The organism is Actinoplanes sp. NPDC049598, from assembly GCF_040675435.1.
Classification (GTDB): domain Bacteria; phylum Actinomycetota; class Actinomycetes; order Mycobacteriales; family Micromonosporaceae; genus Actinoplanes.
In genome coordinates this window covers 115,344-172,556 of the sequence record NZ_JBFAOX010000015.1, presented here as the reverse complement: position 1 = coordinate 172,556, position 57,213 = coordinate 115,344, and the positions used below count along the sequence as shown (strand labels likewise).

Below are 57,213 nucleotides of genomic sequence, written 5' to 3'. Positions count from 1 at the left end.
TCGGCGTTGGTCTCGACGGCGCTCGCCGAGAGCCGGACGAGCTTGGGGTTGCCGGTCGACCCGCTCGTGGTCAGCAGCACCGCCAGGTCGGGGTGGACCTCGGTCGTGCTGAACCGCTCGACCAGGTCGCTGTGGTCGGCCTCGGGGTCGAGCAGCACGACCGGGCGGCCCAGCCGCAGGGCCGCGAGGTAGCGGGCGATCGAGGCCACGGTCGTCTCGATCGGCAGGAACACCACCCCGCCGGGCTCCTGGGCCAGAACGGCGGCCGCCGCCTCGATCTTCTGCTCGGTCAGCGTCTCGCCGGTGACCGCGTCGACGACGCGGGCACCGGGGTGGAACAGGTTCACAGCGTGAGTCCTCCGTCGACCCCGATCACCTGGCCGGTGACGAAGCGGGCCTGGTCGGAAAGAAGGAAGGCGATCACGTCGGCCACCTCGTCGGCCTCGCCGAGGCGGCGCAGGGCGGTGTCGCCGATGCGCTCCTCGCGACCCTTCTCGTCGAGGGTGTCGAGCATGTCGGTCTGGATGAAGCCCGGCTCGACCGCGTTGACCCGGATGCCCTGCGGGCCGAGCTCCTTCGCCGCGGAGCGGGCCAGGGCCGCCACCGCGCCCTTGGAGGCCGAGTAGACGGCCTGCCCGGCGATCCCGCGGCTGGCGGTGATCGACGAGAGCAGCACGACGGCCGGGTTCTTGCCGCGGGCGAGCAGCCGCGCGGCCCCGCGCAGGGTGAAGACGGCGCCGGCCGCGTTCACCGCGAAGAGGCGCTCGATGGTGGCGTCGTCGGTCATGCCGAGCATGCCGGCCGCGTGCGTGCCGGCGTTGACGACCAGCGCGTCGAGGCGCTTGAAACTCTGGAAGGCGAGCTGGACCAGGGCCTTGCTGGTGGCCGGGTCGGCGATGTCGCCGTGCGCGTGCAGGACGGTGACGCCGAACTTGTCACCGAGCTCGGCCGAGACCGCGGCCACCGCGTCGGCGCCGTGACCGTGCAGGACGAGGTCGTAGCCGCGCTCCGCCAGCTTGGTGGCGGTCGCCTTGCCGATGCCGCGGGAGGCGCCTGTGATCAGGGCCGCCCGGTCACTCATTGAAGCTGACCCCGTACTTACCGAGGATGCTGATCGCTTCCTGGAAGCTCGACATGTTGATGACGTCGTCTGTGTCAATCATCACCGAGAACTCGTCCTCGATGGTGGCCACCAGGGACATGTGCGCGAGCGAATCCCACTTCTCGTTGTCCTGGTACCGCAGGTCGTCCACGGGGGCGTCCGCCGGAAGGTCCAGTGCGGTGCGGAACGCCTCGCGCAGTCTCTGCAGTTCGCTCACGGTGTAACTCCAAGGGGGCTGTGGACAGAGGATTCTAAAACTGACGATGTGTCATGAAGGCGGGGCCAATGCTAGCTGAACACCGGGTGAACTACGGTGATCGTTTGAGCTAGGCCCGCGAATCGGCAGGTCGGCTGGTTATGCTTCCGGCTCGTACCGCGTCCTGTCCCACCCCCCGGGAGAAAATTAAGTGTCTGTTCTGAGCGGATCGTCGATCCTGGTCACCGGCGCGACCGGTTCCTTCGGAAAGGCGTTCCTCAACTACGCCCTGACCAACCTGAACCCGCAGCGCATCGTGGTGTTCTCCCGGGACGAGCTGAAGCAGTACGAGCTGCGGCAGATGTTCAACGACGACCCGCGCCTGCGCTTCTTCCTGGGCGACATCCGGGACAAGTCGCGCCTGGAGCGCGCCATGCACGGCGTCGACTACGTCGTCCACGCGGCCGCGCTCAAGCAGGTCGACACGGCCGAGTACAACCCCTCGGAGTTCGTCGAGACCAACATCAACGGCTCGCAGAACGTGATCGACGCCGCCATCGACAAGGGCGTCAAGAAGGTCGTCGCGCTCTCCACCGACAAGGCGTCGAGCCCGATCAACCTGTACGGCGCGACCAAGCTCGTGGCCGACAAGCTCTTCATCGCCGGCAACCACTACGCCGCGACCCACCCGACGCGCCTGGCCGTCGTTCGTTACGGAAACGTTATGGGCAGCCGCGGCTCGGTCGTCCCGCTGTTCCGCAAGCTCGCCGCCGAGGGCAAGAGCCTGCCGATCACCGACAAGCGGATGACCCGCTTCTGGATCACGCTCCCCCAGGCCGTGAAGTTCGTCGTCGACTCGTTCGACGTCATGCAGGGCGGCGAGCTGTTCGTCCCCCGCATCCCCAGCATGCGCATCCTCGACCTGGTCGAGGCCGTCGCCCCGAACTCGCCGACCCACGAGATGGGTGTCCGGCCGGGCGAGAAGCTCCACGAGGAGATGATCGCCTCCGACGACAGCCGCCGTACCCTGCGCTTCCCCGACCGCTACGTGGTCCAGCCGGTCGTGGCCAGCTGGGGTTACGAGGCGCCCGAGGGCGGCGAAGAGGTCGCGGACGGCTTCAACTACCGCTCCGACAACAACGACCTCTGGCTCTCCGTCGAGGACATGCGCAAGCTGCTCGAGGAGAACTGATGCTGCCGTACGGCCGGCAGTCGATCGACGAGTCGGACGCCGAGGCGGTCGTCGCCGCCCTGGGCAGCGACTGGCTGACCACCGGCCCCCGCGTCGCCCAGTTCGAGGCGGACATCGAGGCCGTGGCCGGCGCGCCGGCCGTCACGGTCACCAACGGCACCACCGCGCTGCACACGGCGTACGCGGCGGCCGGGGTGGGCGCGGGCGACGAGGTGGTCACCACCCCGATGACGTTCGTGGCCACGGCCTCGACCGCCATGATGCTCGGGGCCAAGGTCGTCTTCGCCGACATCGAGGACGACACGGCCAACATCGACCCGGCCGCGGTCGAGTCGCTGGTGACCGCGCGGACCAAGGCCATCGCCGCGGTCGACTACGCGGGTCACCCGGCCGACTACGACGCGCTCCGCAAGATCTCGGAGGGCGCGGGCGCGGTGCTGCTCGGCGACGCCGCCCACTCGATCGGGTCGTCGCTGAACGGCCGGCCGGTGGGCACGCTGGCCGACCTCACCACGTTCTCGTTCTTTCCGACGAAGAACCTGACCACGGCCGAGGGCGGCGCGGTCGCCTCGATCCGGCCCGACCTGCTCGAGCGGGCCCGCACGTTCCACAACGTCGGCATGCTCAAGGATCCCGCCAAGCTGCGCCGCCCCGACGAGGGCGGCTGGTTCTACGAGGTGCACGAGTTCGGGCTGAACTACCGTCTGCCCGACCTGCTGTGCGCGCTCGGCAGCTCGCAGCTCAAGCGGCTGGGCGCTTTCAAGGCCCGCCGGCAGGAGCTGACCGCGCGCTACGACGAGCTGCTGGCCGGCGTTCCCGGTCTGCGGCTGCCGATCCAGCGTGAGGGTGTCGACCCGCTGCGTCACCTGTACCCCGTTCGGGTGCTCGACGGCCGCCGCCGCGAGGTCTACGACCGGCTGCGCGAGGCGGGCATCGGCGTGCAGGTCAACTACATCCCGGTGTACTGGCACCCGGCCTTCGAGGAGCTGGGCTACCGCCGCGGGATGTGCCCCGTCGCCGAGGCCTTCTACGCTGAGGAGCTATCGTTGCCGCTCTTCGTCGACCTCAGCGATGCCGACCAGGACCGTGTCGTCGAGGCGTTGCGGACCATCCTCGGGAGCTAGCGGGTGCACCACGCCAACCACTTCTACGGCCATGCGCACATCCTCGCGGAGTACTGCGGACTCGATCCGGAGAACCCGCCCCGCATCGACGGGTATGTGCAGCACGGCTGGAACGTGGTGGACGGGCTCGGCTACGGCACGCCCTACGTGCCGGGCCGGCCCATCCTCGTCTATTCGGAGCGCACCCGGCGGCGGGCGTGGTCGATGGGGCGCCGGCAGGCCACGGTCATCGGCGCGCCCTTCCTCTACCTGCTGACCATGCGGCCCGAGGCCGCGGACGCGCCGCCCCGCGAGGGCACCATCTTCTATCCGTTCCACGGCTGGGAGAACCAGCAGGTCCTCGGCGACCACCAGCGGCAGGTCGAGGAGATCCTGGAGACCGAGCAGGGTCCCGTGACCTTCTGCCTGTACTGGAACGAGTACCGCAACGACCAGGTCCGGGCCTCGTACGAGCAGTACGGCCGGGTGGTCTGCCACGGTTACCGCGGCAGGCAGTACGTCGGCACCGACCGCCACTTCCTCGACAAGCAGCTGACCGAGCTGCGCCGGCACAAGCGCGTGGCCTCGAACAGGCTGAGCAGCGCCATCTTCCACGGCGTGGCCGCCGGGTGTGAGCCGGCCGTCTACGGCGACCCGATGCACCTCGACAAAGAGGATCTGCCGATGGCCGAGCGGATCCGCCGGGAGTGGCCCGAGCTGCACGGCAAACGCCTCGATCTGAGCGCCGCCCGGCCGTCGGCCCTGAGCGAGCTGGGCGACGGCTACCTCGCCTCGCCGGCCGAGCTCCGCGCGATCCTCGGGTGGAGCGCGAAGGTTAGGGTGCCCGCGTGATGGAGATGATCGGGGGCGAGATGCCCTCCTTCACCGAGGATCAGCCGCCCGCCGGGGGCGCCCTCTTCGGTTATCTGGCCGACCAGCTGCCGGCCGGGGCCGAGGTGCTGATCGCCGGGCCGCACGACGACGCGCTGGTCGGCGCCCTGGCCGCCCGGACCACCGTGACCTGTCTGCTGCGCTCCCAGCCGGAGGCGATCGAGCGGGCGGCCGGCGACGTCCGGGTCCTCTGCGGCACCCTGCCCAAGCTGACCGAGCAGGAGCGCTACGACGTCGTCGTCGCCCTGGACGGCCTCGGCCGGCTCTGCTCGGTCGAGGGGCCCCAGCTCGACTGGACCGCGAGCCTGCGGGCGCTCAAGCGTCTCCTGCGCCCCGGCGGCACCCTGCTGCTCGCCGTCGAGAACGAGCTGGGCGTGCACAAGCTGGTCGACCCGGCCTCGGCCACCGCGTCCCAGGACGACAGCGCGTGGCGGCCGCTCGGCGAGTACGACACCAAGCCCGGCAATCCGGAGCGTCTCGCCGCCCGGCTCGCGGCCGAGGGGATGGCCGTCGACTGGCTCGGCGCGGCCTGGCCGGTGCCGCACGCGCCGACCCTGATCGCCACGCCGAGCGCGCTGCGCGACGGGCCGGCCGACGCGCTCGCCGCCGTGGCCGCCGGCGCCACCGCGAAGGCGTACGCCCGCCGGTCTGTCCTGAGCGATCCGCGCCGGCTGGCCGCGGCCGCCGTGCGCGGGGGCCTCGGTCCCGAGCTGGCCTCCTCCTGGCTGATCGCCGCCCACCGCGCGCCGCGCCCGGCCGCCGCCCTGAGCCTGCCGCCGCTGCTGTCCGGCGACGGCCCCGTCGTCGAGATCGGCCCCGGCCGTGACGGCGTGTGGATCCGACGCGTACTCCGCGAAGTCCCTGGTCGGGACCTCTCCGCGCTGAACGGGCCGCTGCCGGAAGGTCGCCTGTTGGAGGAGTTGCTCTTGGCCGCCTGCCTGCGGCACGATCTTCCGATCGTGCGGCGGCTGCTGACCGGCTGGGCCTCCGCGCACCCCGGGGCCGCCGCCGACAACGTGGTGGTCCACGAGGACAACTACACAGTGCTGGACCCGAGCGTCCCGCCGCAGACCGACGTGATCCGCCGGTTCGCGCAGACGCTGCTCGGCGGCGGCTACGCGCACCCCTGGCCCGCCGCCACCGACCTGGACACGCTCACCTCGATCCTGCACGCCGCCGCGGGCCGGCCCGGCGACGTGCCGGCCGGGGAGGCGCCCCCGCTGCCGGACGCGCGCCGGGAGCACGAGGAACAAATCCGGGCGCTGCGCCGGCAGCTGGCCGACGCCGCGTCCCGCGCCCAGTGGTTCGAGCGTGAGCTCGACCGCCGGGACTCCGAACTTCGCAAGGCCCGCATGCAGATCGCGGCTTTCAGCGGCTCCATGGGTTTCCGGGTTGCAAAGCTCGGTTACGGGGTAGCCCGCAAGGCTCGCAATCGCCTTCGAAAAGGACTTTCATGACAACCCTCGGCATCATCCAGGCCCGGATGGGCTCTTCCCGGCTGCCGGGCAAGGTGCTGCGCAAGCTGGGCAGCCGTACCGTGCTCGAGCGGGTCGTGCTGGCCGCCCGGCAGAGCGGTGTGCTCGACGACCTGGTCGTGGCCACCACCACCGAGCCGGACGACGACGCGGTGGCCGCCGAGTGCGCGGCGATCGGTGTCGCCTGCTATCGGGGCTCGGTCGACGACGTCCTCGAGCGCTTCCTCGGCGTGCTGGACGAGCACGAGAGCGACATCGTGCTCCGCTTCACCGCGGACTCGCCGCTGCTCGACCCGGAGCTGATCGCCCGCGCCTACCGGGTGTTCACCGCGGCCGAGGCCGACTACATGACCACGTCGATCGTGAAGACGCTGCCGCGCGGCCTGGACGTCGAGGTGGTGCGCACCCCGATCCTGCGGGAGATCGACGCGCTGGCCACCGAGCACCACCGCACCCACGTGACGTCGTACATCTACACGCACTCCGAGGACTACGACGTGATCGGGCTGACCATGCAGCCCGACCTGTCGCACCTGCGGCTCACGCTGGACACCGAGGACGACTGGAAGCTGATCGAGGCGATCGTGGCCCAGTTCGGCGACGAGCCGATCTCGGTCCGCAAGCTCACCGACTGGCTGGCCGGGCGGCCCGACCTCACCGAGCTGAACGCGCACGTCCTGCAGAAGGCCCTGGTACAGGCGTAACCGTGACGATCGTCGGAATTCGCTGCGACGCCGGTGCCCGCACCGGCGTCGGGCATCTGGTCCGTTGTGTGGCGCTGGCCGAGGAGCTGGTGTCGCGGGGAGTGTCCGTACGGTTCCTCAGCGACCTGGGCGGGGTGGAGTGGGCCGAGGCCCAGCTGACCCAGCGCGGCCTGCCCTGGCACCCGGCCCCCTTCGACGAGGTGGGTCTGGTCGCCGCGGTCGAGCGACTGCAACTCGACGCGCTGGTGGTCGACTCGTACACGCTGCCGCCGCAGCACACCGTGGCGGTCCGCAAGACCGGGCGGCCGGTGCTGGCCATCGTCGACGGCGACTTCCGCGGGCAGTCGGCCGACATCTACGTCGACCAGAACCTGGACGCGGTGATCGACGTCGAGGACGCGATCGGGCTCGCCGGTTTGGACTACGCCCTGCTGCGCGGGTCGGTCCGGCAGCTGCGGCCACTCGCTCCCCCGGTGCACACCTCCGGGCGTACGCCCAAGGTCGTGGCCTTCTTCGGCGGCACCGACGCCTACCGCGCCGCGCCGGCGATCGCCCGCCTGCTCGCGGCCACCGAGGCGCCGCTGGACGCGACGATCATCGGCGCGAACGACGAGCTGCGCCGCGAGCTCGGCGAGATCCCCGCCGGTCCGGGACAGCGCTTCGAGATCATCGCGCCCACCGACGACCTGCCCAAGCTGCTGGCCGGAGCCGACCTCGCGGTCAGCGCCAGCGGCACCTCGACCTGGGAGCTGCTCTGCCTCGGGCTGCCGGCGGCGCTGGTCTGGGTCGTCGACAACCAGATCCTCGGTTACGACCGGACGCTCGCGCGCGGCTTCGCGGCCGGCATCGGGCAGCTCGGCCACTTCGGGCCGGAAGCCGTCACGACGCTGCGCACGCTGCTGACCGACCCGGCCCTCCGCACCGATCTGGCGCGGAAGGCCTGGGCCGCGGTCGACGGTCAGGGCGTCGCCCGGGTGGCCGACGCCCTGCTGGCTAGGGCTGCGTCACCTCGATGACCACCTTGCCCACCGCGTGGCCCTCGACGGCCTCGTGGGCGGCGCCGGCCTGCTCGAACGGGTAGCGCAGGATCGGCAGGCCGGCCTCGTCGCCGACCCGGAAGGCGCCGGCGTTGACCGCCTCGGCCACCGCGGCCACCGCGTTGTCCTTCTCCTCGTCCGTGGTCGTGTAGGTGAGCACGAAGTCGAGGCTGACGTTCTTGAGCATCGCCTTGAAGCTCGGGATCGTGACCTTGCCACCCACGTAGAGGGCGATGTTGCCGCCGGGCGCGACCACGTCCAGATCCTGGGCCAGGTTGTCGGTGTTCACCTCGACGATGACGTTGGCGCCGCCCTCGGCCAGCTCGGCCACCCGCGCGACGACCGCCTCCTCCCGGTAATTGATCACCGCGTCGGCCCCGGCGGCCGCGGCCAGATCGCCCTTCTCCTTGGACGAGACGGTGGTCAGCACCCTCGCGCCGGCCCACTTGGCGAGCTGGATGGCCGCGTTCCCGACCGCGCCGGCCCCGCCCGCGACCAGCACGGTGCGCCCCGCCAGGGCGCCCGGGGCCAGCCGTTGCGGCCCGTCGCTGGCCAGGGTGAGGCAGCGGTGCGCGGTCAGGGCCGGAATGCCGAGCGCGGCGCCGACCTCGAACGGGACGTCGTCGTTCATCCGCACGACCTGCCGGCGGGGCAGCACGACGTATTCCTGGGCGGTGCCGTTCTCCCGGCCGTAGCCGCTGTCCCACACCCAGACCCGGTCGCCCGGCTCCAGCCCGGTCACCCCGTCCCCGACGGCGTCGACCAGCCCCGAGCCGTCCTGGTTGGGCACCCGCGGCGGCGACACCCCGTCCGGCACACCCTTGCCGGCCCGCGTCCCGGTGTCGGTCGGATTGACCGCCGACAAGACGATCCGGACCCGCACCTCCCCCGGCCCCGCGGGCGGCAGCTCCCGCTCCTCGATCTTCAGAACGGACGCCGGACCGGGCTCGTGGAACACAGCAGCACGCATTTCCCCACCCTAGAACTACCCGGCGGCCAGCGCCCCGCGACAACGTGTGACGTGATCCGCGACCACCGCCGCCAGCCGCTCCGGCAGCGGCGACCCGAGCGCGGTGACCGCGTCGGCGCTCGCCGCCTCCCGTAGCGCGGCCGGCAGCCGTACCGCCAGGCTGCTGGCCACGTCGTAGAGCGGCGCCAGCCGCACCTGCCCGGGCATCAGAAGAAGCGAGTAGTTCTTCGCGTGCGCGTCCGTCCCACCGAGCAGCCAGTTGAGCGCCACTGCGTCCACGAATCGGTCGACTTCCGCCTCCGCCACCACAACCGGCCGCACTGCACCGCGGATCAGGGTGATGATCTGCTCCGGCGTCGGTCCGCCTTCACTCTGGTACTTGGCCGAAGGAGGCAGACCCAAGGCCTGGCACATGTCCTCCTGGTGCAGCCGCGTGATGGTGCCGTCACCCCGGGGGAAGCGGTCGTAACGGTCCACCACCACCGCGCGCTCCCCTTCGAAGGAGATCGCCCGGGAGACGGCGACCCGCAGCCCGAGAATGCCCGCCGCTCGCAGGCACAGATGTTCGTTGAGATCGTGGTCGTCGTACCCGGTGATCGCCGGCTTGACCCTGGCCGAATGCCCGCACGCCCGGCCCGGTGTGATCGCCCTGAGTGAGCCGCATCGACAGGGAAAGTGGCAACGCGGACCCCAGATCCCGGTATGAGGGAGCGTAGGTCAAGGACAAAGAGCCGCTGTCATCCTGCAGAAGCTGTGCGCCAAGGCGGCCTCCTAGGAGCACCGCCAGCGACTTGGTCATCGCGAGCCCCCCAGGGCGTCGAGGTAGGCGTCCAGATCGATGTCATCGCTGGACTCCGGTCGCACGTCGAGATAAAGGCCCAGTGCGGCGATCACCTTGAAGATCAGGCCCAGCTCGGCTGTCGCCTTGCCGGACTCCAGCTCCAGCAGCCATCGCCGGCTGACCCCGGCCCGGCGTGCCAACTCCACCTGCGTCAAAGCGGCGGCCGTTCGGCGTTCACGGACGAATCGACCGAGGTCGTCGGCATCGTTCAATCTCATGGCTCTCCCGGTGTGCACGTACGCGCACTACGGTAGTGGGTGTGCACGTACGTGCACATTAGCCGAACGGCTCAGCGAAATGGCGGGGCGTCCGAACAGCTTGGTATTAGCTGTTGCTCTCTGCTCCGGGAGGTTCGCGTGCCCACCGTGCTGATTGCTGACGATGACGCCGACCATCTCGAGCTGATGAGCCTCGCTCTGGAACGGGCCGGCCACACGGTGCTCCGGGCCCGGGACGCGGAAACGGCCCGGGCGGCACTGAGGCGCGGTGGAGTGGACGCCGCCCTGCTCGACGTGCGGATGCCGGGCGAGGACGGGCTCGAGCTGTGCCGGCGGCTGCGGGCCGAGCCGGCCACGGCCTTCCTGCCGATCATGGTGATCAGCGCCGACGTGAACGACGAGCGGATCCTGCACGCGGTTCACGCGGGGGCCGACGATTACCTGGCCAAGCCGTTCCAGCGGGAGGAGCTCTGCGCGCGCCTCGACCGGCTGCTCCGGCCCCGGCCCGGCGTGAGCCGGCCGCCGGCCTCGGTGGTCGCGGCGGCGTTGCGGCCGGAGCGCCGGCCGACACAGCGACAGACAGTCAACTGACTGATCCCGGCCTGGCCGGGCCGGGGATAGTGTCGGCCCATGAATGCCACGATGGTGCGCTACAGCACGCCGGCCGGTCGTTGGGTGCTGCTGGCCACGGTGCTCGGTTCCAGCCTGGCCTTCATCGACTCGACCGTGGTCAACATCGCGTTGCCGGAGATCGGGCGTGATCTCAATGCGGACGCCGCCGGTCTGCAGTGGACGATCAACGGGTACGCGCTCAGCCTGGCCGCGCTGGTGCTCCTGGGCGGCACCCTGGGCGACCGTTTCGGGCGTAAGCGGATCTTCATGCTGGGGGTGGCCTGGTTCGCCGTGGCCTCGCTGCTGTGCGGCCTCTCGCCGAACATCGGCTGGCTGATCACGGCCCGGATCCTGCAGGGCATCGGGGGCGCCCTGCTGACCCCGGGCTCGCTGGCCATCCTGGAGGCGTCGTTCGACCGGGACGACCGGTCCAAGGCGATCGGCGCCTGGTCGGGTCTGGCCGGCATCGGGGGCGCGCTCGGCCCGTTCGTCGGCGGCTGGCTCGTCGGCATCGGCGACTGGCGCTACATCTTCCTGATCAACGTGCCGCTGGCCGCGATCGTGCTGCTGGTCGCCGCGCGGCACGTGCCCGAGTCGCGCAATGCGCAGGCCAGCGGCCACATCGACTACGTCGGCGTGCTGACCGGCGCGATCGGGCTGGCCGGGCTGACGTACGGCTTCACCGCCTGGCCGATGCGCGGCCCGGGTGACCCGGTGGTGCTGGGCACGCTCGCGCTGGGCGTGCTCGGCCTGGTCGCCTTCGTGCTGGCCGAGCGGCGCGCGCGGCAGCCGATGATGCCCGTGACGATCTTCAAGAGCAAGGCGTTCAGCGGGGCCAACCTGGTCACCTTCCTGGTCTACGGGGCCAACGGCGGCGTCTTCTTCCTGTTCGTCATCAACCTGCAGGTCGTCGCCGATTTCTCGCCGCTGCTGGCCGGTACGGCGTTGCTGCCCTCGACGGTGCTGATGCTGCTCTTCTCGGCCCGCTCGGGCGCGCTGGGCCAGCGGATCGGCCCGCGCATCCCGATGACCGTGGGCCCGCTGGTGTGCGCGGCGGCGCTGGTGATGATGTCGCGGATCGGGGCCGGCGCCGAGTACTGGACCGGCGTGCTGCCCTCCGTGATCGTCTTCGGGCTGGGCCTGACGTTGCTGGTGGCCCCGCTGACCTCGACGGCGCTGGGTGCGCTGGACGACGCGTACGCCGGCATCGCCTCCGGGGTCAACAACGCCGTGGCCCGGGCCGCCGGTCTGCTCGCGGTGGCGGTGCTGCCGCTCGCGGCCGGTCTGGGCAGCGGGAACCTGACCGACGCGGCGCAGCTGTCGCCGGTCTACCGCAACACGATGATGATCTGCGCGGGCCTGATGGTGGCGGGCGGTGTGCTGGCCTGGTTCCTGATCCCGGACCGGCTGCGCGGGCACACGCCGGTCAAGTCGTTCTGCGACCCGGGCGCCCCGCCGGTGCACCCGAGCCGCTCGGAACAGATCAGTAGTGCGCGATGATCCGGCGCCCCGGCCCGTCCACGGTCATCCGGCCGCCGTACGGCAAGATCCATTGCGGTCCGGTATGCCCGAATTCTACGCCGAAGACGGCCATGGCCGAGGAGTTGTAGGTCTCCAGAGCTCGTAGGACGGCCGCCCGCTGATCGTCGCGGTATTTGTCCCGGTCGGCGCGAGCTGGCCGGGAGGCGCGGAAGCTGGCCTTGGCCGCGGCCATCACGACGGCTGGGAACTGAGCGAGCAGGCCCCGCTCCCCCGCGTTGCGCAGCATGCGGAAGACCTCGTCGTCCGGCGGCATCTCCTCGGAAGTCTCGAGCAGCAGGATCGACCCGGCGTAATCGGCGTTGGGCCGGATCCAGCGGTTGGCGGCGAGGTTCCAGTGCAGGATCTCGAGGTTGCCGCCCCAGGTCGGCCCGGTGACCACCCGGTCGGCGTTGTGCCACACCCAGCCCGGGTTCGGCTCGGCCGGCGCCGAAGACGTCAGCGCCCGCGGGTCGGCCCAGTCGATCTCCTCGTCGCGGAAGCCCGCCACCGGCGTGATCGGCAGGTCGACGGTCTCGAAGAGGGCCGCCCGCAACGACGTGAGGTGTTCCTCGTCCACCGCCGGCCCGTGCGACAGGTGCACCATGGTCGAGCCGCCGTGATAGCCGGGCACCCCGTGCATCCACAGCCAGTTGAGCAGATTGGTGTTGTCGGAGTAGCCGAAGTACGGCTTGGGGTCGGCCCGGAACGGCGCCGGGTCGAGGTGCGGCAGCACCGTGATCTGGTCGTCGCCGCCGATGGTCGCGAAGACGGCCCGGATCGACGGGTCGGCGTAGGCGGCCATCAGGTCGGCTGCCCGCTCGGCGGGAGTGCCCGGCACCCGGGTGAACGGGAACTCGACCGGCTCGAGGCCGAGATCCTCCCGGATGCGGCGCATGGCCTGCTCGTGCACGGCCGGGAAGACGCCCGGGCCGGCCCAGGACGGGGAGACGACGGCGATGCGATCGCCGGGCTTGACCTTCATGCCCGTGGAATCTAACTAAATCATCCCGGCTCGCAACGCATATGCGACCGCGTGCGAGCGGTTGCGCAGCTTGAGCCGGTGGGTGACGCCGTAGATGACGTTCTTGACGGTCCGCTCCGAGTAGCACAGCTTGCCGGCGATCTCGTTGGTGTCGAAGCCGTCGGCCATCAGCCGCAGCACGTCGATCTCGCGCGGGCTCAGGCCGGAGGGGTTCAGCCCGTTCGGCGCCAGCACGTCACGCTGCATGCGCTCGACGTGCTTGAGCAGCTCGCCGATCAGGTTCGGGGGCATCACGCCGCCGCCGGCGGCCGCGGCCCGCACGCTGTGCGCGAGCCGGTCGGCGTTGACCGCGCCGCGGGGCAGGATCGCCATCACCCGGCACTCGACCGCGGTGAGCAGGTCGCCCTCGTCGATGTCCTCGACCACGAGCACGACCGGCGCGCTGGTCTCACCGGTGGCCCGGCGCAGGCCGGCCACCACCTCGGTGCTGAGCCGCTCGGCAGCCACCACGAGCACGTCGGCGTCGGCCCGCTGGGCGTTGCGCACCACGGTGAGGTCGCCCCGGAACTGCAGCAGCGCGGCGAGTCCGGCGTGACTGAGCGGGTCTGTCGCCTGCACGGCGACCCGGATCTGGTCCACTGGCTGCTCCTCCCTGTTCAAGGTGCAGCCAGTCTCGGAGAAGCGCCTTCAGGGAACCTTCACGGAACCTTCATCGGGCGGCAAAGGCCGATGAAACAGTTCAGCAGAGGCCGGCGAGGGTGGGAAGCGCTCACCCCCATCAGTGCCCGTCCGTGCCGTTTGTGTTATCCATTGACACCCGGCCCGTCTCCCTTGAAGTTGACAGTCACCGACCTGGGAGGACACGTGGCGAAGGCTTTGCGCGTCGGCGTGCTCGGGCCGGTGCGCGCGTGGATCGGTGACGACGAGATCGATCTGGGCCCGGCGCGCCAGCGTGCGGTCTTCGCGGTGCTGGCCGCCCATTCCGGCCGCACCGTCGGCCGCGATGAGCTGATCACTGCCATCTGGGGCGACTCGCCGCCGGCCACGGCGGTCGGCAGCGTCTATACGTACGTGTCGGGGCTGCGCCGCTCGCTCGCGCCGGAGATGCTCGGCACCGGGGCCGGCGGTTATCTGCTGCGTCTCGACCCGGACGAGCTCGATTCGGCGCGGTTCCAGCGCCTGCGGGCCTCGGCGAGCGCGTCGCTGGCCGCGGGCGACGCGACCACCGCGGTGGCCCGGCTCGACGAGGCTCTGGCGCTGTGGCGCGGTGACGCGTACGCCACCCTGGCCGGCCCTTTCCTGGAGCTGGACCGGCAGCGGCTGGCCGAGCTGCGGCTGGCCGCGGCCGAGCAACGGGCCCGGCTGCGGCTGGAGGCTGGTGGCGACGACGGCCTGGTGGCCGAGCTGACCGCGCTGGTCCGCGACCACCCGCTGCACGAGCCGCTGCACGAGTTGCTGATGCGCGCGCTGCACGTGGCGGGCCGGCACGGCGAGGCCCTGGAGGTGTTCCACGCGGCCCGGCGCACGCTCGTGGCCGAGCTGGGCATCGAGCCGGGTCCGGGGTTGCGGGCGGTGCAGCGGCACGTGCTGTCCGGCTCGGTCGACCGGGAGCCGGCCGTGCAGGTGCCGACGCCGATCGCCAAGGCGCTGCGGGACGGGCTGGCCGGCCGGTCCTGGGTCGGCCGCGTGGCCGAAATTGATCACCTTCGAAGCCTGGTCCGGTCGGTCGCGGCCGGCGTCGGCAGCGCGGTCTGGATCTCCGGGGAGCCCGGCATCGGCAAGACCGAGCTGCTCACTCACGCCTTCGCCGACGCCGCCCGGGCCGGGTGCCGGGTGGCCTGGGGAGCGGCTGACCAGCTGGGCTCACGCGTACCGCTGCAGGTGTTGTTCCGGGCCCTGGGGCAGCCGTGGGATGCCGACGGGCCGGAGCCGGCGGACGACCAGATCGTGGCCGCCGTGCGCTCGGCCTGCGGCACGGCCCCGCTGATCCTGGTCGTGGACGACATGCAGTGGGCCGACAGCGCGACCGTGCGGGTCTGGGAGCGGCTGCTCACCCTGGTCCCCCGCATGCCGTTGCTGCTGGTCGCGGCGGCCCGGCCGGACGCCCACCAGGCCGGGCTGCGCAACCGGGTCCGGGCCCGGCAGCGGATGGCGCTGGACCTCGGCCCGCTGGCCCCGGCCGAGCTCGACCGCCTGATCGGCGCGCTGACCGGCGCCCCGCCCGGCCCGAACCTGCGTGCGCTGGCCGCCCGCTCCGGTGGCAACCCGCTGTTCGCCCGGGAGCTGGTCGAGGCGCTGCGGCAGCGGGACGCGGTCAAGATCTCCGCCGGCCGGGCCGACATCGGGCCGGACGTGACCGTCGACCCGCCGCAGACGCTGCTGGACGCCGTGCACGCGGCCCTGGACGTGCTCTCCGGGGAGACCCGGGAGGTGCTGCGGCTGGCCGCGCTGCTCGGTTCCGAGTTCTCGGTCAGCGAGGTCGTGGCGGTCACCGGCCGCTCGGCCCTCGATCTGGTCGGCGCGCTGGAGGAGGCGCTCTCGGCCAGCGTGCTGGTGGACAGCGGCACCGACCTGGCCTTCCGTCACCCGTTCCTGCGCCAGGCGCTGGTGGCCAGCGTTCCGCCGGCGCTGCGGGCCGGCCTGCACCGGCACGCGGCCGAGGTGCTCGCGGCCGGGGGCAGCCCGCTGATCCGGGTCGCCGAGCAGCTCAACGCGTCCGCCCCGGTGGTCGACACGTGGGTGCTGTCGTGGCTGATCGAGCATCACGCCGAGGTGGTCCGCCGGGCCCCGCAGATCGCGGGCGATCTGATCCGGCGCACGCTCGCCACCGACCTGCCCTCGGCCGGCCAGCGCGGCGTGCTGCTGGTGGCGCTGGTCCGGCTGGAGTTCCGGCGCGAGCGTTTCCCGATGACCGAGGCCGAGGAGGCCCTGAGCCTGGCCACCGACCCGGGCGACCGGGCCGAGATGCGCCAGCTGCTGGCCACCATGCGGCACCGGCGGGGCGAGGAGGCCGAGGCGGTCGCGATGCTGCGCGACGCGCTCGACGACCCGCGGGTGCCGCCCATCTGGCGGACCCGGCACCGGGTGCTGCTGGCCAACTTCCAGCGCGGCGACCTGGACGACCTCGACCGCACCGAGGAGCGGGCGCGCCGGGTGCACGACGAGGCGGTGGCGGCCGGGCAACCGTTCGAGGCCGCCTTCGCCCTGCAGACGATCTGGCTGACCAGCTCGATCCGGCGCGACCACGAGCGGGCGCTGGAGCACGCCGACCGGGCGCTGGCCGTGGTCGGCGGTGACTCGTCGCTCTATTTCGACCTGGTCGACAACCGCCTGTTCTCCCTGCAGAACCTCGATCGCCTGGAGGAGGCGCAGGCGACGCTGAAGACCGCCGAGCCGCCGCTGCCGGCCGGGCTGCGGGTCACGGCGGCGGTGCAGGACTACTGGCTCGGCCGGTGGGACGAGGCGCTGGCCGAGGTGGGCGAGGCGAGCGGCGACATCACGTTCCACGGCCAGCGCGAGCCGGGCGCGATCACGATGCTGCTGCACGGGGTGGCCGCGCTGATCGCGCTCCACCGCGACGCCCAGGACCTGGCCGCGGCCCACCTGGGCGCGGCCGACGCCGTGCCGGCCAGCGAGGCCGAGCGCGAGAACTGCGACTTCCTGCTGGTGGCGCGGGCGCTCGCGGCCGAGCAGCGGGGCCGCCCGGACGAGGCCCTGGAGTGGCTGCAGCCGATGCTGCAGCCGGCCTACGCGCCGATCATGCTGCGCCATCAGTGGCTGCCCGGCATCGTCCGGCTCGCCCTGGCCCAGGGCCGCCGCGACATCGCCGAGCGGGCCGCCGCGATCTGCGCCGCCGAGGCGGCGCGCGAGGTGCGAGCGGCCCGGGCCTATGCGGCCGACCTGCGCTGCCGGGCGCTGCTCGGCGGCGACCCCGGCCCGGCCCGGACGGCCGCCGCCCACTACCGCCGGGTGGGCCGGGTCTTCGAGCTGGCCCAGGCCCTCGAGGACGCGGCCGCGCTCAGCGGCGAGCGGCCGGAGGAGGCCCGGCGCCTCTACGCCGCGGTCTCGGCGCGCTGGGATGTCGCGCGCACTGACCAATTCTGATCATCACCGTCAATGCCTCCGGTAGTCCACGTGCGTTCCTGATCGGTTGTATCGAGAACCCTTGACAGGAAAAGTTCGTTAGTGCAGGAATGTGTTTCCAAGCGGTTACTCCCCGATGTCACATCCACCGCTAAGGAGCACCTTCATGAGCCGTGTACGCCCGGCGGCCGCGATCCTCGGCGCGGCCCTCATCTTGATCAGCGCTTGTGCCAAATCGGAGGACAACGAGCCGGCAGCCGCCTCCGGCGGCGGCGCTCAAGTCGCCCAATCGGCCGCTCCCGACGCCGCCACCTGCACGATCGACCAGTACGGCGGGTCAAAACTGGATCTCAAGACGGCCAAGGTGGGCTTCTCCCAGTCGGAGAAGGAAGCGAACCCGTTCCGCATCGCCGAGACCCGATCGATCAAGGACGAGGCGTCGAAACTCGGCATCACGAGTTTGACCACGACCAATGCGAATTCGCAGTTCAACAAGCAGATCAGCGACGTCGAGCAGATGATCGACTCCGGTGTTCAGCTGCTCGTGATCGCACCGCTGAACTCCGACGGATGGGATTCGGTGTTCGCCAAGGCGTCGGCCAAGAAGATCCCGATCATCACGATCGACCGGAAGATCAACGCCAAGCCGTGTCAGGACTATCTGACCTTCATCGGTTCCGACTTCGCTGAGCAGGGCAAACGGGCCGCGACGGAGATGGCCGAAGCGCTCGGCAACAAGGGCAAGGTGGCGATCCTGCTCGGCGCGCCCGGCAACAACGTGACCACGCTGCGGACGAGCGGCTTCAAGGACGAGATCGCCAAGATCGCGCCGGACATCCAGATCGTGTTTGAACAGACGGGCAACTTCGCCCGCGAGGACGGGCAGAAAGTCACGGAGCAACTGTTGCAGTCCAACCCGGACATCAACGGGATCTACGGCGAGAACGACGAGATGGCTCTCGGCGCCATCACCGCTCTCAAGGGCGCCGGGAAGAAGGCCGGCGACGTCAAGGTGGTCTCGATCGACGGCACCAAGGGCGCGGTCCAGGCCATCGTGGACGGCTGGGCGTCGGCCGTCATCGAGTCGAACCCGCGGTTCGGCCCGCTGGCCTTCGAGACCGCTACCAAGTTCCTCAACGGCGAGGCGGTCGGCCAGGACATCATCATCGAGGACCGGCAGTACGGCACCGACAACGCCAAGTCCGACATCAGCTCCGCCTACTGAGGAGCGTCGATGTTCAGTTATGTGCGTACCGCCCTTGCCTTGATCGTCGCCGTCACCGCCGGCACGCTCGCCGTCACCGCGAGCCCGGCCTCGGCCTTCGCCCCGAAGACGCCGCCGCTGACCACGCCCTGGACCAACCAGGTCTCGACGAGCAACCCGCTGCCGGAATATCCCCGCCCGCAGCTCACCCGCCCGGACTGGCAGAGCCTCAACGGCATCTGGCAGTTCGCCGGGGCCTCGAACCTCACCACCCCGCCGACCGGGCAGACGCTCGGCGAGGAGATCCTCGTCCCGTACCCGATCGAGAGCGCGCTCTCCGGGATCATGCGGCGGCAGGACTACTCGTACTACAAGCGCAGCTTCACCGTCCCGGCCGGCTGGTCGGGACGCAACGTCCAGCTCAACTTCGGCGCGGTCAACTGGCAGTCGAAGGTCTGGGTCAACGGCACGCTGCTGGGCACGCACGAGGGCGGCTACGACAAGTTCTCGTACGACGTCACCGGCGCCCTGCGCGCCGGCAGCAACGAGATCATCGTGGGCGTCTGGAACCCGGTCGAGACGCAGGACATCCCGGTCGGCAAGCAGCGCCTGAGCCGCGGCGGGATCTTCTACACGCCGTACTCGGGCATCTGGCAGACCGTCTGGCTGGAGCCGGCCAACCCCGCACGGATCACCCGGCTCGACACCACGCCGAACGTCGCCGCCGGCGGTCTCGACCTGGTCGTGCAGGCGGCCAACGCGAGCGGCCAGCCGGTCACCGCGCAGGTGCTCTCCGGAGGGACGGTGGTCGGCACCGCCACCGGCACGGTCGGCTCGTCCTTCCGCGTCCCGGTGCCCAACGCCCGGTTGTGGTCACCCGACGACCCGTACCTGTACGACCTGCGGGTCACCCTCGGCAGCGGCGACTCGGTGGGCGGGTACTTCGGGATGCGGTCGCTGGGCAAGGCGATGCTGGGCGGGGTGCTGCGGCCGACGATCAACGGCAAGTTCGTCTTCCAGCTGGGCACGCTCGACCAGGGCTACTGGCCGGACGGCATCTCGACCGCGCCCACCGATGCCGCACTCCGCTTCGACCTGGAGCAGCAGAAGGCGCTCGGCTTCAACATGGTCCGCAAGCACATCAAGGTCGAGAACGACCGCTGGTTCTACTGGGCCGACCGGCTCGGCCTGATGGTCTGGCAGGACATGCCCGCCCTGGCCAGCGGCCGGGAGCCGTCCACGGCCGGGCGCACGCGCTTCGAGAAGGAGCTGCGCGTGATGATCGACCAGCACAAGGGCATCACCTCGATCGTCCAGTGGGTGCCGTTCAACGAGGGTTGGGGCGAGTACGACGCCGGGCGGATCGCCGAGGAGGTGAAGAGCCTCGACCCGACCCGGATGGTCAACCACAACTCGGGCTCGAACTGCTGCGACTCCGATCCCGACCCGGGCAACGGCGACGTGATCGACGACCACGCGTACGTCGGGCCCGGCATCTCGCGCCCGCCGACGGCGACCCGGTTCGTGGTCAACGGCGAGTACGGCGGCCTGGGGCTGCGGACGCCCGGGCACGAGTGGCCGACGAGCGGCAAGTTCGCGTACGAGTGGCTGCCCGACTCCAATGCTCTGACCAACCGCTACGTGCAGATCACCTCCCGCCTGGTCGACCTGGCGAACGGCAACGGGCTCTCCGGATCGGTCTACACCGAGCCGACGGACGTCGAGGAGGAGCTCAACGGCTTCTACACGTACGACCGCCAGGTGCAGAAGATGGACTTCGCCCGCGTCCGTGCGGTCAACCAGCGGGTGATCAGCGGCGCCCTGTCGGTCAACCGGCTCGCCTCGCTGCGGGTCACCACGCCCGGCTACACCAACCGTTACCTGCGGCACGCGGCCGGCGCGGCCCGGACCGACGCGATCAGCACGGCGAGCTCGACCACCGACCGGCAGGACGCCACCTTCTGGGTGCGGCCCGGTCTGTCCAACACGGCGTGCTACTCCTTCGAGTCGCGCAACTTCCCGGGCCAGTACCTGCGGCACCGGTCCTACCGCGTCTACCGGGAGGCCGACACCGGCGGTACGTTCGCCGCCGACGCCACCTTCTGCGGGCGTCCCGGCCTGTCCGGCGCCGGCACGTCGCTCGAGTCGGCCAACCTGCCCGGCTACTACCTGCGGCACCGCGGTGAGGAAGTGTGGGTCGACGCGCCCTCGGGCGGCTCGTTCAACGACGACGCCACCTGGGCCATCGGCGCTCCACTGTGGCGCAGCGGCGCGGACCTGACCGTCGGTCAGAACCGGTCGTTCCGGGTCACCACGCCCGGTTACGACACCCGCTACCTGCGGCACCGGGACGGCCTGGCCCGCACCGACGTGATCACCACGGCCAGCCCGGCCACCGACCGGCAGGACGCCACCTTCACGGTCCGCGCCGGCCTGGCCGACAACAGCTGCTACTCGTTCGAGTCGGTCAACTACCCCGGCCAGTACCTGCGGCACGCCAACTACCGGCTGCAGAAGGCGTCGAGCGACGGCACGGCGGTCTTCCAGCAGGACGCCACCTTCTGCGGCCAGCCCGGCCTCAGCGGGGCCAACGTCTCCCTGGAGTCGCTCAACTATCCGGGCTACTACTGGCGGCACTACGCCGAGGCCGTCTACATCGCCACCAACGGCGGCGGCAACACGTGGGACAACGCCGCCAGCTTCAATGCCGACGCCACCTGGACCAACGCGGGGCCGCTGGCGTGACCGCCTGCACCGAGCGGCACCCGGCCGCACCTGACGACGGCATCGTAGGCGAGGGCCAGAAGGGCACGCCAAAGGAGTGCTCAGCATGACTTTGCTCGACATCACCGAGGTCTCCAAGACCTTTCCCGGCGTCCGCGCTCTCGACCGGGTCTCGTTCACCCTGAGACCCGGCGAGGTGCACGCGCTGGTCGGCGAGAACGGCGCCGGCAAGTCCACTTTGATCAAGGTGCTGACCGGCGTCTACCAACCGGACGAAGGGCTTGTTCACTACCGCGGGGAACATGTCCGTTTCGGCACTCCGATGGACGCCCAGCGTGCCGGCATCTCGACCATCTACCAGGAGGTCAACCTCGTCCCGCTGATGAGCGTGGCCCACAACCTCTTCCTGGGTCGCGAGCCCCGCAACGCCCTGGGCCTCGTGGACAAGAAAGCAATGGAGCGCGAAGCCCGGGAGATCCTGGTCGACTACGGGGTCACCACGGACGTACGCCGTCAGCTCGGCACCCTGGCCCTCGGCGCGCAGCAGATGGTCGCGCTGGCCCGGGCCGTGATGATCGACGCCAAGGTCGTCATCATGGACGAGCCGACCTCGTCGCTCGAGCCGCGCGAGGTGCGCACCCTGTTCGAGGTGATCCGCGACCTGCACGCCCGCGGCATCGGCATCGTCTACGTCAGTCACCGGCTCGACGAGCTCTACGAGATCTGCGACGCGGTCACGATCCTGCGCGACGGCCGGGTCGTGCACACCGGGCAGCTGGCCGAGCTGTCCCGGATCAAGCTGGTCTCCCTGATGCTGGGCCGCGAGATGACCGAGGGCGCGACCGCGTTCTCGGGCGCGGCCACCGGCGACAGCGACGCTCCCCCGGTGCTGCGGGTGCGCGAGCTCAACAGCCGGCACAAACTGCACGACGTCAGCTTCGACGTACGGCCGGGCGAGGTGGTCGGGCTCGGCGGCCTGCTCGGCGCCGGGCGCAGCGAGACCATCAAGGCCATCGGCGGCGCTTACCACCTGGACAGCGGCGAGGTGCGGGTCGACGGTCATCTCCTGCGTCGCTCGTCGACCGTGCGGGCCGTCAAGGCCGGCATCGCCGTCCAACCCGAGGACCGCAAGGCCGAGGGGATCGTTCCGGCTCTGTCCGTACGCGAGAACATCGCGCTCGCCATCCTTCCGCGCATGTCACGGCTGGGCCTCGTCTCCGACAAGCGCATCGATGAGATCGTGGCCACCTACATGCGGCGGTTGCGGATCAAGGCGGCGAGCCCGGACCAGGCCGTCGGCGACCTCTCCGGCGGCAATCAACAGAAGGTTCTGCTGGCCCGGCTGCTCGCCACCGGGCCCAAGGTGCTGCTGCTGGACGAGCCGACCCGCGGCATCGACGTCGGGGCCAAGGCCGAGGTCCAGTCGCTGATCGACGAGCTCGCGGCCGAAGGGCTCGGCGTCGTGCTCGTCTCCTCGGACGCGGAGGAGCTGATCGAAGGCTCGGACCGGGTGGTGGTGCTGCGCGACGGCGTCGTCGTCGGCACCCTGACCGGAGCCGCGGTCACGACCGAGGATCTGATGGCCGCCATCGCGGGGGAACGCTGATGACTGTCGCTGCTTTTTCCTCGGACAAGATCAAGTTTCGAAACTGGCTTCCCCAATACGGCGTCTACCTGGCCATCGTGCTGCTGGTGCTCTACAACATCTTCTTCACGCCGTACTTCCTGACCTGGAGCAACCTGCGCATCCAGCTCATCCAGGTGGCGCCGATCGTGATCGTCGCGCTCGGCATGGCCCTGGTCATCGGCACTGAGGGCATCGACCTGTCGGTCGGCTCGGTCATGGCCCTCGCGGCCGCGCTCATCCCTCTCTACCTGGGGTACGGGGTGGTCGCGGCCGTCCTGGTGTCGCTGCTGGCCGGCGTCGCGGTCGGCCTGATCAACGGCGTCCTGGTGGCGCGGGTCGGCCTACAGCCCATCGTGGCCACGCTCGCGCTGTTCGTCGGCGGCCGTGGCCTGGCCGTAGTGATCAGCGAGGGCCAACTCAAGGACGTCCGGAACGGGGATCTGCTCTATCTCGGCTCGGGCGACCTGCTCGGCATCCCGGTGCTCGTCTGGATCGCCGCCGCCTTGGTGCTGGTCGTGGCGTTCCTGGTCCGGCGCACGGTCTTCGGCCGGCGGATGCTGGCCATCGGCGGCAACCGCCGGGCCACCGAACTGGCCGGCCTACCGGTCAAGCGGGTGCTGATCACGGTGTACGTGGTGTGCGCGGTGCTCGCCTCGATCGCCGGTCTGCTCTCGGTGGCCCGGATCCAGTCGAGCGACGCGTCGGCGGTCGGGCTGCTCATCGAGCTGTCGGCGATCACCGCCGTGGTGGTCGGGGGCACCCCGCTGACCGGCGGCAAGGTGCGGGTGCTGGGCACGGTGGCCGGCGCCCTGCTCATGCAGCTGGTCATCGCCACGATGATCAAGCACAACCTGCAGCCCTCCACCACCGAGATGGTCCAGGCCGTGATCATCCTGATCGCGGTCTACGTGGCCCGAGAGAGGAAGACCCGGTGACCGTCTCCGAGGCGCCCGCCATCGTGGTCGAGGACGTTCGCAAGGCCGAGCGGACCGACCGCGTCGTCGCCGTCATCCAACGCCAGGGCGCGCTGGCCGTCCTGGTCGTCGTCGTCCTGATCGCGTTGGCGGCCTTTCCCAACTTCCGCAGTTTCGACAATGCGGCCACCATTCTGGTCGCGGCCGCGCCGCCGATGCTGATCGCGCTCGGCATGACTTTTGTGATCATTACCGGCGGGATCGACCTGTCGGTCGGGTCGCTCTATGTGCTCGGGGGCGTCCTGGCCGCATGGGCCTCGCAATACGGAATTCTGGCCGCATTCGCGCTCCCGCTCGCGGTTTGCGGCACCATTGGAGTGGCGAATGGGCTCTTGATTGCGTACACCCGAATGGCGCCTTTCATCGTGACTCTGGCCGCGCTGCTGGGCGCGCGGGGGCTCATGCGGGCGATCAGCTCCGAGGGCTCGCAGACCTATCTGGTGCGCGACGACGCGTTCCGGCGGCTCGGCAACGGCGCCTTCCTCGACATCGGCTACCAGGTGTGGCTCGTCGCCGGCCTGGTCGGGCTCGGCATGATCCTGCTGGCCCGGACCCGATTCGGCGCGTCGGTCTACGCCGTCGGCGGCAGCGAGGACGCGGCAGCGCTGATGGGGCTGCCCGTACGCCGGACGAAGGTCTGGGTCTACGTCCTCTCCGGGCTGCTGGCGGGCCTGGCCGGTGCGATCAACGCGGCCAAGCTGGGCTCCGGCGTCACCGTCCTCGGCACCGGCATGGAGCTCGACGCGATCGCCGCCGTCGTCATCGGCGGAACCCTGCTCACCGGCGGGGCCGGCACGATCGCCGGCACCATCGCCGGTGTGCTGCTCCTCGGCGTCATTCAGAACCTCATCAACCAGGTCGGCAACGTCAACAGCAATTGGCAGCAGGTGATCAGCGGCGCTTTCCTCGCGCTGGTCGTGGTGGCCCAGACCTACCTCGTACGGCTGCGCCGGGTCACTTGAGAGTGGCCTTGCCCAGCACATGGCCGTTGTGATCGGCCACCTCGATCGACCGGACGTTACGCAGCTGGAGGGAGCTGGCGCCGATCACCTTGGCGTTGCCGCTCGGCGTCGGCCCCCACACCATGGCCTGCTCGATCTGGCCCGACGCGCCCCGCACCTGGCAGTGGAACGGGCCGTCGCCGCGCAGCTTGGTCACGTCCAGAGCGACCGAGACACCCCACGTCTTCGGAGTGAGCACAGCCTGCCCCGACATGCCGCTGCCCTGCTCGGGCTCGAACTGGGCGGTGACCAGCTCGGCGCTGGGCAGGGTGGTGGGCCGGTCGTCCGGCCGGCTGCCGCGGATCACGCCGATGCCGATCGCCACCGCGATCAGCACCACGGCCGCCGCGGTCAGCCACCGGACACCGGCCCGGCGGGTCTGCCGGTGGCGCTCGGCCCGCATGCGCCGGAGCAGGCCGTCGATGTTCGCCTGGGTGGGCCGGGCCGACAGGCTGACCGGCGGCCCGTCCTCCTCGGCGGCCGGCACCCCGGCCGCGGGCAGACGCTGCAGCAGCTCCGGCACGGGGGCGAGCCGGTCGAGCTCGTCGCGGCACTCGTCGCAGTCGCGCAGGTGGGCGTCGAGCCGGTCGGTGTCGGCCTCGTCGAGACCGCCCAGCAGGTAGCCGCCGAGCAGCCGGCGCAGGTCGTCGTGGCTCTCGCGGGGATCCACGCTCATCGGAGCACCCCCATCTCCTCGAACGCCGTCCGCAGCGCGCGCACCGCGTAGTAGGCCCGGGACTTCACCGTGCCCTCCGGCACCGACAGCTTCCGGGCCGCGTCGGCCACGCTCTGCCCCTCGTAGTACATGGCCCGGACCACGGCCTGGTGCTCGTCGGAGAGCCGCTCCAGCGCCTCGGCCACCAGCCAGCCCTCGACCAGCTGATCCACGTTGTCGGCCGAGGGCATCGCGTTCACCGCGGCCTCGTCGGCGACCAGGTGCGGGCGGCGCTGCTCGGCCCGCCAGGCGTTGGTCACCACGTTGCGCGCGATCGTGAGCAGGTAGGACCGGGTGCGGCCGGTGTCGGTGTCGAGGTGGTCGATGTGCTTCCACGCCCGCAGCAGAGTCTCCTGGACCAGGTCTTCCGCGCGGTGCCGATCGTGCACGTACCGCAGCACGAAGCTGAGCAGGACCGCATAGTGCTCGTTGTAGAGCGCGGTCATCAGCTCCTCGTCGGGGCTCACCCGTCGCTTCATCGCGCCCGCCCCTCCGTGCCTGGTCCGCCACCAGTTTGTACACCCTGGCGGTGAACTCGGTTCGACGACGCGACGAGAAAAACGATGCCCGGCCCCCCTCGCCGGGACCGGGCATCGCGTCTGGTCGTTCCCTTTACTGCTCGTCGTTCCTTTTACTGCTCGTCTTCCGGATCCTTCGGCTCGCACGGGCCGGGCCCGCCGAACTGGAACGTCCGCAACGTGGTCGGAGCGTTGTACGGCTTGTAGGCCGGATTGTTGGTGCGGATTGCCAGCTCCGGCACCAGGGTCGTGTTGACGTAGGTCACGCTGGCCAGCTTGGCCGCGGAGCCGTTCATCTTGGGCTTCTTGCCGTTGCCCATCTGGGTCCAGCAGGGCGTCGTGGTGGTCGAGGCCACCTCACCGAAGACCTGGATCAGGCCCGACTTGTTGAACGTGATGCCCTCTTTGTTCCACAGCGACTCGGGGAAGAAGCCGACCCACTCGCTGTCGTACGCGATCCACCAGGCGTTCTTGAAGTACTGGATGCCGAACTTCTTGACCGTGTCCTGCGGGAGGGTGTCGCCGGGCTTGATGTTGGCGCTGTACTGCTGGAAGCCACAGGCGTTGTAGCAGGTGCTCTTCTTGTCGACCCAGTGGTAGACGAACAGGTGCGGGTCGTCGTCGCCGTTGACCACCCGGTCGACCGTCCAGCCGACCTCGACGATCTGCTTCTTGTCACCCGACTGCAGGGCCAGCTCGGCGAGCGTGTGGTAGTCGCTCTCCTCGAGCTTCGGCTTGGAGATCGTCACGTTGGCGTGGACGCCGTCGGTGACGGCCGCTTGCGCGCCGACGTTGTACAGGTAGTGGACCTTCTGATCGGCGTCGGAATCGTCGTCGGACGGCGGCTCGGGCGGCGCGATGTCGGTCGTCTCGGTCGTCAGTTGGTCGGTGAGCGAAGCGAAGCGGCCCTTGGGGCCCTCCTTCGGCTTGGCCACCACGGAACCGCTCGTGTCGTTGGCCGCGGCCGCGAGACCGGCCGTACGCAGCGACTTGGCGCTGGCGCCGGCCTTGCCGCGCTTGATCGGCTTTGGACGGTCGCCCCACGGCAGGGTGGCCGGCGGGGTCGGCGGGGCCTCCACCGCGGCCGACTTCTCGGCGGCGGTCGGTGGCGCGATCTGGTCCGCGTCCGCCTGCAGCGTCGAAGCGACACCGAAGGCGCCGGCCACGGCAACGGCTAGACCGGCGGCAAGAAGACCGCGGCGTGACTTCAACACGTGTCCGTCCTCGTTCGTCGGGGGTCGATCGTCGGAACTCGTTCATCGGGTATCCGAGGAGGCGGGCGAGGTGACCTCCGGACCGAGGTCACCATATAGCTTTCTCGATAGAGGAGAACCTGCTCAGAGCGATTTCCGCCTTAACGGCTGAGTCGGAGAACCGATCCGGTGAGGGTTGCCCGCAATTCCGCGACGCAGCGTGTCGGCCCGACTGCGGAGGGCGGTTCCGAAAGAGGCTAAATGCCGTGAGCTTCTTTCAGATACCGCCTCTTTGATCGACACTCCACATTGCCGTCGCATGCGTCGGAGTGCGGACCGTCCGGGCATCTCGACCTTTCCGCGTCCCACTCCATGGATGCCGGTTGACGATCACCCCCGCCCGGGCCAGCATGGTCGGCATGCAGCTGCCCCTCATCGCCGACCTGGCGATTGACCTGGCGCGGTGCGCCAGTGCCTGCTGTCCCAGCTGACTAGCGCTTCCGCGACTTGTTCGGCTGACTTCCCGCCACTCACCCGCGAGTCCCGCTATCCTTGACCCCGTTGTGGCGGTAAACCTATAGGACTGATAGGCAATGTATGCAAAGCGAGGAGCTCCCATGACTGTCGTCGACACCCGTCTCGACCATCTCGCCATCGCCAACCAATTCGCCGCCGCCCCCGAGCAGTGGTCCGTGGCCCCGCGCTTCAACCCGGTCGACCGCTGGTACCACCGCCTCCACGTGACCGACGAGTACGAGGTGTGGCTGCTCACCTGGCTCCCCGGCCAGGGCACCGACCTGCACGACCACGGCGGCTCGGCCGGCGCGTTCCACGTCTTCAACGGCACCCTCACCGAGGACACGGTGTCGGTCGCGGCCGGCCGCCCCCCGCGCGTCACCTCCCGCGAACTCGGCGAAGGCGCCGGCCGGCGCTTCGGCACCCACCACATCCACCGGATGACCAACCGCTCCAGCCGCCCCGCCGTCAGCGTGCACGTCTACGGCCCGGCCCTGACCACGATGACCCGCTACCGGGTCGGCGCCGAAGCCCTCGAGGTGCTGACCATCGAGCGGGCCGGAGTCGAGTGGTGACCGCCACCCTGCAGGCCCCCGCACCCCCACCCGGCTCCGCCGGCATCGACGAGATCCTGGCCCGGGCCCGCACCCGCCTCACCCGGGTCGGCCCCCACGAAACCCAGGCCGCCATGACCCGCGGCGCCATCCTGATCGACATCCGCCCCGCCGCCCAGCGCGCCCAACACGGCGAGATCCCCGGCGCCGTCATCATCGAACGCAATGTCCTCGAATGGCGCCTCGACCCCCGCAGCGACGCCCGCCTCCCCTTCGCCGGCCGCTACGACCTCGAGGTCATCATCACCTGCCAGGAGGGCTACACCAGCAGCCTGGCCGCCGCCGCCCTGCAGGACCTGGGCCTGTACCGGGCCACCGACCTGGCCGGCGGCTACGCCGCCTGGGAAGCCGCCGGCCTCCCGGTGAGCCGATGAACCCACAGGCGGCACGCCGCCACTCGCGGTAGCCACGTTCTCAGCCGCCGGTGCCAGGCCGCGACGCACACAGGCGCGCCCAGCCGGCCACCCCTCGTGGCCGGCCGTCGCGCACCATCGTTCGCCCGGCCTCCGGCGCCCCTACGGCTCCGGCTCGCCGCCGTGGTCACCCGAACGAGGGAACCACCTGACTAGCCCCACGCCTAGGTGCTTCTTGTCAACCGATCATCTTCGCGCCATCTGGGTCTTCGTGCGCGTTTCAACTCTTAGCGCCCGCTCGAAAAAGGCGGGAGACTCTCCCGCCATGAGTAGCGTGGAGAACGTCGAGCGGCGTGTGACAGTGCTGGAAGCGGAGATCCCGGAGGTGCGTGCGTTGGCGGCCGGAGCAGACCGGAAAGTAACTGATTTGCGCGAGTTGGTGCGAGCGAACGGCTCGCTGCTCCAGGCCGTGCGGAAGACCCAGGTCGAGCACCACAACGAGCTCACAACCGAGCTTCGCGGCCTGCGGACCGAGTTCCGCGAGTACAAGGTGGACTTCCAGGAGGTCCGAGCCGACGTCCGGCGACTCGGCACCGACGTCATAGTCCTCCAGACCGACGTCGCCGGCCTGAAGACCGACATGACCACCGTCAAGGCCGACGTCGCAGTGCTCAAAACCGACGTGGCCGAGCTCAAAACCGACGTGGGCGAGCTCAAGACCGACGTGGCCGAGCTCAAGACCGACGTGGGCGAGCTCAAAACCGACATGACCGCAGTCAAGGCCGACGTGGCCGAGCTCAAGACCGACGTGGGCGAGCTCAAAACCGACATGACCGCAGTCAAAACCGACATGACCGCAGTCAAGGCCGACGTGGCCGAACTCAAGACCGACATGACCACCGTCAAGGCCGACGTCGCGGAGCTCAAGACCGACGTGGGCGAACTCAAGACCGACGTCGGAGTACTCAAAACCGATGTGGCCGAGCTCAAGACCGACGTGGGCGAGCTCAAAACTGACGTCGCGGTGCTAAAAACCGATGTGGCTGAGCTCAAAACTGACATGACCGCAGTCAAGGCCGACGTGGCCGAACTCAAGACCGACATGACCGAGGTCAAGCAGGGCATGGATCGGGTGGTGCGTCTGCTCGAGGGGATGAACAACAGCGCCCGGCCGCGGGACTCCTGACGCCGCGAGGCGACGGCGCCGCCCTCCCTCGGTCTCGGCCGGGGAGGGGCGGCGCCAGAACCGCTCGAGCGTAGGGGTCAGTGGGCCTCGCCTTCCGGCCGGGCCTTGCGGGGCAGCAGGAAGGACAAGCCCAGAGCCAGCAGCAACAGCGCGATCGTCACGCCGGTGGTGCGGATGGTGGCGTCCTCGAATCCGGCTCGGACCTGTTCCTGGGCGTAGGCCTGGACAGGGGTGGGCAGCGCAGCGGTCGGCGAGTTGGGCTGGGAGCAGCTCGGCGGGGTGATGTCGGGGTCGTCCTCGGCTGTGCGGTCGACGAGGCAGGTGCGCAGGCCCGCGGCGACCGCGGGCCGGGTGTCGGCCGGGACGCCGGCAGTGGTCAGAGCCGCCGTGAGCTGGGTGGCCGAGTGGTCCACATGGGACGCGACCTGGCCCGGCAGGATGGCGAAGAAGATGGTGCCGAGGACGGCGATGCCGAAGGCGCCGCCGAGCTGCTGGACCGACGTGAGCGCGCCCGAGGCGGAGCCGGTCTCCTCGTCGTCGACGCCGGCCAGGACGATGTTGAAGAACGGGGCCATGGCCAGGCCCATGCCGGCGCCGACCAGGACCAGGCCGGGGATCAGCTTGTACGGCGTGACGTCGGCGCCCGTGAGGCGGACGGAGAGGGCGAAGACCGCCGTGCCGACGATCATGATGATGGTGCCGAGTTGGAGGAGGCGGCGGCCGAAGCGTTCGGCCAGGCCGGCGCCCGCGGCCACGAAACCCGCGACCGTGCCCAGGGCCTGCGGCAGGGTGGTCAGGCCGGCCTTCAGCGGTGAGTAGCCGAGGCCGATCTGCAGGTAGAAGGTGAAGACGAGGCCGGTGCCGATGAGGGCGGCGAAGAAGACCAGCCCGACTGTGAGGCCGCCGGAGAAGGCGCGCTTGCGGAACAGGCTCGGGGTGACCAGCGGGTCGAGGCCGTTCCGTTCGCGGCGCGCCTCGTAGATCGCGAACAGGCCGAAGACCACGACGCCGAGGGCGAGCAGCGCGAAGCACCACACCGGCCAGTCCAGCTCGCGGCCCTGCACCAGCGGGTAGAGCAGCAGGAAGGCGCCGACGGCGGCGAGCACGACGCCGAGCCCGTCGAGGCGGGGCGCGCGGGCGGAGCGGAACTCGGGCAGGTATCTGATCGCGCCGAAGATCGCGAAGAGGCCGAGTGGCAGGTTGATGAAGAAGATCATGCGCCAGCCGGCGCCGAGGTAGTCGGCGTCGACGAGCCAGCCGGCCAGGATCGGGCCGCCGACCGAGGACAGGCCCATGACCGGGCCGAACGCGCCGAAGGCCTTGGCCTGCTCGGCCGGGGAGAACATCTGCTTGATCATGCCGAGGCCCTGGGGCAGCATGACCGCGCCGAACAGGCCCTGCACGGCCCGGGCGGTGATCAGCTGGGCCGGGGTCTGCGCGAGACCGCAGACGAGCGAGGCCAGGGTGAAGCCGGCCGCGCCGATGAGGAACATGCGGCGGCGGCCGAAGATGTCGCCCAGCCGGCCGCCGGTGAGCAGGCCGATCGCCATGGCCAGGGTGTAGGCGGCGCCCAGCCACTGGATCAGGCTGTACGTCCCGCCGACCTCGTCGCGGATGACCGGGCCGGCGATGTTGGTGACGAGCGCGTCGAGGAGGTCCATCACCTCGACGGCGAGGATCACGAAGAGCGCGACCCAGCGATATCGGTATGCGGTGTCAGGTAGAACGGTGTTCGTCAGCACGAACACCGTTCTACTAGCGAACGCTGTTCGCCGCAAGGTAAATTACGCGACGATGACCTGGCCCGCGGAACGCCCCTCACGTAAAACGATCACTCGCGCCGAGATCGTGCGGATCGGCCTGCGCCTGGTGAAACAGGACGGGATCGACGCGCTGAGCATGCGGCGCATCGCCACCGAGATCGGCACCGGCCCGTCCAGCCTCTACGCCCATGTGGCGAACAAGGACGAGCTGCTCCGGCTGATGTTCGACGAGATGTGCGCCCTGCTGACCATCCCCGAGCTCGACCCACCGCGGTGGAAGGAGCAGATCAAACAGATGGCCCGGGCCGGCCACCAGGTGATGATCGAGCACAACGACCTGGCCCGGGCCGCCCTCGCCACCATCCCGACCGGGCCCAACGCGCTGCGCATCTCGAACGCGATGTTCGGCATGCTGCTCGCCGGCGGCATCCCGCCGCGGATCGGCGCCTGGGCGATGGACCGGATCTTCCTCTACATCACCGCCGACGCATACGAATACTCGATCTGGCGCCATCAGGTGCACAACGCGGGTTCCGACAAGGACACGTTCATCAGCGATCTGGGCCGAGAGACGCTCGCCTATTTCGAACAGCTCCCGAAGGACATTTACCCCCACATCACGACGTACGCCACGGCGCTGGTGGGCGGCGGTGTGGACGCGCGATTCGAGCTCGGTCTCGACTTGCTTGTGGACGGTCTCGACAAGTACGCCGGCGTTAGTTGATCTGAGAACTTTTGTTGATACTGGGACCATGCTTCCCGTGCCGGTCACCGCGTTCGGGCCGCTCCACCTGTTCGCGCTCCGGGTCCACCGGCTGGCGACGACCGGCAGCGGCCACGACGCGCTCGAGGCCGCCGACGCCTACCTGAGTCTCGCCCGGGCCATGGGCGACGACCGAACGATCACTTTTCTCCTGCAGGGCAAGATGTACGCCTATCTGCACATGGGCCGGATCACCGAGGCGGCCGAGCTGGGCGAGCGGGTGCTGCGCCGGCAGCGGGCGGCCGGTTCGGTGCTGGGCGAGGCCAAGGCGCTGTGCGATCTGGCCCAGTTCGACGTGCTGCGGGCCCAGTACGTCGACGGCATGCGCAACCTCGCCCGGGCCGCCGTGCTGCTCGACCGCGAGCCGGGCGACCGCGACCGGTGGATCTCCGCGCTGTGCTCGTTCGCCGAGGCGGCGGCCGCGGCCGAGATGTACGAGACCGCGACCGAGGCGTACGAGCGGCTCAGCGTCACCCACCCCGAGTTCGGCCTGGTCCATGCGGCCACCCTGCTGCACTGGGGCCTGCGGCTGAGCCACGTCGGCCGGCACGACGAGGGCGCCACCCGGCTGCGCCGCAGCGCCGCCATCACCCGCCGGCAGGTCGAGCAGCGCCCGGACGACATGGCCGCCACCGCGATGCTGGCACTGGCCCTGGCCAAGCTGGGCGACGTCGTCCTGGCCGAGAAGACGGTCCGCGACGCCGTGCTGCCGCTGCGCCAGACCGAGAACTACCGGTACGCCCGGATGGCCCACCTGGCCCTGGGGATCAGCCTGCGCCAGCAGGGCGCGCTGACCGAGGCCCGTACCGAGTTCGTCGCCGCCCGGGAGCTGTGCGCGTTCGGCCCGCGCCCGGACGAGCAGACCATCATCCGGTTCGAGATGGCGCTGACCGCGCTGGCCGCGGACGGCGGGCCGGCCGGGCGCGACCTGTTCGAGGCGGTCGAGGGGCAGACCGGTGAGCTGTGGCGGCTGCGCCTACAGCGGCTGGCCATGCTGCGCCAGGCCCGCCAGCGCGAGGAGTCGGAGGCGGCCCGGGCGCGCGCCGAGCGGGAGGTGCTGCGGGACCCGCTCACCGGGCTGGACAACCGCCGGCGTTTCGACCTGCTGCTGGACCGGATAGATCGGGGGCGGCTGGCCGCGCCGCTGGTGCTGCTGCTGGTCGACGTGGACCACTTCAAGGCGATCAACGACGTCTACTCGCACAGCACCGGCGACCGGGCGCTGCGCGAGGTGGCCCGGATACTGCGCGCCCACTGCCGGGCCGAGGACGTGCCGGTGCGGTACGCGGGTGACGAGTTCACCGTCTTCCTGCGGGGCGATCTGTCCGTCGGCCGCGAGGTCGGCGAGCGGATCCGCTCGGCGGTGGCCCGCTCCGACGTCCTGCCCGGGGTCCGTCTGACCGTGAGCGTGGGCCTGGCCGCCCTGAACGAGGGGATGACCGGCGAGGAGCTGTTCCGGGCGGCCGACAACCGGTTGTACGCGGCCAAGTGGAGCGGCCGGAACACTATTTCGGCCTGACCACTCCCGACTTGCCGCTGTAAAGGCTCCGGGAGCCGTCGGTGCCGCGCGGGGTGTCCGGGGCGTCGAGCCAGACGACGTACGGCTTCCCCGACGCCAGCCCGCTGATGGTGGCGCTGGCGTTGCACTCCGCCCCCGTGGTCACGGTCTGCCAGACCGGGTCGGGCTGGGACCCGGAGACGATCTCCTGCGGTACGGCCGTGATGCGGTACGTGTGCCCGAACCGGTTGGGCCACTGCACGGAGAACGAGCCCGCGCCCGGCGTGACCACCATCGGGATCAGCACCTGGTCGGCGTCGGGCCAGCCGATCGCGCAGGCCGTGCTGGTCGGCAGGAAGGAGACCGGCGGCAGGGCGGGCTTCGGCGAGCCGGTGTAGGCCGTGCTCAGGCTCGGCGTCCGGCTGCCCGATTCCACCCGGACCCAGGGCTCGCCCGGCGCGGCGCTCGGCTCGGCGGTCGGCGAGCCCGATTTGCCGCATCCCGCCGCCAGGAGCAACAGCGGCAGCACCGCCAGGCGCGCGACCCTCATACTCTGAACGTCGGCGCGAAAAGGGACGAACTTAGTCGAGCTGGCCGGTAGTCCCCCGAACGATCAGCCGCGGCGGGATCACCACCTCGCGGTTGGCCACGGCCGCGCCGTCGATCCGCTCGACCGCCCGGGCCACCGCCAGCGTCGTCATGGTCTCGATGTCCTGGGCCACGGTGGTCAGGTCGATGTGGGCCATGGAGCTGAAGCTGCTGTCGTCATAACCCACGACGCTGATGTCGCCCGGCACGGCCAGCCCTTCCCGGCGCAGCACGTCGAGCAGTCCGGCCGCGCTGAGGTCGTTGAAGACGGTCACCGCCGTCGGCGGGTCGGCCAGCAGCTCCCGGGCCGCTCGCGCGCCGTCCTCCTCACCCGAGCCACCACCCACCACCCGGGTGTACGCCTCGAGGCCATGACGCCGCATCGCCTCGCGGTAGCCCTTCTGCCGCTCGGCCGAGCTGGGCTGATAGCGGCCGCCGTCGACGTGCGCGATACGGCTGTGCCCGAGCGCGACCAGGTGATCGACCGCCAGGTGGAGCCCGCGGGCGTCGTCGGTGCGCACCACGTCGACCTGGCGCTGGCGCACCGAGCGCATCATCGCCACCACCGGCAACCGCCCGGCCAGCGTGGCCAGCTCGGCCGACGGGATCAGCGGCCCGAGCAGCACGAGGGCCGCGCACCGGTCCTGCAGCAGGCCGGCGATGGCGGCCCGCTCGTCGCGCCGCGGCGTGATCGCGCTGAGCGTCAGCTCGTAGCCGACCCGCTCGGCCGCGTCGTAGAGGCCGGTCAGCAGGTCGTCGTGGAACGGATGCTGCACGCCGAAGACCACGCCTAGCAACCTGTTCCGTCCGCTGCGCAGCAGGCGGGCCCGGTTGTCGGGCTGATAGTCGAGCCGGCGGGCCACCTCGAGCACCCGCTCCCGGGTGGCCGCGCTGGCCCCCGGCGCGTCGCGCATCACGATCGACACCAGCGCCACCGAGACTCGCGCCTCGGCGGCGACGTCGGCCAGCGTGGGCCGGCGGTCCCCGACGGTCATGACCGAAGATTTTACCTGTGATGACTAGAACGTTCTAAGACGCCGGCACCTAGAACGTTCTAGAGTCGATCACGTGGAACACCTGACCTCCGGTCGCCGCTGGGCGGCCCTGTTCGCGCTGGCCCTGGGTGGTTTCGGCCTCGGCCTGACCGAGTTCGTGGCCATGGGCCTGCTGCCGAACCTCGCCCAGGATCTGCTCCCCACGGAGTACGCGCAATCCGCCGCGGACGCCGTGGCCAAGGCGGGCTGGATGATTTCGATCTACGCGCTCGGCGTGGTGGCCGGGGCGCCGACGATCGCCGCCCTCACCGCCCGCTGGCCGCGCCGTCGCCTGGTCGTGGGTCTGCTCGGCCTGTTCGTGGCCGGCACGGTGGCCTCGGCCCTCGCCCCCACCTTCGAGCTCGTGCTGGCCGGCCGCTTCGTGGCCGCGCTGGCCCACGGCGCCTACTTCGGCGCGGCCGGCCTGCTCGCCGCGGCCATGCTCGGGCCCGGCAGCGAAGGCAAGGGTTTCGCGCTCGTGCTCGGCGGACTGACCGCGGCCAACGTCTTCGGCGTCCCGCTGATCACCGGGCTCGGCCAGGCCGCCGGCTGGCGGGTGGCCTACCTGGCCGTGGCCGGTGTCTTCGCCCTGACCCTGCTCGCCGTTCTGGCCACCGTGCCGGAGATTCCGGCCGCGCCGGGCGGCTCCCCGCGCAGCGAGCTGGCCGCCTTCCGCTCGACCCAGGTCTGGCTGGCGGCCGCGGTGGCGGCCATCGGCTTCGGCGGCTTCTTCGCCGTCAACAGCTACATCGCGCCGGTCACCACGCACGTCACCGGCCTCTCCGAGTCGGCCGTGCCCTGGGTGCTGGCCGTGATGGGCCTCGGCATGACCGTCGGCAACGCCCTAGGCGGCGTCGCCGCCGACAGGAACCTGCGCCGCAGCGTCCTGCTCGGTTTCGCCGCCATGATCGCGACGATCGCCCTCTTCGGCCTGATCTCCCGTCACCCGGTCGGGTTGTTCGCCGGGGCATTCCTGGTCGGGGCGGCCGCCCTGTTCATCGGCCCGGCCCTGCAGGCGCGGCTCATCGCGGTCGCCCCCGGCGCCCAGCTGATGGGCGCGGCCGTCAACCAGTCGGCCTCCAACGTCGCCAACAGCGCCGGCGCCGCCCTGGGCGGCGCGGTCATCGCGGCCGGCTGGGGCTACCTCTCCTCGGCCTGGATCGGCGTCCTGCTCGCCGCCACCGGCCTGGCCCTGGCCGTCGTCAGCTTCCGCCTGGACCGCCCCGCCACCGCCGAGCCCGCAGCCCGCCAGCCCGAGCCCGCAACTCTTTGACCGGCCCCAGCGTTCAGCCCGCGCGGCCCGCGCGGCCCGCCCTCCCTTGGGGGCCCCCGCCGACTCCAGTCTGCCGCACTCGCCAAGATCGTGCGGGACCGCCTGTGGACAGCCCACGCACTGTGGACAACTCCGAAGAACCCGACCGAAGGCCCTAGGATCCCGCCCGCCCGAGACGGTGGCCGGCCATTTCCAGGACGCCCGGGCCGACGGTCACCGGCGTCCGCAGGCCGGATTCGTCCCGGAGCGTCATCGTCGCGCCGTCCAGGCGATATGTCCCCCGGGCGGGCTGCTTGCGGCCGGCGACGCTCCCCGCGTACGTCCCGTCTGTCCTGATCTCGAGACGGACCGTGCCGTCCGCGCTGAGCCAGGAGCCCACCGGGGTGGTGACCTTGACTGGCGCCACCCCCAGGGAGCCGTCGCCGGCCTGGAGGCCGCGCATGGCGATCGCCAGGAGCGCGGCGGTGTCGAGGACGGTCAGGTCGACGTGCTGGGGGTGTGCGCGCATGACGGCTCCGGGATCGGGGGCGGGGCCCCTACCTTCGGCGGGTCCGGGGCCGACCCGAGCGCTCGACGGGTTGCGAGCCGGTAGCCGTTACGCGACGGTCGACTTCAGGGCGGCCGTGACGGCCGTGGTGAGCTTTTCGAGGTAGTCGTCCGGCATCGGGCTCCGGGAGACCGCGAGACGCCAGTACAGCGGGCCGAGGATCATGTCGACGGCGACCTCGGGGTCGGTGCCCTCGGGCAGCTCGCCGCGGGAGATGGCCTGGCCGACCAGTTTCTCGCCGACGGCCTGCTGATGGGTGCGCAGCGCCGTCTGGAGGGTCTCGGCGATCTGCGGGTTGCGGGCCGCCTCGGCCATCAGGTCGGGAATGATCTGCGACGCGATACGGTGTTGCAGGGCCCGGTGGACGATCATCATGATCAGTTGAAGGTCACCCGCGAAGCTCCCGGTGTCGGGCAGCGGGACGCTGCGGCCCGCGACATCCGAAACTATCTCGAGCACCATCTCGAGTTTGTTGCCCCAGCGGCGGTAGATTGCCGTCTTGCCCACCCCGGCGCGGCGCGCCACGGCTTCGATGGAGAGCCTGCCGTAACCGACCTCGGCGAGCTCGTGCATCACGGCGTTGCGAATAGCTACGGTGATGTCGCCTCGGAGCACGGCCGCTCCGGCTGGTGCGCGCTTTCCTGTTGCCACCCGGTCACTATACGCCAGGACGTAACGGTTGCGTTCCGCCGTTCGGTCGGATAGCCTTCCGCACGTCGATACGAAGGCGTTCCATCGACAGCGGCTTGACATGCTGCTTACGTGTTCTCGCGCAAAGTTCCAGGGCCCGGCACCCCCGACGGGCCGACGAGATCGGAGCACCACCCCATGGCTCAGACGGCGGTCGCCGATTCCGGGACCGGGCAATCGCTCAAGGAGCTGGCCCGGCGGAACGGCTTGACAGCGGCCGGGCGGCTCCCCGGCCTGGCCGAGTACACCCGGCACCTCTGGTCCTACCGTCACTTCATCGCGGCGTTCGCCAACGCCAAGGTGAGCGCCTCGCTGGGCACGACCAAGCTGGGTGTCGTCTGGCAGGTGCTGACCCCGCTGATCAACGCCGGCGTCTACTACGTGATCTTCGGCGTCCTGCTCAACACCAAGCAGGACACGAACAACTTCATCGCGTACCTGTGTGCGGGCGTCTTCATCTTCGGCTTCACGCAGTCGGTGGTGCAGGCCGGGGCGATGGCGATCACCTCGAACATCAACATGATCCGGGCCCTGCACTTCCCCCGGGCCAGCCTGCCCATCGCGATCGCGCTGGTCGAGGTGCGCAACATGATCGCCTCGATGATCGTGCTGGTCGCGATCATCCTGCTCACCGGCGAGCCCCTCACCGTCCAGTGGCTGCTGGCCATCCCGGCCCTGGTCCTGCAGGCGATCTTCAACGCCGGCCTGGCGCTCTTCGTGGCCCGGCTCTGCGCCAAGGTCACCGACATTCGCCAGCTCATCCCCTACATCATGCGGATCTGGATGTACGGCTCGGCCGTGCTCTACCCGGTCACCTTCTTCTCCGACCGGCTGCACGGCTGGCAGCTCAAGCTCGTCGAGGCCAACCCGATGCTCGTCTTCATCGAGCTGATCCGGCACGCCCTGATGGAGAACGTGACGCTGGCCGCCTCCCCGCTGCGCCTCTGGACGTATGCGGTGATCTGGTCCGCCCTCGTGGGCATCGGCGGATATGTGTACTTCTGGCGCGGAGAGAAGGGCTACGGCCGTGGCTGACGAGCGAATCCCCACTGTCATCGCGGACGACGCGCACATCGTCTACCGCATCTACGGTTCGGTCGCGCCGGGGGCGAACAGCCCGCTGGCCAGCTTCAAGCGGATCGTCACAGGCAAGAAGAGCGCGGCCGTGCGCGAGGTGCACGCGGTCAAGGGCGTCAGCTTCGTGGCCTACCGCGGCGAGGCGATCGGCCTGATCGGCACCAACGGGTCCGGCAAGTCGACGCTGCTGCGGGCGATCGCCGGCCTGCTGCCGGTCGAGCGGGGCGGGGCGATCTACGCGGCCGGCCAGCCCTCGCTGCTGGGCGTGAACGCCGTGCTGATGAACGACCTCTCCGGCATCAAGAACGTCGAGCTCGGCTGTCTGGCCATGGGCATGACGCCGGCGCAGGTCAAGGAGCGCACGGCCGAGATCGTCGAGTTCTCGGGCATCGACGAGCGGGGCGACTTCAGCTCGCTGCCGATGAAGACCTACTCCTCCGGCATGGCGGCCCGGCTGCGGTTCTCGATCGCCGCCGCCAAGAAGCACGACGTGCTGCTGATCGACGAGGCGCTGGCAACCGGTGACGCCAAGTTCCGCAAGCGCAGCGAGCAGCGGGTGCGCGACCTGCGCGAGGAGGCCGGCACGGTCTTCCTGGTCAGCCACAGCGAGCAGTCGATCCGGGACACGTGCGAGCGCAGCATCTGGCTCGAGTCGGGCGTGATCCGCGCCGACGGCCCGACCGAGGACGTCCTGAAGGAGTACGAGACCTACGTCCGCAAGTAAAGGTCTCGCACTCCCCCGGCTCAGCTAGCGCATCGAGAGATGCACGTGGTTGGTGTGGTCGCTGGAAGGGTCGCCGTTTCCGCGGGTGTACGCCTTCCAGCCACTGCTCGGCAGCCAGATCCGCTCGAACCAGATCACGTAGAGCACGCCGAGCCGGTCCGAGTTGTTGATGAAGTAATTCGCGAGATTGGTGCCGTACGTCTTGCTGGCACCCGTGGCGACGCCGCCGAAGCCGTTCTTGTCGGCGGCGAAGTCGCAGGCCTTGCCCTTGGGATGCTCACCGCTGTTCTGCTCGCGGAAGCAGGCCACGAAGCGGGTGAAGCCGTCGGCCTGGGCCTGCTTGAGGGCGTTGAGCGTGCGCGGGCTCAGGCAGCCACTGGTGGTCGGGTCCTTCTCGGTGCAGCCCTCGGACGGCAGTGAGCCGTCCGAGTCGCGGGGCGCCGCTCCCGCCTTCTTCTTGCTGGAGCTGCTGGGGGCGTTGTCGCTCGGCTGCGGGGCGTCCTCGCCGGTCTTGTCCTCGCCGCCGGTGTTGGCCGCCTTGAGGGCGCTCTCGGCCTGCACCTTGCGCTTGGCCATCAGCGCGACCTGCTTCTGCTCGTTGCGCACCTCGGTGTCGATGGCCACCTTGGCCGCCTGCTGGGCGTCCCGGGTGGTCTTGAGCGCCGCGACCGCCGTGTTCTCCTTGACCGCGATCGTCTCCAGGGTCTCGGCCCGGTCGAGGAAGCCCTCAGACGAGCCGGCCGCGAGCAGCGCGCTCATCGGGCCGAGGCGCCCGGTGCGGTACGACTGCTGGATGATGTCGTCCAACGCCGCCTGACGCGGGCCGATCTGCTGGTCGAGCTCCTTGAGCTTGGCCGCGAGCTCGGCCTGGCGCTTGCGTGAGCGGTCCAGCGCCTCCTTGGCCTCGACGAAGCCCTTGGAGGCGGCCTCGAGCTGCTGGATCAGGGTCTTGGGAGCGCCCTCGCCGTCGTCGCCGGTGTCGCCCGGCGCGGCCGAGGCCGGGGAGGCCAGCGCGAGGCCGGAGAGCGCGACGAGCAGCGCCAGGGTGGCTGCTAATCGTCGCCGGACAGTCTTGTGCCGCACACCTGTTCCTTCCGTCGGCCGCCGACCGAGTTAGCTGACGGGTTCGGGACGGAAGTGATCCCTACCGCGGATGCGGATTCACCCCGGAAAGATTGGTTCCCCGGCTCGTTCGGAAACGATTAGGCGGCGATCCCCGGGGGGTGGGGATCGGCACCGACCATACCGAAGACATCGAACGATCGACAGTTATCGCACGCGACGCAATTGAATGGCGACACACCGTGACTGCAATTACGGAATGTTACAAGTGGACTACGCGAATACTGTTTCGCGAGGCCTGAAGGGCGGCCCGTTGTCGGGTAAACTCGCCGTCGGCCCGCCCAACCAGGCACCGCCCCCGAGGTGCCGGCGGCCACCGCCCAATCGCCGCGAGGCGAGCCGGGGAACCAGGTCAGTGTGGGGTGAGTCCGCGTCAAGCGGTAGGGATCGCTTCCGTCCCGAACCCGTCAGCTAACCCGGTCGGCGGTTTACTCGGAAGGAACCTGCATGACCGTACGACCCCGCCGGTGGCTGATGCTTGCCCTGGCGCCGATCGTCTCTGTCGCTTTCCTGGCCTCGCCCATATCTCCGGCTTACGCCGAGCCCGGCGACGGGACCTCCGCGACCCCGGACGAGTCGGCCGGCAAGGAGAACCAGACCCTCGACGAGTTGATCGAGTCCTCGAACCGCCGGTTCGTCCAGGCCAAGGGCGCCGTGGCCAAGTCGACGGCCGCGCAGAAGGCCCTCGCCACCAAGATCAAGACGGCCGAGGCCCGGCGCAACGAGCTGATCCCCGAGGTCAACGCGATCGCCAACCAGCAGTACCGGTTCGGCCAGCTCAACGCGGCCAGCTTCCTGCTCAGCAGCAAGGGCTCGGACGACTTCCTGCGCCGGGCCATGTCGCTCGAGGAGATCAACACCGAGCACGACCGGAAGCTCGGCGAGCTCAACAAGGCGATCGACGAGGTCACGAAGTCCAAGGTGGCGCTGGACGCCGAGGTCAAGAAGCAGCAGACCAACCTGGTCGCGATGCAGAAGCAGAAGGAAGCGGCCAGCCAGGCCCTCAACCTGGTCGGCGGCGAGGGCCTCACCCAGGGCCACGTGCTCGCCAAATCTCCCGTCGCCAAGGCCGCGCCCCGCAATTCCGACGGCGGTTTCTCGCCCGAGTCGTGCACGGTGAAGGACCCGACGACCAGCGGCTGCATCACCGCCCGGACCTTGAACATGTACAAAGAGGTCAAGAAAGCGGGCTTCGACAGATTCGTGGGCTGTCACCGTGACGGCGGGCCGTTCGAGCATCCGAAGGGCCGGGCCTGCGACTGGTCATTGCAGGACAGCGGTTTCGCGGTCGCGCACAACGCGGACATGAAGGAGTACGGGAACAACCTGATGGCGTTCCTGGTCCGCAACGCGGACCGGCTCGGCATCTATTACGTGATCTGGTACAAGCAGATCTGGTTCCCCTCCGAGGGCGAGTGGAGGGCGTACCACGGGCCGAGTGACCACACCGACCACGTGCACGTCTCGATGCTCTGATCCGCCACTCAAACGTGAAACGGCCCCCGGTTCGCACCGGGGGCCGTTTTCGTCATTCGGTGAATCAGGCGGTCGCGCGGCGCACCGGAGCACGGCCGGCCGGCTGGGCCGGCGCCGGGCCGACCTGCGACGGGGCCGGGTTGGGCACGGTCACCGGCTTGACCTGGGTGACCTCGACCTCCTTGCCGTGGTGCAGCAGCACGAGCCGAGCCGAGCCGCCGCCGTTGCGCAGCGAGTACGTGGTCTCCTCGGGGGTGACGTTGACCCGCAGGCGCAGGCCCCGCCAGAGCATCGAGAAGTCCAGCGCGTTGATCCGGCTGGGCAGCCGCGGCGCGAAGGAGAGCTCGCCGTTGAAGTCACGCATGCCGCCGAGCCCGGCCACCAGCGAGATCCAGGTGCCGGCCAGCGACGCGATGTGCAGCCCGTCCCGCGAGTTCTGGTGCAGGTCGTGCAGGTCCATCAGGGCGGCCTCGCCCAGGTAGTCGTGCGCGAGCTCCAGGTGGCCCGTCTCGGCCGCCATCACGGCCTGGACGCAGGCCGACAGCGACGAGTCGCGGACGGTCCGAGCGTCGTAGTAGGCGAAGTTGCGCGCCTTCTCCTCCGGGGTGAACGCGTCACCGCGGATGTACATCGCCATCACCAGGTCGGCCTGCTTGACCACCTGCTTGCGGTACAGGTCGAAGTACGGGTAGTTGAGCAGCAGCGGGTACGCCTCGGGCGGGGTGTTCTCGAAATCCCACTCCTGCAGCCGGGTGAAGCCCTCCGACTGCTGGTGCACGCCGAGCTCCCGGTCGTACGGGATGTGCACCGAGGCCGCCGCGTCGCGCCAGCTCGCCGTCTCCTCGTCGTCCACGCCCAGCTTGCGGGCCAGGTCCGGGTGACGCTTGGCGGCGTCGGCCGCGGTCAGCAGGTTCTGCTGGGCCAGCAGGTTGGTGTAGATGTTGTCGTTGACGACCGCCGTGTACTCGTCCGGGCCGGTCACGCCGTCGATGTGGAAGCGGCCGTGCCGGTCGTGGTGGCCGAGCGAGCGCCACAGCCGGGCCGTCTCGACCAGCAGCTCCAGGCCGAACTCCCGCTCGAAGTCGTAGTCGCCGGTGGCCTGCACGTAACGCCGCACGGCGTCGGCGATGTCGGCGCCGATGTGGAAGCCGGCGGTGCCGGCCGGCCAGTAGGCCGAGCACTCCTGGCCGCGGATGGTGCGCCACGGGAAGGCCGCGCCCTGCAGGCCCAGCGTCTGCGCGCGCTCCCGGGCCAGGTCGAGCGTCGAGTGGCGCCAGCGCAGCACGTCGGCCGCGGCCGAGGGCTGGGTGTAGGTCAGCGCGGGCAGCACGAAGGTCTCGGCGTCCCAGAACGTGTGGCCGTCGTAGCCGGGGCCGGACAGGCCCTTGGAGCCGATCGGGCGCTGCTCGGCCCGGGCGCCGGCCTGCAAGGTGTGGAACAGGCCGAAGCGGACGGCCTGCTGCACCTCGGGGTCGCCCTCGACGCGGACGTCGGAGTGGTCCCAGAACGCGTCCAGGTATTCGCGCTGGGCCTCGACCAGGCCCTCCCAGCCGTCCAGCCGGGCGCTGGCCAGAGCGGCGCCGACCTGGTCCCGCACGGCCGGCAACGACCGGTGCGAGGACCAGCCGTACGCGGCGATCTTGACGACGCGCAGCTTCTGGCCCGGCTCGAGCTTGCAGGCCACGGTCGTGCGCAGCCAGTCCGGGTGGCCCTCGGTGGTCACCGCGTGCTTGCCCGGCGTCTCCACCAGGTGCTCCATCGCCGCGGCCATCCGCAGGTCGCTGGCCTTGGTCCGGTGCACCAGCAGGCCACCGGTGGCCTGCTCGAGGACCTCCTCGGACTGCAGCGGGTGGTCGAGCACGGCCGCCACCCGCGGGTCCTTGCTCATCGCCGGGAGCTGCTCGTTGGCCACCAGCTCGGACTGCAGGATCAGCCGGGCGGTGCTGTCGAGCGGCTCGACCTCGTAGAGGAACGCCACGACGGAGCGCTGGGTGAACGACACCATGCGCACGGTGCGGACCCGGATGGCCTGCCCGGACGGGGAGACCCACTCGACGGTGCGCTCGAGCGTGCCCGCGCGCAGGTCGAGGACGCGCTCGTGCGAGCGCAGCTCGCCGTAGCGGACGTCGAAGGGCTCGTCGTCGACCAGCAGCCGCATGAGCTTGGCGTTGGTGACGTTGACCATGGTCTGGCCGGACTCCGGGAAGCCGTAGCCGGCCTCGGCGTAGGGCAGCGGGCGGAGCTCGTAGAACGAGTTCAGGTAGGTGCCCGGCAGGCCGTGCGGCTCGCCCTCGTCCAGATTTCCGCGGATCCCGATGTGTCCGTTGCTCAGCGCGAAGACCGATTCGGACTGGGCCAGCAGATCCAGGTCGAGGCGAGTCTCCCGGATGTGCCAGGGGTCGACGGGATATGCCCGTTCACGGATCACGGTGGTGCCTCTCGTACCTATGAGGAAGGAGAAAAGTCTTAATGACGTACGTGCATCAGCGGGTCAGGAGTTCGGACAGATCCGAGACCACAACGTCGGCCCCGTTGTCCAGAAGTGCCTGAGACTGGCCCACACGGTCGACACCGATCACGATGCCGAAGGCTCCCGCACGACCGGCCGCCACACCGGCCAGGGCGTCCTCGTAGACGGCGCAGCTCTGCGGGTCGAGCCCGAGCATCTTGGCCGCGTAGAGGAACGTGTCGGGTGACGGCTTGCCCGGCAAGCCTTGCTCGCGGGCGGTCACCCCGTCCACCCGGACTTCGATGTAGTCGGCGATGCCCGCCGCCTCCAGGACGTCCTTGCAGTTGGCGCTGGCCGACACCACGGCCCGGCGCAGGCCGGCCTGCTGAGCGGCCTTGAGGTACTCGACCGAGCCCTCGTAGACCTGGACAGCGCCTTCTTTGATCTTCTGCAGGACGAGGATGTTCTTGCGGTTGCCGAGCCCGTTCACGGTTTCGAGGTCGGGACCGTCGTCCGGGGTGCCCTCGGGCAGGGTGATGCCGCGGGACGCCAGGAACGTGCGCACGCCGTCGGCTCGTGGCCGGCCGTCGACGTATTGGTGGTAGTCGGCGCCGGAGTCGAACGGCACGAATTCCTGATCGTGCTGCGCCGACCACGTCCGCAGAAACGTGTCGAACGTCTGCTTCCACGCAGCATTGTGCACCAGGGCGGTCTGCGTGAGCACGCCATCAAGATCGAAAAGGCATGCGGTTACTTGAGGAGGTAGTCCGAGCACGCGCCCAATGTAGTCGCACCGCGCGGCCCGTGAGCCCGGAAGGGCACCTTCACATTCCTCAAATGGTTTACAAGCTGTTCAAAGTCTGTTGCCGCGTCGTGTCGGGCGGCGCGCCGAGGGAGATCCGCAGCCCGATCGTGGTACCGATCGGGCCGGTGGCCACGGTCACCTCGTCGCACAACTGGTACGCCAGCCAGATGCCCCGGCCACCGACCTCATAGGTCTCGGGCACCTCGGGAGCGGACAGATACCTCGCCGGTATGCCGGCGCCCGAGTCGGTCACCGAGCACCAGGCCGAGCCGCCGGCGGTCCACAGCAGCAGGCGGCCCTGGCCGCCGGCGTGCAGGACGACGTTCGTCACGATCTCGTTGACGGCGAGGATGAAGCCCTGAAGACGGTCGCCGCCCAGACCGGCGACGCGCAGCCCCGCGGTCACCTCGTGGCGCACCAGAGCGATCTCGTCCCGGCCGAAACGGCGGTCGAGCAGGTGGGGGGCGGCGGTCGATGGAGAGACAGATGGGCCCGCCGGCTCCGTGCTCGGAGCCGAACGCACTCTCTGGCCCAGTCTCTCCTCCACCGTCGTGCAGCCTACGCGGTGGGCCAACTTAGTGGCACCACGCGTCTGCGAAGAGAAGCACACCGGCGCACGGACGAAACGGTAGCGTCGCGAGGTCAGCGCCAGCCCACGTCGATCCGGGCGCCGCCCCGGCCGTCGAAGAAGTGCAGGGCGTCCATCCGGACGGCGACGTTGAGCGGGTGGCCCGCGGAGATCGCCGGGTAGGGCGCCAGCCGGACGGCCAGCTCGGCCGGGCGACGGGAGTGGCGGCCCGGGTCCAGGACGCTGTGCGGCTCGGAGTCGCGGGTCTGCACCGCGCCCCCGCCCGAACGGCCGCTGAGACGGCGCTGGAGGGCCCCGCTGAGCCGCTTGAGCGCGCCCGGCTCCTCCTGCTCGTTCTGGACCGCCGCGCCCAGCTCGTCGACCAGGATCGCGGTGGCGCCGATGTCGAGGTAGGCCAGCGACTCGTGCCCGTGGTGCTCCAGGTAGCGGATGCGGCCGCGCAGCACGTCGCCCGGTACGTCGGGCGCGACCGGGGTGAGCGCCTCGGCCCGCAGGCCGACCACGATGCGCTCGCCGTGGTAGTGCGCCACGGCCCGGCTGCGGATGTCGTTCCACGGCAGGTAGAGCGACTGCTCGCCGAAGTTGAGCTCGATGGCCCGCTCGAGGTGGACGTAGACCGAGGCCTCGAGCAGGTTCATCCGCGGCGAGCCGAGGAACGCGGCGACGTAGAGGGTGGCCGGCCGGCCGTACACCTCGGTCGGGGTGCCGACGTCCTGGAGCACGCCCTTGCGCATGATCGCGACACGGTCGGCCATGGTGAGCGCCTCGGCCTGGTCGTGCGTGACGTACATCGTGGTGACGCCCAGCTCGCGGGTCAGACCGGTGATCTCGGCCCGCAGCTCGGCCCGCAGGCCGCTGTCGAGGTTGGACAGCGGCTCGTCCATCAGGAACAGGCCGGGGCGGCGCACGATGGCGCGGCCCATCGCCACCCGTTGGCGCTGGCCGCCGGAGAGCTGGCTCGGCTTGCGCCGCAGCACGTCGCCGATGCCGAGGGCGGACGCCACGTCGCCCACCCGCTCGCCGCGCGGCTGCGGCTCCACTCCGGACAGCTTCAGCGGGAAGCCGATGTTGTCCCCCACCGACATGTGCGGATATAGCGCGAAATCCTGGAAAACCATGGCAATACTGCGATCGCGCGGCGCCAATTCGAGGACCGGATCGCCATTGAGAAGAATGTCCCCTTCGGAGGGATCTTCCAGGCCGGCGATCATTCGCAGGACGGTGGACTTGCCGCAGCCCGACGGGCCGAGCATGACCAGAAATTCACCGTCGTTGACGTCAAGGCTCAGGTTGTTGACGGCGATCGTGCCGTCGGGCCAGACCTTGGTGACGTCCTTGAGCGAGACGGTCGACACCGTCTACCTCCCCTACCGGGCGCAAGAGTGTGATCCCGGTCCCACTACGGTCCGCGACCCGCCCTATTCGACGAGGAGTATCGATGTCACGCCATCGGGTGAACGTGCCATTTGCTGAGGGTAACTGCGCGATTACCGGTTTTCGTCCAGAAATACCCGGCGAACGACGCGTTCCGCCGCGTGTCCGTCGTCGAGATAGGCGAAGCGGGCACGGAAATCTGCCCGGGCCGCTGTCGCCGTCTCATCGGCGTACGCACCTGACCGAAATATCTCGACAAGCGCGGCATAGTCGGTCGCCACGGCGCCCGGCGGCTGAGCCAGCAGATCGAAATACGTGCCCCGCAACTCCCGGTAGACCTGCCAGTCCGGCACGTAGACGACCACCGGCCGGTCGAGGACGGCGTAGTCGAACATGGCCGACGAGTAGTCGGTGAGCAGCACGTCGGCCGCCAGGTAGAGATCCTCGACCACCGGGTGGCCGGAGACGTCGACGATGCGGCCGCCGCCGGACGGCGTCTGCCCGCTCATCGAGGCCGGCACGTGGAAGTAGTGCTCGCGCACCAGCAGCACCGTCTCCGGGCCGAGGGCGGCCGCCAGCTGCTCCACCTCGAGCACGTGCTGCCCGGCCGGCAGCCACTCCCGGTGGGTCGGCATGTAGAGCACGACCCGGCGGCCGGGCGCGACGCCGAGCCGCTCGCGCATCGCCGCCGTCTCGGCCGGGGTGGCCCGGGCCAGCCGGTCGTTGCGCGGATAGCCGACCTCGAGCGTCTCGTAGTCGCACGGATAGGCCGAGTCCCACGCGATCGTCGTGTGCGCGTTCGCGGTGACGCTGAAGTCCCAGCGGTCGGCCCGGCGCATCTGACCGGCGAAGTCGTGGTCGCTCACCGCGGCCGGGTGGTCGAGCTGGTCCATCCCCATCATCTTGAGCGGGGTGCCGTGATGGGTCATCACGTGCGTGGTGCCGCGCCGCTTGACCATCCGGCGTGGCCAGTTCACGTTGTTGACCAGGTAGCGGGCCCGGGCCAGGGCCTTGTAGTACGGCAGCGTGCCGGCCACGACGTGCGGGGTGCCGGGCGGCAGCGCGCCCGCCCGCGACGGGCCGACCACCCAGACCGGCCGCAGATGCGGCGCCAGCTCGGCCGCCTTGGCCGCGATGGCGGCCGGGTTGCAGCTGACCCCGCGGAACCAGTACGCGGCGAACAGCGCCAGCGACGGGTCGACCGGCAGCCGGAGCTGGATCTGGTAGTAGAGGTGCCCGAACGCCTGCCGGCCGCGCCGGCCCAGATAGCCGGCCGAGCGCCGGACCAGCCGTTGCCCGCGCCGGACCACCTTGACCGAGGTCTCGAAGAGCCGGAAGACCCGGTACGACCCGCGGGCGACCAGCTTGTACCGGATGCCCTCGCCGCCGGACGGGATCGGATAGCCCGCCGGTGGGAGGTACTTGCGGTACATCTCAGTCATCCGGGCGAAGAACCGGGCCCGCGACTGGCGTGGCACCCGGGCGTCGTGCCGCAGCACGGCCAGGAAGTGCCAGATCATCCGGCGGAAGAGCAGCCCGCGCACCTCGTCGCCGGGCGACGCGTACTGATCGACCAGCGCCAGCGCGTGCTCCCAGTGGTCGAAGACCTCGAAGTGCCGGTCGCCCTTGGTCCGGGTGATCGCCCCGGTGCGCCGCTGGCGGTAGTGCACGCACGTGCGCGGCAGCGTGCTGATCCGCGGAGCGGCCAGCAGCACGGGGAAGCTGAACGACACGTCCTCGTACCAGCCGGCCTCGAAGACGAAGCCGAGCCGCACCAAGAAGTCCCGCCGGACCACCTTGTTCCAGGCCACGTGGAGGATCTCCAGGACCTTGGGCCACTCGTCGGCCGAGAAGACCTTGGGCGCGGCCGCAAGCTTCTTGCGGGCCGAGCCGGTCTGGACCCGCCCGTTCCAGTAGACGCGGTCCCAGCCGACGATCATCACGTCGGCCCCGGTCGAGCGCAGCCGCGCGGCCACGGCGGCCAGCGAGCCCATGGACAGCCAGTCGTCGGAGTCGACGAACCAGACGTACTCGCCGGTCGCGTGCTCGAGGCCGAGGTTGCGGGCCCGGCCCAGGCCGAGGTTCTCGGGGGCGGTCACCACCCGGACGCGGGGGTCACGCGCCGCGTACTCGGCCAGGATCGCGCCGCTGTTGTCCGGCGAGCAGTCGTCGACCGCGACGATCTCGAAGTCGGTGAACGACTGGCTCAGCATGGAGTCGAGGCATTGGCGCAGGTAACCCTGGACCTTGTAGACCGGTACGACGATGCTCAGCAGGGTCACGGGCGGGTGCCACCTGTCCGCCAGTCGGCGATCGCGTTGATCAGGAACGAGCCGCCCACCAGCGCGGCCAGCACGCCGGCGCCGATGGTGCCGACGCCGGCCAGCGCGGCCGCGGTGAGCAGGACCACGCGCCCGTCCCAGCCGAGCAGCGCGCCCCGGGCCGTCCCGGCCGGCGCGCCCTTCTCCATCCGGGCCACCAGGTCGTAGTGCCGCAGGGTGAGCGTGAAAATCAGCAGGTACGTCACGGGCGTGGGCACGTCACCGACGATGCCGGCCGCGACCACCATGAGGTATTCGGCCGCCCGCAGCGCCGCCGGGATCAGCCAGTCGAGCGGTCCGCCGTGCCGGGCCCGGGCGGGCAGGCCGGCGCTCAGCACCAGCACCGCGGCCACCGCCAGCGCGATCTTGGAGGGGCCGGACACCAGGAGGACGATCACGGCGGCCAGGGCCACCACCGCGGCCAGCGCCGCGAAGGCCAGCGGCGCCGGCCGCTGGGCCCGGCTGATCACCGTGCGGACGAGCAGGCCGTCGTCGCGGAACCGTCCGGTGTCGACCTTGTCGAGGACGCCGACGCGCATCGAGAAGGCCCGCAAGGACCGCAGAGCCAGGGTGTACGCCATCGCGAGCACCCCCCAGGCGAGCATGCCGGCCAGCGCGACCCGCCCGTCGGTGAAGACGGCCAGGACGGCCAGCAGGGCCCAGCGCTCGCCGATCGGGAAGACCACGATCCGCTTCAGCCAGTACGCGACCGAGCCGGTGTCGCCCTGCACCTTGGTCGAGGCGGCGGTCAGCCGCGCCCCGACCCCGCTCGCGGCCTGCGGCCTCGGGTGGGCCGCGGCCTCGTCGTGCAGCGCGCCGTACCAGGCGTCGGTCATGTGCCGGACGGTCTGCAGCACGATCGCGGCGATGGCCAGCGGCCAGGCGTACGGGATGCCGAGGCGCTCCGCCCCGGCGGCGAGACCGGCGTACGCCACGTACTCCTTGGCGCGGTCGGCCATCGTGTCGAGCCACCCGCCGAACGCGCCGAACCGGCGCGTGTAGCGGGCCAGCTGCCCGTCCACGCAGTCCAGGACGAAACTCAGGTAGATCAGGATGCCGCCGGCGATCATCGCGGGCCGTGAGGCCTGCCAGAACGCGAGCCCGGCGACGACCGCGAGCAGCACCGAGAGCCCGGTGACGGCGCTGGGCGACAGACCGAGCCGGGCCGAGGCCTTGGTGACGATCGGGGACCAGGTGCTCACCGCGTACGTGGTGAAGAAGTCGTCCTTCTCCTTGACCGCCAGCCGCAGCCGGGCCTTGTCCTCGTCGACGGCTTCGACAGCGCTGCGCGCGGCCGCGAGCTCGGCCTCGTCGTGCACCTGGGCGGCGCGGAGGAGCCGCACCGGCGTGGCGATCGGCACGAGACCGGCCTCGAGCAGCGCGGGCAGGAGATCGAGGCGATCGGCCACCTCAGCCAGCAGCGGCAGATCGGCCGGGGCGACACAGATCGCGCCCAGGTAGCGCACGGTGCCCGGCCCGTCGCCGGTGGGCAGCAGCTTGCCGCGGTCCTCGCGCAGGTCACCGGCGGGGTCGGCGACCACCAGGGCGGTGGTGCGCTGGGCCGGCTCGGTGGCCAGCATCCAGAGCAGACTCGGGTGCGCGACCAGGTTGTCGTCGCAGATCAGCAGCGGCTCATGCGCCTTCTCGGCCCGTCGCACGATCTCCCGGAGCGAGTCACCGGCGCCGATCCGCTCGACCTCGGTGGCGCCGGCCGCACGCAGGGCCGCGGTCAGATCGCCGGCGAGGCGCTCGCGGTCGGCCGGATCGAGGGCGTTGCCGGGGCTGGCGTGCAGGACGGCCAGCGTCACCCGTTGCCTCCTAGATGAACCGTGCCGTCAGAAAAGGACCGGCGAAGGCCGGAAATCGGCACCCAGGTTAACAGCGGAGGGCGCGAGGGTACGGGTCACCCTTACGGGAGCCGGGCCGCCCATCTCCACCTGGGGACCGAGGGCGCACGGGCACGGCGCCCATACCGTCGAAGTACGGCCGCGGCGCGGTGTCGCAGCCGTCATCCAAGGAGGAAGTCATCGTGGCTCGCCGACTCGCCCGCCCCCGGAACGACCGCTGGATCGCCGGCGTGTGCTCCGGCCTGGCCCGCCGCTTCGGCCTCTCCGCCGGCGTGGTCCGCCTGATCTTCATCGTCTCCTGCCTGCTCCCCGGCCCCCAGTTCATCGTCTACCTGGTCCTCTGGGCCCTGCTGCCCAACGAGTGACCCGGCCCCGGGCAACAAAGAAGACGCGGCACGCAACGTAATCGCCGTGCGCCGCGTCTTCTGAGATAGCTACCGGCTCGCCGGGGCCCGGGCCGCCGTGCCCGGACCCCGCGGGCCGACGACCACCGGACGCTGTCGGCCCCGCCCCCGGGCCGGCGGCGTCCGGTGCTTTGCCGGCCTTTACGGGCTGTCGAAGGTCACGGTCACCGTCGAGTAGCCGAGGCGGGTGAACAGGCTGCGCAGCATCTGCTCGGTGTTCTGCTTGGCGCGGTCGGCCAGGCCGCTCGACTGGGCGGCCTCCGTGATCTTCTGCTGCGCCATCGCATAGACCTTCTGCTGCTTGTCGGGGTCGCTCTTGAAGGCGTCACCGATGCGGTCGAGCAGGCCCCGCTCCTCGGCCACCACGTAGCTCTTCTGCATGTCGAGGGCGGCCGAGCCCTGCTCCGGCGGCGGCAGCGTGATCTTGACCGTCTTGTTGTCGTTGTCGACGACCAGCGCCTCCTCGGAGAGCTTGCTGAAGTCGACCCACTGCTCGACCGTGCCCGAGCCGACGAACAGCGTGCGCCGGTTGACCAGGAAGTCGGGGATGTTCTCCTTGTCCTCCTGCAGGTCGACGATGACCTGGAAGGTGCCGTCGGCCGCAACGTAGCGGCTCAGGTCGCGCATCGACTGCAGCAGCACCGGCTGGCTGCGGTCGGTGGTGCGGTCGCTGAACGGGTTGCCGAAGTTGGGCAGCACGTCGATCGCGCGCAGGCCGAGGCAGGCCGCGACGAGCAGCGCGAAGACGAACCCGGTGAAGATGAGCAGGCGGGCGAAGCCGCTCGGCCGAGAAGGCTGCTCCGGCGTGGTGGCGGGAGGAGTCTCGTCGGGAACGTGGGGATACTCCCGGGTCTTCTCCTCGACAGGCGAGGAGTCGGCCGGCGAGACGTCCGAAGAGTTGGCCATACCCTCACGGTACGAGGCGGGTACGACACTCGCAGTCCGCCGTCAGGCGAAAGCGTTCAATCCAGTCAATTTCTGGCCGATGACCAGCTGGTGGATCTCCGAGGTGCCCTCGTAGGTGAGGACGCTCTCCAGATTGTTCGCATGCCGCATGATCGGATATTCGCCGCTGATGCCGTTGCCGCCGAGGATGGTCCGGCAGGTACGGGCGATCGCGATGGCCTCGCGCACGTTGTTGAGCTTGCCCACGCTGACCTGCTCGGGCCGCAGCGCCCCGGCCGAGTCGCGCAGCCGGCCCAGATGCAGCGCGAGCAGGAAACCCTTCTGCAGCTCGAGCGTCATGTCGGCCAGCTTGGCCTGGGTCAGCTGGAAGCCGCCGATCGGCCGGCCGAACTGCTCGCGTGTGGCCGCGTAGTCGAGCGCCACGGCCAGGCAGTCGCGGGCCGCGCCCATCGAGCCCCAGATGATGCCGAAACGGGCCTCGGTCAGGCAGGACAGCGGCGCCTTGAGCCCGCGCGCCTCGGGCAGGCGGGCGCTCTCCGGCAGCCGTACCGCATCGAGGGTGATCTCCCCGGTGCTGGAGGCGCGCAGCGACATCTTGTGCTTGATCTCGCGAGCCGCGAAGCCGGGGGTGTCGGTCGGCACGGCAAAGCCGACCACGCCCTCCTCGGCCCGGGCCCAGATCACCGCGACGTCCGCCACCGGCGCGTTGGTGATCCACATCTTGCCGCCGTCGAGGATCCAGTCGTCGCCGTCGCGACGGGCCCGGGTCGACATGGTGGCCGGGTCGGAGCCGTGGTCGGGCTCGGTCAGGCCGAAGCAGCCGATCAGCTCGCCGGCCGCCATGCCCGGCAGCCAGCGCTGCTTCTGCTCCTCGGACCCGAAACGCCAGATCGCGTACATCGCGAGCGAACCCTGCACGCTGACCAGCGAACGCACCCCGGAGTCGGCCGCTTCCAGCTCCATACAGGCCAGGCCGTACGCGACTGCGGACGAGCCGGCGCAGCCATAACCGGTCAGATGCATGCCGAGCAGACCGAGCTGGCCGAACTCCTGGGCCAGCTCGCGGACCGGCACGCGCCCGTCCTCGTACCAGCCGGCGACCTGCGGGCGGACCCGGTCGTCGGCCACCCGGCGGGTGAGCGCGCGGATGTCGCGCTCCTCGTCGGAGAGCAGGGTGTCGACGTCCAGGAGATCCAGCGGAGCCACCATGAACGTCAAACTAGCGGGTTATTCGACGACGAGCACGCGGGCGTGGATCTGATTGCGCTGCTGCAGGGCGGCCCGCAGGGCACGATGCAGCCCGTCCTCCAGGTAGAGGGCGCCGTGCCACTCCACCACGTGCGGGAACAGGTCGCCGTAGAACGTCGAATCCTCGGCCAGGAGCTTGTCCAGGGCCAGCTCGCGTTTCGTGGTGATCAGATCGGCGAGCCGGATCGGCCGTGGCGGGATCTCGGCCCACGCCTTGAGCGTGGTGTGGTGATCGGGATAGGGAGCACCGTCCCGGACCGCCTTGAAGATCACCCCGGCTCTCCCTTCCCCTTCATCACCAACAGCCTATCCCCGTGTCATCAGGCCCATCGGCCATGATGCACCACATCTTCCACCGGACGGTGCCCGCGCTTGAGTGACGGAGACCTCTTGTCGGCTGCCCGATAGCCGACGCTCAGCGTACCGATCGGGGTGAACTCGGCCGGAACCCCGAACGCCTCCTTGACCGTCGGCACCTTCGGCACCGGCACACCGAAGAAGCACGAGCCGAGCTCCTCGTTGACCGCGCTCAGGTGCATGAGCAGGGCCGCGAAGCCGGTGTCGATGTCCCAGTAGGGCACCGGCCAGTGCTCCTCGCTGCGATCCGTCCAGCCCTTGTCGGACTGTGCGTAGCGGTCGAGGTAGACCGACTTGTTGGAGAAGCAGACGATGAGCACGGGGGCCGTCCGCATGCGGGTCAGCCAGTCGCCCTTCCACGCCTCGTCGGCCGCGGCGTCGCCGAGATCACCCTCGGTGGTCGACGCCCAGTAGAGGTCGCGGTCCTTCTGCTCGGTCAGGACCAGGAAGCCCCAGCCCTGCGAGAAGCCGGCGCTCGGGGCCCGCAGACCGTGCTTGACGATCTTGTCGACGATCTCCGGGGCGACCGGCCGATCGGGGTCGTAGCTGCGCACCATCCGCCGCTTGCGGACGACATCTTCGAAGTCCATGTCAGGCCCGGATGCCCCACGAGGCGGTCCACGTCTCGCCCGGGGCCAGCACGATCAGGTCGCGGCCGGTCCGGAACGAGTCGGGCGGGCAGGTCATCGGCTCGATCGCCACCGAGCGGCGGAACCGCTCGCCGTGCAGGGTGTCACCCGAGAAGACCTGCCAGTACTTGAACTTGTCGTCGGCCCAGACCATGACCTTGCGGTCGGACGAGGGGTCGGCGATGGTCACCTCGGTGATGCCGTCGGCGCCGTGCTCGATGTCGCCGAACGTGGTGTCGAGCACCAGGCCGCCGATGCGGCGGGGCTCGTTGAAGTCGTACTCGGTGCCGGCCACCGGGTTGGCCCCGATCGGCAGCAGCCGGCCGTCGGCCACGATCCGGGTCTTGCCCGGCACGTGCAGCAGGATGTCGTCGACGGCGACGCCGGGCAGCTCGAGGTACGGGTGCACCGAATAGCCCCAGGGCGCGTTGGCCCCGCTGTTGTTGACGACCTCCTGGTCGCAGCGCAGCCCGTCGGCCGAGACGGTCCAGGTCGCCCGCAGGGTCAGCCACCAGGGGTAGCCGATCTGGGCCGGCAGCTCGAACTGCAGGGTGACCGACGACGGCGTCCGCTCGACCTCGCTCCAGCGGGCCCAGTTGACCAGACCGTGTATGGCGTTGTGCCGGGCCGGCTCGGTCAGCGGGAGCTGGTAGGACTGCTCCTCGAAGGTGTACTGCCCGTCCCGGATCCGATTGGGCCAGGGCGCGAGGATCTGCCCGGCCGAGGCCGGCGAGAGCTCGCCGGTCTCGAAGCCGTCCAGCACCTTCACGCCGTTGGCGGAGAAGCCGCGCAGCGTGCCGCCGACCTCCACCACGACGGCGCTGTGCCCGTCGGCCTCGATGGACCACTGAGTGCCGGATTTCGCGGCTACGACGCTTGTCATGGGTTGGACATTATCTGCTCGGGCTCTCCTCGGTGCCGGCCGGCGGCTTGTAACGAATCAGAGCGGGGAAGACCAGGGCCAACACGATCGACAGACCGGCCGCCACGAAGCCGCCGCCGGCCCACGACGCGGTGGTCGAGGTGAGGTCGGCCGTGGTGCCCGCCCGCAGGTCGCCGAGGCGCGGGCCGCCGGCCACCACGACCGTGAAGACGCCCTGCAGGCGCCCGCGGAGCCGGTCGGGCGCGTAGACCTGCAGGATCGACTGCCGGTAGACCGCGCTGACCAGGTCGGCCGCACCGGCCACGGCCAGGAGCAGCAGGATCAGCCACAGGCTGTGAGCCAGGCCGGCGAAGCCGATCGCGATGCCCCAGCCGATCACCGCGACGATCAGGGCGACGCCCTGCCGCTTGATCCGGCCGATCCAGCCGGAGAACAGCCCGGCCACCACCGAGCCGATCGCTATCGCGCTGAACAGCCAGCCCACCGCCTGGTCGCCGCCGAACCGGTCGGCCGCCACCTCGGGGAACAGCGCCCGGGGCATGGCGAAGACCATCGCGATGATGTCGACCGCGAACGAGAGCAGCAGCACCGGCTGGGTGGCCAGGAACTTCAGGCCGACCAGGACCCCGCGCAGACCGGCGTTGGGCTTCTCCTCGGCCAGGTCGTGCTCGACCGGCGGGATCGCGGGCAACCGCCAGGTGGCCCAGAACGAGACCGTGAACAGCAGCGCGTCGACCAGGTAGGCGGCGATGATGCCGGTGTCGGTCGTGGTCGCCGTGAAGATCACCCCGGCCGCGAGCGGGCCGAGCACGCCGCCCGCGGTGGTGGTCGTGTAGGCCAGCGTGTTGGCGGCCGGGACGAGCCCGCCCGGCACGATCCGCGGGATGATCGCCTGCCGGGCCGGCGAGCTGATCGCGAAGCCGGCCGACTGCAGCGCGACCAGCGCGAGCAACACGTAACCGCTGTCGAGATGCAGCAGCGCCTGCACCAGCAGGCCGACGGTGGAGAGCCAGGCCAGGGTCGAGCTGGCCAGCAGCAGCTTGCGGCGGTCGACCACGTCGGCCGCGGCCCCGCCCCACAGCCCGAAGATCAGCAGCGGGACCAGGCCCGCGATGCCGAGCAGGCCCACCCAGGCCGAGGAGTGCGTGATCGCGTACATCTCGATCGGCACGGCGACCGAGGTGAACTGGAAACCGAAGAACGAGACCCCGTTTCCGATCCACATCCGCCGATACGCGACGACGCGGAGGGGCCTCAGGTCGATGAACCAGGACTTCCGCTCGCGCTCCTCGAC

53 protein-coding genes, 1 pseudogene and 2 riboswitches (2 of these 56 running past the window's edge) are annotated in these 57,213 nt (G+C 70.4%); of the genes and pseudogenes, 24 read left to right on the top strand and 30 right to left on the bottom strand.

The features are described 5' to 3' along the window. The 3 genes in view from AB0J66_RS31095 to AB0J66_RS31085 are tightly spaced (each overlapping or abutting the next) and all read right to left on the bottom strand, a layout consistent with a single transcriptional unit that may run on beyond the window. On the bottom strand, positions 1-347 hold the 5' end (the start) of the coding sequence (locus AB0J66_RS31095) for an AMP-binding protein (protein ID WP_364668116.1). Its footprint begins 883 nt before the window's first position; the window shows 347 of its 1,230 coding nt (coding positions 1-347); the start codon lies at positions 345-347; its stop codon lies beyond the left edge, outside the window. Further along, complete coding sequence (locus AB0J66_RS31090; protein WP_364668113.1) at positions 344-1,081, bottom strand: SDR family NAD(P)-dependent oxidoreductase; 738 nt, start codon at positions 1,079-1,081, stop codon at positions 344-346. Before AB0J66_RS31090 ends, AB0J66_RS31095 begins: the two co-directional genes overlap by 4 nt. Beyond that, complete coding sequence (locus tag AB0J66_RS31085) at positions 1,074-1,319, bottom strand: acyl carrier protein (RefSeq protein ID WP_364668110.1); 246 nt, start codon at positions 1,317-1,319, stop codon at positions 1,074-1,076. Before AB0J66_RS31085 ends, AB0J66_RS31090 begins: the two co-directional genes overlap by 8 nt. A gap of 190 nt (positions 1,320-1,509) precedes the next feature. On the opposite strand from AB0J66_RS31085, the gene pseB reads away from it, so the two are divergent. The 6 genes from pseB to AB0J66_RS31055 are packed head-to-tail and all read left to right on the top strand — an operon-like array spanning position 1,510 to position 7,679. Beyond that, positions 1,510-2,490, top strand: coding sequence for a UDP-N-acetylglucosamine 4,6-dehydratase (inverting) (pseB, locus tag AB0J66_RS31080; protein ID WP_364668107.1), 981 nt, complete (start codon positions 1,510-1,512; stop codon positions 2,488-2,490). Next, entirely contained in the window at positions 2,490-3,614 is a 1,125-nt protein-coding gene (locus AB0J66_RS31075; protein ID WP_364668105.1) for a DegT/DnrJ/EryC1/StrS family aminotransferase, read from the top strand. The genes pseB and AB0J66_RS31075 overlap by 1 nt, the downstream gene beginning before the upstream one ends. A gap of 3 nt (positions 3,615-3,617) precedes the next feature. Then, the gene (locus AB0J66_RS31070) at positions 3,618-4,445 is read left to right on the top strand and encodes a hypothetical protein (protein WP_364668103.1); all 828 of its coding nucleotides are present in this window, start codon (positions 3,618-3,620) and stop codon (positions 4,443-4,445) included. Then, positions 4,445-5,941 (top strand): class I SAM-dependent methyltransferase, encoded by a 1,497-nt coding sequence (locus AB0J66_RS31065; protein ID WP_364668268.1) that lies wholly within the window; start codon positions 4,445-4,447, stop codon positions 5,939-5,941. Before AB0J66_RS31070 ends, AB0J66_RS31065 begins: the two co-directional genes overlap by 1 nt. Further along, positions 5,938-6,663, top strand: a complete 726-nt coding sequence (locus AB0J66_RS31060) for a glycosyltransferase family protein (protein WP_364668101.1) — start codon at positions 5,938-5,940, stop codon at positions 6,661-6,663. The genes AB0J66_RS31065 and AB0J66_RS31060 overlap by 4 nt, the downstream gene beginning before the upstream one ends. Before the next feature lie 2 nt (positions 6,664-6,665). Then, on the top strand, positions 6,666-7,679 hold the full coding sequence (locus AB0J66_RS31055) for a spore coat protein (protein ID WP_364668098.1): 1,014 nt from the start codon (positions 6,666-6,668) through the stop codon (positions 7,677-7,679). On the opposite strand, the gene AB0J66_RS31050 is transcribed toward AB0J66_RS31055, so the two are convergent. The 4 genes and pseudogenes from AB0J66_RS31050 to AB0J66_RS31035 all read right to left on the bottom strand — a co-directional run bounded on the left by AB0J66_RS31050 (position 7,657) and on the right by AB0J66_RS31035 (position 9,723). Then, positions 7,657-8,670 (bottom strand): NADPH:quinone reductase, encoded by a 1,014-nt coding sequence (locus tag AB0J66_RS31050; RefSeq protein ID WP_364668096.1) that lies wholly within the window; start codon positions 8,668-8,670, stop codon positions 7,657-7,659. The two genes, AB0J66_RS31055 and AB0J66_RS31050, sit on opposite strands and share 23 nt — an antisense overlap. A 15-nt stretch (positions 8,671-8,685) precedes the next feature. Then, positions 8,686-9,267, bottom strand: coding sequence for a HipA domain-containing protein (locus AB0J66_RS31045; RefSeq protein ID WP_364668265.1), 582 nt, complete (start codon positions 9,265-9,267; stop codon positions 8,686-8,688). Next, positions 9,236-9,469, bottom strand: a pseudogene (locus AB0J66_RS31040) (HipA N-terminal domain-containing protein); the annotation flags it as partial. The gene AB0J66_RS31045 and the pseudogene AB0J66_RS31040, both read right to left, overlap by 32 nt. Continuing rightward, positions 9,466-9,723: a helix-turn-helix domain-containing protein gene (locus AB0J66_RS31035; protein WP_364668094.1), complete on the bottom strand. Its 258-nt coding sequence runs from the start codon at positions 9,721-9,723 to the stop codon at positions 9,466-9,468. The pseudogene AB0J66_RS31040 and the gene AB0J66_RS31035, both read right to left, overlap by 4 nt. 144 nt (positions 9,724-9,867) lie before the next feature. Between AB0J66_RS31035 and AB0J66_RS31030 the strand changes: the two genes are divergently transcribed. Both AB0J66_RS31030 and AB0J66_RS31025 read left to right on the top strand, forming a co-directional pair. Then, the gene (locus tag AB0J66_RS31030) at positions 9,868-10,320 is read left to right on the top strand and encodes a response regulator transcription factor (protein WP_364668091.1); all 453 of its coding nucleotides are present in this window, start codon (positions 9,868-9,870) and stop codon (positions 10,318-10,320) included. Between the two features lie 39 nt (positions 10,321-10,359). Then, positions 10,360-11,841 (top strand): MFS transporter, encoded by a 1,482-nt coding sequence (locus AB0J66_RS31025; RefSeq protein WP_364668089.1) that lies wholly within the window; start codon positions 10,360-10,362, stop codon positions 11,839-11,841. On the opposite strand, the gene AB0J66_RS31020 is transcribed toward AB0J66_RS31025, so the two are convergent. Continuing rightward, positions 11,825-12,844, bottom strand: a complete 1,020-nt coding sequence (locus AB0J66_RS31020; RefSeq protein WP_364668086.1) for a S66 peptidase family protein — start codon at positions 12,842-12,844, stop codon at positions 11,825-11,827. The genes AB0J66_RS31025 and AB0J66_RS31020 overlap by 17 nt on opposite strands. Before the next feature lie 15 nt (positions 12,845-12,859). Further along, entirely contained in the window at positions 12,860-13,483 is a 624-nt protein-coding gene (locus tag AB0J66_RS31015) for a response regulator transcription factor (protein WP_364668084.1), read from the bottom strand. A 225-nt stretch (positions 13,484-13,708) separates the two neighbouring features. Between AB0J66_RS31015 and AB0J66_RS31010 the strand changes: the two genes are divergently transcribed. From AB0J66_RS31010 to AB0J66_RS30985, 6 genes are all read left to right on the top strand, one after another. After that, entirely contained in the window at positions 13,709-16,948 is a 3,240-nt protein-coding gene (locus tag AB0J66_RS31010) for a BTAD domain-containing putative transcriptional regulator (RefSeq protein ID WP_364668081.1), read from the top strand. 145 nt (positions 16,949-17,093) lie between these two features. Further along, the gene (locus tag AB0J66_RS31005) at positions 17,094-18,152 is read left to right on the top strand and encodes an ABC transporter substrate-binding protein (protein ID WP_364668078.1); all 1,059 of its coding nucleotides are present in this window, start codon (positions 17,094-17,096) and stop codon (positions 18,150-18,152) included. A 9-nt stretch (positions 18,153-18,161) separates the two neighbouring features. After that, complete coding sequence (locus AB0J66_RS31000; protein WP_364668075.1) at positions 18,162-20,876, top strand: AbfB domain-containing protein; 2,715 nt, start codon at positions 18,162-18,164, stop codon at positions 20,874-20,876. An 85-nt stretch (positions 20,877-20,961) separates the two neighbouring features. Continuing rightward, entirely contained in the window at positions 20,962-22,461 is a 1,500-nt protein-coding gene (locus tag AB0J66_RS30995) for a sugar ABC transporter ATP-binding protein (protein ID WP_364668073.1), read from the top strand. Further along, entirely contained in the window at positions 22,461-23,417 is a 957-nt protein-coding gene (locus AB0J66_RS30990; protein WP_364668070.1) for an ABC transporter permease, read from the top strand. Before AB0J66_RS30995 ends, AB0J66_RS30990 begins: the two co-directional genes overlap by 1 nt. After that, complete coding sequence (locus AB0J66_RS30985; RefSeq protein WP_364668068.1) at positions 23,414-24,418, top strand: ABC transporter permease; 1,005 nt, start codon at positions 23,414-23,416, stop codon at positions 24,416-24,418. The genes AB0J66_RS30990 and AB0J66_RS30985 overlap by 4 nt, the downstream gene beginning before the upstream one ends. On the opposite strand, the gene AB0J66_RS30980 is transcribed toward AB0J66_RS30985, so the two are convergent. The 3 genes from AB0J66_RS30980 to AB0J66_RS30970 form a co-directional block, all read right to left on the bottom strand. Next, a complete protein-coding gene (locus AB0J66_RS30980) occupies positions 24,411-25,133 on the bottom strand; it encodes a zf-HC2 domain-containing protein (RefSeq protein WP_364668065.1) in 723 nt (240 codons plus the stop codon). The two genes, AB0J66_RS30985 and AB0J66_RS30980, sit on opposite strands and share 8 nt — an antisense overlap. Next, entirely contained in the window at positions 25,130-25,651 is a 522-nt protein-coding gene (locus AB0J66_RS30975; protein ID WP_364668063.1) for a sigma-70 family RNA polymerase sigma factor, read from the bottom strand. Before AB0J66_RS30975 ends, AB0J66_RS30980 begins: the two co-directional genes overlap by 4 nt. A 152-nt stretch (positions 25,652-25,803) precedes the next feature. After that, positions 25,804-26,904, bottom strand: coding sequence for a neprosin family prolyl endopeptidase (locus AB0J66_RS30970; RefSeq protein ID WP_364668061.1), 1,101 nt, complete (start codon positions 26,902-26,904; stop codon positions 25,804-25,806). Positions 26,905-27,500: 596 nt separating this feature from the next. Between AB0J66_RS30970 and AB0J66_RS30965 the strand changes: the two genes are divergently transcribed. The 3 genes from AB0J66_RS30965 to AB0J66_RS30955 all read left to right on the top strand — a co-directional run bounded on the left by AB0J66_RS30965 (position 27,501) and on the right by AB0J66_RS30955 (position 29,552). Next, positions 27,501-27,974 (top strand): cysteine dioxygenase family protein, encoded by a 474-nt coding sequence (locus AB0J66_RS30965; RefSeq protein WP_364668058.1) that lies wholly within the window; start codon positions 27,501-27,503, stop codon positions 27,972-27,974. Further along, positions 27,968-28,387 carry a rhodanese-like domain-containing protein gene (locus AB0J66_RS30960; protein WP_364668055.1) on the top strand — a complete coding sequence of 140 codons (420 nt, stop codon included), beginning with the start codon at positions 27,968-27,970 and terminating at the stop codon, positions 28,385-28,387. The genes AB0J66_RS30965 and AB0J66_RS30960 overlap by 7 nt, the downstream gene beginning before the upstream one ends. Before the next feature lie 313 nt (positions 28,388-28,700). Beyond that, complete coding sequence (locus tag AB0J66_RS30955; RefSeq protein WP_364668053.1) at positions 28,701-29,552, top strand: hypothetical protein; 852 nt, start codon at positions 28,701-28,703, stop codon at positions 29,550-29,552. 77 nt (positions 29,553-29,629) lie between these two features. On the opposite strand, the gene AB0J66_RS30950 is transcribed toward AB0J66_RS30955, so the two are convergent. Then, a complete protein-coding gene (locus tag AB0J66_RS30950) occupies positions 29,630-31,294 on the bottom strand; it encodes an MFS transporter (RefSeq protein WP_364668050.1) in 1,665 nt (554 codons plus the stop codon). Positions 31,295-31,346: 52 nt separating this feature from the next. Here AB0J66_RS30950 and AB0J66_RS30945 point away from each other — a divergent pair, with 52 nt between their 5' ends. Then, complete coding sequence (locus AB0J66_RS30945; protein ID WP_364668048.1) at positions 31,347-32,039, top strand: TetR/AcrR family transcriptional regulator; 693 nt, start codon at positions 31,347-31,349, stop codon at positions 32,037-32,039. 28 nt (positions 32,040-32,067) lie between these two features. Next, positions 32,068-33,597, top strand: a complete 1,530-nt coding sequence (locus tag AB0J66_RS30940; RefSeq protein ID WP_364668046.1) for a GGDEF domain-containing protein — start codon at positions 32,068-32,070, stop codon at positions 33,595-33,597. Here AB0J66_RS30940 and AB0J66_RS30935 read toward each other — a convergent pair. Next, entirely contained in the window at positions 33,584-34,126 is a 543-nt protein-coding gene (locus AB0J66_RS30935; RefSeq protein ID WP_364668044.1) for a hypothetical protein, read from the bottom strand. The genes AB0J66_RS30940 and AB0J66_RS30935 overlap by 14 nt on opposite strands. Before the next feature lie 31 nt (positions 34,127-34,157). Next, positions 34,158-35,159 carry a LacI family DNA-binding transcriptional regulator gene (locus AB0J66_RS30930; RefSeq protein WP_364668042.1) on the bottom strand — a complete coding sequence of 334 codons (1,002 nt, stop codon included), beginning with the start codon at positions 35,157-35,159 and terminating at the stop codon, positions 34,158-34,160. Positions 35,160-35,232: 73 nt separating this feature from the next. On the opposite strand from AB0J66_RS30930, the gene AB0J66_RS30925 reads away from it, so the two are divergent. After that, positions 35,233-36,471, top strand: a complete 1,239-nt coding sequence (locus AB0J66_RS30925; RefSeq protein ID WP_364668039.1) for an MFS transporter — start codon at positions 35,233-35,235, stop codon at positions 36,469-36,471. Between the two features lie 154 nt (positions 36,472-36,625). On the opposite strand, the gene AB0J66_RS30920 is transcribed toward AB0J66_RS30925, so the two are convergent. Further along, positions 36,626-36,979, bottom strand: a complete 354-nt coding sequence (locus AB0J66_RS30920) for an Atu4866 domain-containing protein (protein ID WP_364668036.1) — start codon at positions 36,977-36,979, stop codon at positions 36,626-36,628. Positions 36,980-37,066: 87 nt separating this feature from the next. Continuing rightward, complete coding sequence (locus AB0J66_RS30915) at positions 37,067-37,669, bottom strand: TetR/AcrR family transcriptional regulator (RefSeq protein ID WP_364668034.1); 603 nt, start codon at positions 37,667-37,669, stop codon at positions 37,067-37,069. A gap of 177 nt (positions 37,670-37,846) precedes the next feature. Here AB0J66_RS30915 and AB0J66_RS30910 point away from each other — a divergent pair, with 177 nt between their 5' ends. Together AB0J66_RS30910 and AB0J66_RS30905 are read left to right on the top strand one after the other, a co-directional pair. After that, positions 37,847-38,743, top strand: a complete 897-nt coding sequence (locus AB0J66_RS30910; RefSeq protein ID WP_364668032.1) for an ABC transporter permease — start codon at positions 37,847-37,849, stop codon at positions 38,741-38,743. Beyond that, on the top strand, positions 38,700-39,509 hold the full coding sequence (locus AB0J66_RS30905) for an ABC transporter ATP-binding protein (protein ID WP_364668030.1): 810 nt from the start codon (positions 38,700-38,702) through the stop codon (positions 39,507-39,509). Before AB0J66_RS30910 ends, AB0J66_RS30905 begins: the two co-directional genes overlap by 44 nt. 24 nt (positions 39,510-39,533) lie before the next feature. Here AB0J66_RS30905 and AB0J66_RS30900 read toward each other — a convergent pair whose 3' ends face one another. Beyond that, positions 39,534-40,592, bottom strand: coding sequence for a hypothetical protein (locus AB0J66_RS30900; protein WP_364668027.1), 1,059 nt, complete (start codon positions 40,590-40,592; stop codon positions 39,534-39,536). 3 nt (positions 40,593-40,595) lie between these two features. Then, positions 40,596-40,728, bottom strand: a riboswitch (cyclic di-AMP (ydaO/yuaA leader). Between the two features lie 210 nt (positions 40,729-40,938). After that, a riboswitch (cyclic di-AMP (ydaO/yuaA leader) is annotated at positions 40,939-41,072 on the top strand. Between the two features lie 6 nt (positions 41,073-41,078). On the opposite strand from AB0J66_RS30900, the gene AB0J66_RS30895 reads away from it, so the two are divergent. Next, entirely contained in the window at positions 41,079-42,107 is a 1,029-nt protein-coding gene (locus AB0J66_RS30895; protein ID WP_364668025.1) for a hypothetical protein, read from the top strand. Positions 42,108-42,171: 64 nt separating this feature from the next. Here AB0J66_RS30895 and AB0J66_RS30890 read toward each other — a convergent pair whose 3' ends face one another. The 6 genes from AB0J66_RS30890 to AB0J66_RS30865 form a co-directional block, all read right to left on the bottom strand. Next, positions 42,172-44,535 (bottom strand): glycoside hydrolase family 65 protein, encoded by a 2,364-nt coding sequence (locus tag AB0J66_RS30890; RefSeq protein ID WP_364668022.1) that lies wholly within the window; start codon positions 44,533-44,535, stop codon positions 42,172-42,174. Positions 44,536-44,590: 55 nt separating this feature from the next. Continuing rightward, entirely contained in the window at positions 44,591-45,331 is a 741-nt protein-coding gene (locus tag AB0J66_RS30885; RefSeq protein ID WP_364668020.1) for a beta-phosphoglucomutase family hydrolase, read from the bottom strand. A gap of 67 nt (positions 45,332-45,398) precedes the next feature. Further along, complete coding sequence (locus tag AB0J66_RS30880; RefSeq protein WP_364668017.1) at positions 45,399-45,779, bottom strand: ATP-binding protein; 381 nt, start codon at positions 45,777-45,779, stop codon at positions 45,399-45,401. Between the two features lie 224 nt (positions 45,780-46,003). Next, positions 46,004-47,305, bottom strand: coding sequence for an ATP-binding cassette domain-containing protein (locus AB0J66_RS30875; RefSeq protein ID WP_364668015.1), 1,302 nt, complete (start codon positions 47,303-47,305; stop codon positions 46,004-46,006). Between the two features lie 132 nt (positions 47,306-47,437). Then, positions 47,438-49,606: a bifunctional glycosyltransferase family 2 protein/CDP-glycerol:glycerophosphate glycerophosphotransferase gene (locus tag AB0J66_RS30870; RefSeq protein WP_364668013.1), complete on the bottom strand. Its 2,169-nt coding sequence runs from the start codon at positions 49,604-49,606 to the stop codon at positions 47,438-47,440. Next, positions 49,603-51,453, bottom strand: a complete 1,851-nt coding sequence (locus AB0J66_RS30865; RefSeq protein ID WP_364668010.1) for a DUF5941 domain-containing protein — start codon at positions 51,451-51,453, stop codon at positions 49,603-49,605. Before AB0J66_RS30865 ends, AB0J66_RS30870 begins: the two co-directional genes overlap by 4 nt. 221 nt (positions 51,454-51,674) lie before the next feature. Here AB0J66_RS30865 and AB0J66_RS30860 point away from each other — a divergent pair, with 221 nt between their 5' ends. After that, positions 51,675-51,857: a PspC domain-containing protein gene (locus tag AB0J66_RS30860; RefSeq protein WP_364668008.1), complete on the top strand. Its 183-nt coding sequence runs from the start codon at positions 51,675-51,677 to the stop codon at positions 51,855-51,857. Positions 51,858-52,037: 180 nt separating this feature from the next. On the opposite strand, the gene AB0J66_RS30855 is transcribed toward AB0J66_RS30860, so the two are convergent. The 6 genes in view from AB0J66_RS30855 to AB0J66_RS30830 are tightly spaced (at most 47 nt apart) and all read right to left on the bottom strand, a layout consistent with a single transcriptional unit that may run on beyond the window. After that, a complete protein-coding gene (locus AB0J66_RS30855; protein WP_364668005.1) occupies positions 52,038-52,802 on the bottom strand; it encodes a DUF4230 domain-containing protein in 765 nt (254 codons plus the stop codon). Positions 52,803-52,844: 42 nt separating this feature from the next. Next, a complete protein-coding gene (locus AB0J66_RS30850; RefSeq protein ID WP_364668262.1) occupies positions 52,845-54,008 on the bottom strand; it encodes an acyl-CoA dehydrogenase family protein in 1,164 nt (387 codons plus the stop codon). Between the two features lie 21 nt (positions 54,009-54,029). Further along, on the bottom strand, positions 54,030-54,323 hold the full coding sequence (locus AB0J66_RS30845; RefSeq protein ID WP_364668003.1) for a type II toxin-antitoxin system VapB family antitoxin: 294 nt from the start codon (positions 54,321-54,323) through the stop codon (positions 54,030-54,032). A 47-nt stretch (positions 54,324-54,370) separates the two neighbouring features. Next, complete coding sequence (locus tag AB0J66_RS30840) at positions 54,371-54,997, bottom strand: nitroreductase family protein (RefSeq protein ID WP_364668000.1); 627 nt, start codon at positions 54,995-54,997, stop codon at positions 54,371-54,373. 1 nt (position 54,998) lies between these two features. Further along, entirely contained in the window at positions 54,999-55,919 is a 921-nt protein-coding gene (locus AB0J66_RS30835) for an aldose 1-epimerase family protein (RefSeq protein WP_364667998.1), read from the bottom strand. 10 nt (positions 55,920-55,929) lie between these two features. After that, positions 55,930-57,213, bottom strand: partial view of an MFS transporter gene (locus AB0J66_RS30830; protein WP_364667995.1) — the 3' portion only. It continues 36 nt past the right edge of the window; 1,284 of the gene's 1,320 nt are visible here — the last part of the coding sequence; the start codon falls outside the window, past its right edge; its stop codon occupies positions 55,930-55,932.

Coding starts and splice junctions, on each gene's coding strand:
- AB0J66_RS31090 (WP_364668113.1), bottom strand. CDS start 1,081: ATGAGTGACCGGGCGGCCCTGATCACAGGCGCCTCCCGCGGCATCGGC.
- AB0J66_RS31075 (WP_364668105.1), top strand. CDS start 2,490: ATGCTGCCGTACGGCCGGCAGTCGATCGACGAGTCGGACGCCGAGGCG.
- AB0J66_RS31065 (WP_364668268.1), top strand. CDS start 4,445: ATGGAGATGATCGGGGGCGAGATGCCCTCCTTCACCGAGGATCAGCCG.
- AB0J66_RS31060 (WP_364668101.1), top strand. CDS start 5,938: ATGACAACCCTCGGCATCATCCAGGCCCGGATGGGCTCTTCCCGGCTG.
- AB0J66_RS31050 (WP_364668096.1), bottom strand. CDS start 8,670: ATGCGTGCTGCTGTGTTCCACGAGCCCGGTCCGGCGTCCGTTCTGAAG.
- AB0J66_RS31025 (WP_364668089.1), top strand. CDS start 10,360: ATGAATGCCACGATGGTGCGCTACAGCACGCCGGCCGGTCGTTGGGTG.
- AB0J66_RS31020 (WP_364668086.1), bottom strand. CDS start 12,844: ATGAAGGTCAAGCCCGGCGATCGCATCGCCGTCGTCTCCCCGTCCTGG.
- AB0J66_RS31005 (WP_364668078.1), top strand. CDS start 17,094: ATGAGCCGTGTACGCCCGGCGGCCGCGATCCTCGGCGCGGCCCTCATC.
- AB0J66_RS31000 (WP_364668075.1), top strand. CDS start 18,162: ATGTTCAGTTATGTGCGTACCGCCCTTGCCTTGATCGTCGCCGTCACC.
- AB0J66_RS30995 (WP_364668073.1), top strand. CDS start 20,962: ATGACTTTGCTCGACATCACCGAGGTCTCCAAGACCTTTCCCGGCGTC.
- AB0J66_RS30990 (WP_364668070.1), top strand. CDS start 22,461: ATGACTGTCGCTGCTTTTTCCTCGGACAAGATCAAGTTTCGAAACTGG.
- AB0J66_RS30980 (WP_364668065.1), bottom strand. CDS start 25,133: ATGAGCGTGGATCCCCGCGAGAGCCACGACGACCTGCGCCGGCTGCTC.
- AB0J66_RS30975 (WP_364668063.1), bottom strand. CDS start 25,651: ATGAAGCGACGGGTGAGCCCCGACGAGGAGCTGATGACCGCGCTCTAC.
- AB0J66_RS30965 (WP_364668058.1), top strand. CDS start 27,501: ATGACTGTCGTCGACACCCGTCTCGACCATCTCGCCATCGCCAACCAA.
- AB0J66_RS30945 (WP_364668048.1), top strand. CDS start 31,347: ATGACCTGGCCCGCGGAACGCCCCTCACGTAAAACGATCACTCGCGCC.
- AB0J66_RS30940 (WP_364668046.1), top strand. CDS start 32,068: ATGCTTCCCGTGCCGGTCACCGCGTTCGGGCCGCTCCACCTGTTCGCG.
- AB0J66_RS30935 (WP_364668044.1), bottom strand. CDS start 34,126: ATGAGGGTCGCGCGCCTGGCGGTGCTGCCGCTGTTGCTCCTGGCGGCG.
- AB0J66_RS30930 (WP_364668042.1), bottom strand. CDS start 35,159: ATGACCGTCGGGGACCGCCGGCCCACGCTGGCCGACGTCGCCGCCGAG.
- AB0J66_RS30920 (WP_364668036.1), bottom strand. CDS start 36,979: ATGCGCGCACACCCCCAGCACGTCGACCTGACCGTCCTCGACACCGCC.
- AB0J66_RS30910 (WP_364668032.1), top strand. CDS start 37,847: ATGGCTCAGACGGCGGTCGCCGATTCCGGGACCGGGCAATCGCTCAAG.
- AB0J66_RS30905 (WP_364668030.1), top strand. CDS start 38,700: ATGTGTACTTCTGGCGCGGAGAGAAGGGCTACGGCCGTGGCTGACGAG.
- AB0J66_RS30895 (WP_364668025.1), top strand. CDS start 41,079: ATGACCGTACGACCCCGCCGGTGGCTGATGCTTGCCCTGGCGCCGATC.
- AB0J66_RS30855 (WP_364668005.1), bottom strand. CDS start 52,802: ATGGCCAACTCTTCGGACGTCTCGCCGGCCGACTCCTCGCCTGTCGAG.
- AB0J66_RS30840 (WP_364668000.1), bottom strand. CDS start 54,997: ATGGACTTCGAAGATGTCGTCCGCAAGCGGCGGATGGTGCGCAGCTAC.
- AB0J66_RS30835 (WP_364667998.1), bottom strand. CDS start 55,919: ATGACAAGCGTCGTAGCCGCGAAATCCGGCACTCAGTGGTCCATCGAG.